This is a genomic window from Pseudomonas sp. BJa5 (assembly GCF_030272875.2).
Lineage (GTDB): Bacteria > Pseudomonadota > Gammaproteobacteria > Pseudomonadales > Pseudomonadaceae > Aquipseudomonas.
In genome coordinates, this window is record NZ_JALRNG020000031.1 from 1 (window position 1) to 54,893 (window position 54,893).

The following is a 54,893-nucleotide window of genomic DNA, read 5'->3' on the forward strand; positions in this document are numbered from 1 at the left end:
CAGCGTCGCTGCATGGAATGGATAAGCCCGCAGACTCGACACCCAAGCCCAAGCCCAAGCCCAAGCCCAAGCCCAAGCCCAAGGAACCTAGCCCCCGGAATTCCGTGAAGAACCATAAAAAAGCCCGCCAGTAGGCGGGCTCGCTCCAAGCGCAATCTCAATAACTCATGCCATCGTCTATCGAGATGCCCTTGGCGCGCATCTGAGTGATCAGGCCGGCGCGGGCATTCGGCACGTTGAGCAGCGACTTGCGTCTCACCGCCGCCACTTCCTCCCCGGTATAGGGCTGGTAGTGCTCGGGCAGGCTGCTGCCGGCAATGCCGTCCTTGCGCATCAGCCAGTTGATCAGCGTGGCCAGCTGCTCATCGTTGAGTGCCGACTGGGCCATGCCAGGCACCCGCACGAGGAACTCACGTCCGCCGTCGACCTTGAGGAAATTGCCGACGAAGTCCTTCATGCGTGGTACGTCATTGGCCTTGGAGCCGCTGCCGTCGCCGAGGTGGCAGCCCGCGCATTGCAACTGGTAGTTCACCGCTGTGCTATAGCCGGCCTGGGCGATAGGGGTTTGCACCGCTTCGTTGCCGGGCGCGTGTTTCTGGTTCGGGTTGGGGATGGCGCGCGCCATGGCAAGCGGAGCTGCCAGGGCGCAGGCAAGACCGACGATCAGTAAAGAGCGCATGGTCTGTGCCACCTCAGACCGCGACGCCGCGAATGATCGACACGGTGCAGTGGTAAATGTGCGACTTGGCAGCCAGGCACCAGTTCACGTCGTTGTTGTTGAACGGACGATAAGCGGGCTCCTCGCTGTCGTTGCGAGTACAGGCGCACTGGTTGCAGCTGTGCTTACCGCAGCAGTCGTTATAGGAAATGATGTAGTCCTTGCCGTCCGCCGGGTTGCGGCAGGTGCCGATCCAGGTGACCTGGGAGGCCTCGGTACCGGGCGGACAGGACGTCACGCTACCGCCGCAGCACGAGCACAGGAAACCGTCGATCGAGCAGTAGCGCCAGTAGTCGCAGCTGTTCGGATCCCCGGGATCGCCCGCCATCGGCTTGTCGGCGGCCAGTGCCTTGCTGGTACGGTCGATCGGCAACAGCACAGGCAGGGCCGCGCCGACAATCATCAGCGAACCGAGGCGGCCGAGCAATTTACGCCGCGAGGTGGTATCGGCGACGTGGCGGGCGGAGCGCTCGAACAGGAGGTCGAGGAGTTTCATGGGCCTGTCCTTTCGTTTTCGTTATCGTTAGGCGTGGGAGTGTGGGGTGCTGTGATCGTGGCCATGGGCGTTGCCGTGCAGGAACTGCTGCAGGGTGGCGCTGCCCAGGTGCTCGGTTTCGAACAGGCTGTCCAGGTGTTCGCGCGAGTTGACCAGGCCCTTGGCGCGCAACACGCCGTTCTGGTCGATCAGGGCCGCATACGGCAGTTTGCCGATCTGGTAGGTCATGCCGATTTCCGGACCGACCACGTAGGTGGCGTCTTCGAGCTTGTGTTCCTGGATCAGTTTCTGCTGGGCGTCCATGTCGCCGTCGCTGACGAACACCACGTCGAGGCGCTTGGCCTGGTCCTTGGCGATCGACTTGATCGCCGGCAGCAGCGATTTGCAGATCGGGCAGGTTGGCGAGAGGAAGAACAGCAACTGGGCTTTCTCACCGGCATAACCGAAGTTGACCGGACGACCATTGCGGTCGGCGGCCGTGACTTGCGGCGCGGGCTCGTTGACCGCAACGCCTTTGTCGACCATCAGGGCACCGGCCGGAGCCAGGCGCGAGTGCAGTACGCCGATCTGGCGTACCAGACCCATTACAGCGAACGCCAAGGCGATCAGCAGCGCCCAGAGCAGGATGTTGGAGACGATCAAGCCTTCCATATTTCACCTTCCAATAAGTTTGAACAGACGGGGGCCGTTGGCCAGCAGACCTTCGACGGCGGTGTAGATGAGCAGTACAACGGCGCTCGCGGCGATCACCACGAAACCGTCGAAGAAACCGAGGTCGCGCGCTTGCGGGGCGATGCCGGCGACCAGCGCCAGCGCCACCAGCACCGTGTTGCGGGCGAGCAGTACCGGGCGCAGCGGTTGGGCCTGGTCGGGGCCCGAACAGCCGCAGTCGATGTCGGCGCGGCCGCGCCACAGGTTGATGCCGATGGCCGCTGCGTACAGTGCCAGCAGCGCCGCAGCCAGCAGGGCCGCGGTCGGCCGGCTGGCCGGCACCAGCAGGGCGAAGGCCACGCCGATTTCCAGCAGCGGCAGGCTGCGGGCGACCAGCGTGAGCAACGCCTTGGGCAGCAACTGGTAATCTTCCAGCTGCCGGGCGAAGCGGGCCGGCGCGCGGACCTTGTGGGTCGCAGCGCTGGCCAGGATCACCGCAACGGTGATCGCGCTGGCGATAATGAAGATCGGATCGGTGTGCATGGGCTCACCTCGCTCAGTGGCTGAGAATTTGTGTGGCGGTTTTATGCAGCTTTTCCATCGTGCCGGTGTGCTTGCCGCTCTTGAGGTCGAAGATCTCCATGCCGCCGCCGACATTGATGCCGAGCAGCAGCGGGTTGGCGTCGCTGGTGGCCTGCAGGCTCCAGATCGGCGCGCCTTCGGTGCTCAGGGTGGCGATCTTCTTCTGGGTCTTGAGGTCGAAGGCCCAGATGGTGTTGCTCGGGTCTTCCCACTTCATCGCCTCGTGGGCGTCGTGCATCAGCACGTACAGGCGATTGAGCTTTGGCGCCACCGCCATCAGCTGCCAGCCGCCCGGCGCCCAGCCAGCCTTCTTCTCTTCGTCGCTGACCAGCGACCAGTCCGGCAGGATTTTCGCTTCCTTGCCCGACAGGTCCAGGGTGTGCACGGTGCCGGTGGTGCTGGTGAAGTAGAAGGTGTCGCCGACGTTCACCGCGCGCTCGACCAGCTTCTCCGCATTCGGGTCGAAGAACTTGGTCTGGGTGCGGGCGGTTTCCTTGCCGTCGTCGCCCAGGGTCAGCAGCTGGATGCTGCCGTCGCCGCACAGCGAGGCGATGCGGCGCTTGCCCACCGGGTAGCTGAGCACGCAGCCGGGAATGGCGATTTCGCCGACCACGGCCTTGGCCTGGGTGTCGACCACGGTGATCGAGGTCGACGGGGTGAAGTTGTAGACGTAGACGAAACGGTCGTCGGCGCTGGTGCCGATGCCAAAGCGCTGGGTCAGGGACTCGGCGCGCTTGGAGGGAATCACCACTTCCCAGTCCGGGGACAGCGTGGAGGTATTCCAGGCGGTCAGCACGTCGGTGCGGGTACCGCGGGTACCGCGTGAATAGAAGATGTCGGCGCTGAACAGCAGCTTGCCGTCACGGCTGAGGGTCGAGGGTGCGGCGAAGCCGGTGCTGACCATGCCGAGCAAGCGCTTCTGGTCCGGGTCGAGCACGAGCACGCGGCCGGCGACGAAGCTGTCGAATTCCACGTCGATCATATAGGCGCGGTGTGGCGATGGCGGGAAAGGCAATACGGTCTGGCCGATACCGGTGTCAGCGGGCAACTCGGCGAAGACTGGGTGCACGCCAGCTAGCGACAGGCCAAGAGCCAGTGTGGTTTTTGCAAGGATCCTGGTTATTCGCATTCGGGGGGGGCTCCCTTAATTATTGGACTTGGCGGATCGCGAAAGCATTGACAGAGATTCACCGGGCTAGTCTGCCTTGAGGGCGAACAGGGGGCATTGTTGTGTCTGCCAACTCGTTGTTTGCCTGTGCCAGCCGGCTTGGGGCCGGCTGAACACGGGTTGGGGCATCAAATGCGGAAACTGTCCACCAGCTGTTTCAGGCGGGCAGCCTGCTGTTCCAGATCGCCACAGGCGCGCAAGGTGGCGTTGAGGTTCTCCACGCCTTCCTGGTTGAGGGCGTTGATCTGGGTGATATCCATGTTCAGCGCCTCGATCACCGAGGTTTGCTCTTCGGTGGCGGTGGCCACCGACTGGTTCATGCCGTCGATCTCGCCGATCCGCAAGGTCACGCTGCCCAGGCGCTCGCCGGCCTGGTTGGCGATGGTCACGCTTTCGCTGCTGTGGCTCTGGCTTTCGCCCATGGTCGTGACCGACTCGCGGGCGTCCACCTGCAGGCCCTCGATCATGGTCTGGATCTGCAGCGCCGACATCTGGGTGCGGTAGGCCAGGTTGCGTACTTCGTCGGCCACCACGGCAAACCCGCGCCCGGCGGCGCCGGCGCGCGCGGCCTCGATGGCGGCGTTGAGCGCCAGCAGGTTGGTCTGCTCGGAGATGCCCTTGATCACTTCGAGAATCTGGCCGATATCCTCGGTCTTGCTGTTGAGCGTCTCGATGGTGCCGCTGGAGGCGCTGATCTTGCTCGACAGTTGGTGCATCGCCGAGATGGTCCTTTCCAGTACCTGGCTGCCCGCTTCGGCCAGTTGCCGGGCGTCCGTGGCCCGATGGGAGGCATGGGCGGCGTTGCGCGCTATCTCCTGGGCGGCGGCGCCCAACTGGTTGATCGCGGCGGCTACGCTGTTGGTGCGGCTGGCCTGTTCGTCGCAGTTGCTCATGGATGCGTTGGAGGCGTTGACCACCCGGGTGGCCACCTCGTGGAGCTGGCCGGTGGTCGAGGACACTTCACGGATCGAGGCGTGGATACGTTCGACGAAGCGGTTGAAGGCCCTGGCCAGCTGGCCGATCTCGTCGCGCGATTGCACGGCCAGGCGGCGGGTCAGGTCGCCTTCGCCCTGGGCAATGTCTTCGAGCATGCGGGTCAGGCTCTGCAGCGGGCGGGTGATGCGCAGGGCGGCCAGCCAGATCAGCAGCACGCCGAGCAATGCCGCGCCGCCACCGAGCAGCAACTCCAGGCGGGTGGCCTGTTCGCGTTGCTGGTCGAGTGCTTGTTGCAGGCGTTGCGCCGGCGCCAGCAGGGTGTGCTGCGGCACGCCCACCAGGACGCCCCAGGGGGTGGCGCCGGGGATCGGCTCCAGCGGTTCGAGGACCTTGAGCTGTGCCGGGTCGACGAACACCTTGGGCTGGCTGTGTCGCAGTGCGCCGAGTACCTCGTCGGCGCCGCTGTCAGGCGCCTGGTCCAGGCGCTGGCCAAGCCGACCGGCATCCTGGCTGTGCGCCGCCATCACCCCGCTCGGGCTGATGATGCTGACCCTGCCGTTGCCGTCGAACAATCCATGGCTGCTGTCCACGCTGCTCTGTTGCAGGGCGGCGAGGTTGATGTCGAGCCCGATGACGGCGATGACCTTGCCGTCTTCGAGCAGCGGGAAGGCGATGCTGGTGACCAGCTTGCGCGAGCCCGAGGCCTCGTCGAAGTAGGGTTCGAGCACACAGGCCGCCTGGCTGTCGCGGGCGCAGGTATAGAACGCGTTGTACGGGCTGCCGCTGGGGCCGGGCTGGGTATTGGCCAGCAGGGCCTCGTCGCCGATGACCGGTTGCAACGCCCCTGGATTGTTTTGCACCCAGTACAGAGAGAAACGTCCGGCCTCGTTGCTGCCCAGTTCGCTCTGGCCGGCGAATCGATTGTCTGCCCCGTCCAGAGCGTTGGCCTGGAAAATGACATAAAGCCCGAGCAGGTCGGGCTTGTCGATCAACGCCTGGCGCAGTTGCCGGGTCAATGCCTGGCGCAGTTGCTGCGGCGCCAGTTCGCCGTGCTGCGCGCGCTGGCGCAGATACAGCACATAGCGAGACAGCCCCTGGCCGTATTCATGGGTTTGCAGGAACGTGCGCTGCACTTGCAAGGCCTGCACCTTGGCGAGCGCCTGCATGTGGTGCTTGGCGGCGCTGGCCAGCATGTCGCTGCTGGCGTGTTTGACCTGTTCGCTGCTTGCCCCGGCTTGATACAGCGACAGCCCTACCAACAGGGCGACGATCAGCAACAGGCAGAGGCTTGCGAGCAAGGTGATCTTGTTTCGGATAGTCAGGAGGCTGGAGCGCATGACAAGGACTCAGATCGGTGCGAATCTGCTGCGGGTGATGGCGGGGCCATCACCCGCAGGGCTTCAGAAGACGGTGACGAACACCAATTGGCTGTACAGGTTGCGGTCGTTGTTGCCCAGCTGGGTGCCACCTTGTTCGGCACTCTTGTCCGGTTGGTACAGGCCAACGAGCGGCATCACGATCAAGTGATCGTTGATGGCCCATTCGGCGTACAGGTCGATCTCGTGTCCGTCGGTATTGCCCAGGTTGCGGTCGACGGTGTCGAAGTTGAACCCCAGCAGGCCGATGTTCAGGTTTTCCAGCGGCGATACCTTGAACTCGACTTTCTGGATGCGCGAGTTGCTGTTGAACGGACCGGCATAGTTGCCGGCGACCTCGCCCTGGAACCAGGTGCCGTACCCGCGACTGAGGCCGTAGAACAGAGGGTCGTAGCCTTCCGAGAAGCGGCTGTAGCGGTAGCTGACGTTCGGCGTCCAGGCGACGTCGGCGAAGGTCCAGCCGGCCTCCAGGTACCAGGCATCCTCGGTGTTGGTGTGGGGTTTTTCCTGGTTGGCGTATTCGCCGGAGAGAAACAGGTTCTCCACCCCGGCGTTGCCGGTGGCGCGCAGGCTGTAGGTCTTCATGCCGTCGCGTTCCAGTTGCACCGGCGAAGCGAACTCCTCATCCACATCCGTGGTGTCGATGTAGGTCAGGCCTACCGTGCCGGCGTCGGCCACGTGCTCCAGGGTGGCCACGGCCATTTCGGTCTTGGCCTGGGCGCGGTTGTCCGACTTCAGCCACATCAGGTCGCTGCGCCAGCCTTGCTTGCCGCCCAGGCGCAGTACGGCGGTCTGGTCAAAGCTCTTGCGCGCCGCCAGGTAGTAGGCGCCGCCGCGGTTGAACTCGCCATCGGCCAGGCCCTTGCCGAAGTTGAGCGCGTCGCCCTGGATCAGAAAGCCATCGCCTACGGTAATCATCTGGCGGCCGAAGGACAGGTCGATCCCGTCTTCACCCAAGGCCTCGATCAGCGTGCCGGAGCGCCAGCCGAGGTAGGCGTCTTCGATCTTGGTGGTGCGCTCGGAGCCATCGCTGAAGCCGGCGGCGTCACCGTCCCCCCAACTGCCCGAGCTGAGCAGGGCGAATGCACCGTAGGCGGTGCCGGCACCGCCAAGGCCCTGGTCGCCACTGAGTCCATATTTGAGGTAGCCCTCGCGCCAGGAGGACGAGCCTTCTTCCAGGCGTCCGCTCATGGCGTAGTTTTCCTCGCTATGGAACACGCCGAACACGGCCTCGAGGTTGGCGTTCAGGTGAGTGTTCTCATCGGCATACAGCTCGTAGGCACCGGCCTGGGCGGCGGCGCCGACCAGCAGGGCGAGGGTGGAGAGGTGGAGCAGGGGCGACTTGTACATGGACTGGCTTTCCGTTCTTATTAGTGTCGGCGAGCAACTCGATGGAGTTCGTCCGGATACTAAGTCGAAGGATCAGGCCGTCCTTGCGCCTGCTTGCCATATCTTTGCGTGTGCCTGCCAGATTGTGTCGTTTCGCGGGCAGCAGCTTCAGCGATGACTAAAGCTGCTGATTTTTTTGATTTTTTTTAAAATTTCGCTTTACGACATATGCGTACCTGCGTATTATGCGCCCCACAGCAGGCACATAGCTCAGTTGGTTAGAGCACCACCTTGACATGGTGGGGGTCGTTGGTTCGAGTCCAATTGTGCCTACCAAATCCCAGAAAGGGCGATCCGCAAGGATCGCCCTTTTTGCATTTGCGGATCAGCCATCGCAGGCTCCCACTGTGGGAGCTGGCGAAGCCTGCGATCGACTGCGCAGCAGTCGCCATCCAGGCACCTCGTTGGGTCTGATGCACCGGGTCGTCAGGTTCTACGACCGCTACGCGGCCGATCGCAGCCTGGCGGCAGCTCCCACAGGCATCCTGCAATCACATGGCGACTGCGTAGGCGCAACTGTCTTTGTGGGAGCCTGCGATCCACTGCGCAGCAGTCGCCATCCAGGCACTTCGTTGGGCCTGATGCACCGGGTCGTCAGGTTCTACGACCGCTACGCGGCCGATCGCAGCCTGGCGGCAGCTCTCACAGGCATCCTGCAATCACATGGCGACTGCGTAGGCGCAACTGTCTTTGTGGGAGCTGGCGAAGCCTGCGATCGACTGCACAGCAGTCGCCATCCAGGCACCTCGTTGGGTCTGATGCACCGGGTCGTCAGGTTCTACGACCGCTACGCGGCCGATCGCAGCCTGGCGGCAGCTCCCACAAGAGCCCCGCAATCACAGAGCCTGCGAAGGGCTGCATAAATGCTAGAATCCGCCGCTTGCATCCAGGAGAAAGACGCGTGCGTAAAATCGCGGTGGTAATGGCAGTGCTGGCGCTGGCCGGCTGTGAAAACGAAGTCGAAGGCGTGCACAAGCAGGTGGCCGAACACCTGCAGAACCCCAAGACTGCCAAGTTCGCCAACGTGCGAATCGACCAGCAAGGCATGATCTGCGGCCAGGTGCGCGGCAAGGACGATGCCGGTGCCTTCGTCCCGTATCGCAGTTACGTGGCATTCAAGAAAGCCGACGGCTACGAAATCGTCATCGCCGACCAGGGCAGCACCCTGCAGATCCGTGAAGCCTGCGGTGGCGCCGACCTGCAGCGCCGTGCCGAGGCCCTGGCCGACCAGCCGGCCCCGGAAGGCTGGGATGTCGAGATCGTCCAGGGGGCGAACATGGGCGCTCTGAGCGACATGACCGCACGCCTGATCGAGAAGCAGATCCCATCCTCGGTGGTGTACCGCGACGGCAAGCCGGTGGTGTTGCTCGGCCCGTTCCCGAGCAAGGCCGAGGCCGATGAGAAGCAGGCCGACGTCATGGCCCGCCTGGGTACCGACTCGATCGTCATCCAGCACGGCGCCACTCGCTAGCCAGCGCCGTCCCCGGCCCCGTACACTCACGGCTCACCCCAAGGAGAGCCGTGATGAAGGAATCATCCCCCGCCATAACCTTGCAGCGCGCCAATGAGCACCACCTCGAAGGGCTGGCCGCGCTGTACAGCGATCCCCGTGTCGCCCGCCAGGCCTTGCAGTTGCCCTACCAGTCGCTGGACAACTGGCGCAAGCGCCTGGGGTCCGGCGAAGACTACGAGCGCGTGCTGCGCCTGGTCGCCCTGCATCAGGGCGAGGTGATCGGCAACTGTACCCTTGAGCAGAACCCCCGCGTGCGCCGTAGCCACTGCGGCAGTATCGCCATGGGCGTGGCGTCGGCCTGGCAAGGGCAGGGGGTGGGCACTCGCCTGCTGTCGGCGGCGCTGGAGATCGCCGACGGCTGGATGGGCCTGCAACGCGTCGAGCTGACCGTGTTCAGCGACAATCAACCGGCACTGGCCCTGTACAAGCGCCAGGGCTTTGAAGTTGAAGGACAATTGCTGAACTATGCTATGCGTGACGGCGTGCTGTGCGATGTCTACAGCATGGCGCGCCTGAAGCGACGCGGGCGTTAGAGCAGGAGGGCCTTATGTCTACGCTGGAGCGGGCCATTGCGGTGGCAGCCAGGGCACATGAAGGGCAGCGCGACAAGGGCGGCGCCGCCTATATCCTGCACCCGCTGCGGGTGATGCTGAGGGTCTCGACGGTGGAGCAGCGCATTGTCGCCGTGCTGCACGACGTGCTCGAGGATTCGCCCATGACGCTCTCGGACCTGGCCCGCGAGGGCTTTGCCCTGAAGATCCTGGCGGCGGTGCAGGCGCTGAGTCGGCGCGATGACGAAAGCTACGAGGCGTTTGTCGCGCGCCTGGGCGGCGACCCGCTGGCGCGGGTGGTCAAGCTGGCCGACCTTGCCGACAACAGCGACCTGTCGCGCATCGCCATGCCCGGCCCAGACGATCTGGCGCGCCTGGCCCGTTACCAGCAGGCCAGCGCCTACCTGCAGGCGCTGGCCTGAGCCTCAACCGCAGGCGCTAAGGTTCACCGGGCCTACGAATTGATTGCCGTGGCCCATTACGCAGGCCACCCGCTGGTTGCGCTGGCGCTCCCAGGGCTGCGGCGGGTAGGTCTTGTTCCAGGCTTCATAGAGCTGGCGGTCTTGCTTGGACAGCTTGAGGTTGTACTGCTTGCTCATATAGAAGTAGGTGCGCGCGATCATGCCGCGAATCGAAGGCCGTGGCATGACCTTCTTGGCCTTGAAATCCACCTGGGTCAGGCACGAACCGTACTGCCCGCGCTGCTCGGGCAGCCAGCCGAAACTGAAGTTGCTGCGATCGCCGTTGACCTCGCCGATGCTCGGCACCAGGTTGTGCAGGTCGGCTTCGGCGCGCTGGTAGACCTTGTCGTTGCTCGAACAGTTCTTGCGCCCACCGTCCTGCCAGCACTGGCGCTGGTGGCCGATCTGCCAGGCCGGGACGATGTGCTCCCACTCGATGCGCGCAGCGCGGTTGGCGTTCTTGCGTGGTACATAACCGCAACTGGCGAGATCGACCTTGTTGCCGTTGTACTTGCAGCCGCAATAGAACTCGGTGGACTGCGGCGCATACAGGCGCCAGGCGACCTTCTTGGCTTCGCTGAAGGTGCGTGGCGCATCGGCATGGGCGCTGGTGATACTGAACAACAGGCAGGCGACTGCAAAAAACGAAACTCTCATGCGCAATCAGTCTTCCTTCGGCACCACCCAGAAAATCTGCACGCCACCGTCGTCGCGGTGGGCGAGGGTGACGTTGTCGTTCTCGGCGATTTCCTCGAGCAGGGTTTCCCAGTCGTCGGTGGACTCGTGCTCCAGGCGGAAAATCAGCGCGGCCCGGGCTTTTTGCGCGGTGGGCGAGTTGATGATCTTCTGGATGCGGATACCCAGTTGCTCGTAACTGCTGGCGGGGGTAGAGGTGTTGGCCACGAAGCGTTCCTTGTTGTGCTGTATGTGCATACAGTATTTTACTGTAGGCAATTTCGCAACAGCTCGTCGGTGAAAGAGCGCATGTGACCGCAAACCGCCCGGTTTGCTGCGGCCTGTCTAAGGTTTTTTGCTGAGGATAGGGGGAGGTTGCGCTTGCCCGTCCTGCAGGCGGGCAAGCGCGGGCGGGATCAGTATTCCCAGAAGATCCGCTGCAGTTCCTTGCTGTCCTGGGTCTGGGTCAGGGCGACCATGGCCAGGATCCGGGCCTTTTGCGGGTTCAGGTCGTGGGCCACGACCCAGTCGTTCTTGTCGTCAGGCTGCTCGGCGTTGCGCAGCACGAAGCCGCCGGCGTTGACATGGGACGAACGGATGATCTGCACGCCGTCCTTGCGCAGTTCCTGCAGCGCCGGCACCACCCGCGACGATACCGAGCCGTTGCCGGTACCGGCATGGATGACCGCCTTGGCGCCACCTGCGGCGAGGGCCTTGTAGGCGGTATCGGTGACGTTGCCATAGCCGTAGGCGATGTCCACGGCAGGCAGGCTGCTGATCTTCTTGATGTCGAATTCCGACGCCAGGGTGTGGCGCTTGGCCGGCAGGCGGAACCAGTAGGATTTGCCTTCCACGACCATGCCCAGTGGGCCCCACGGGCTCTTGAAGGCTTCGGTCTTGATGTTGACGGTCTTGCTGACGTCACGACCGGACTGGATCTCGTCGTTCATGGTCACCAGCACGCCCTTGCCACGCGAATCCTTGTTGCTGGCCACGGCCACGGCGTTGTACAGGTTGAGCATGCCGTCGGCCGACATGGCGGTGCCCGGACGCATGGAGCCGACTACCACGATCGGCTTGTCGGTCTTCTCCACCAGGTTGAGGAAGTAGGCGGTCTCTTCCAGGGTGTCGGTGCCGTGGGTGATGACGATGCCGTCGACGTCCTTGCTGTCGGCAAGCTCGGCCACGCGCTTGCCCAGTTGCAGCAGGTTGTCGTTGCTGATGCTCTCCGAGGCGATCTGCATCACCTGTTCGCCGCGCACATTGGCAAGGTTAGCCAACTCCGGAACCCCGGCAATCAGCTTGTCCACGCCCAGCTTGGCGGCCTGGTAGGTGGCGCTGTTGGCCGCGCTGGCGCCGGCACCGGCAATGGTGCCGCCGGTGGCGAGGATGACCACGTTGGCCAGTTTCTGTTGCTGTTCCACTTCCTTGGCGTTGACGCCTGCGGGCAGTAACAGCAGAAGGGCCAGGGCGCCCGGGACGAACGGAGTAAGCGCAGCTTTCATCGAATATCTCTCTTATTGAATGGAGTTCGTGGTGCAGCGCGGGGAGGGGAGCAGAAAACGTACCAGCTTTGCCGTTCGTCGGCTTTCATCTTCGTTTTGTTGATTTTGCGTGGGTTTACGTAGGCGAAGTCCTGTGCGCTTTCTCGTTGCTGGTTCGGAAAACCGAATATTATTTGTAGGAGTGTTCGGTTTTACGGCGAATTTAAGGATAATTCCTACGCATAGCGTCCCAAGGGTGTACGTCGCGGAATTGACAAAATTGGGTACTATTCGCATAGTAAGTTAACGCAAACGTTTGCGACCCGATAAAAATCATAAAATCCGGAGTAAACCCATGAAGTTGCCGTTCGCAGGACGCCTACTGGCCGTCGCCATTCTGTCTTCGCTGTCCCTCGCCATGCCCTTGTCCCAGGCCCAGGCCGATGAAAAGCCCAAGGTCGCCCTGGTGATGAAATCCCTCGCCAACGAATTCTTCCTGACCATGGAAGACGGCGCCAAGGCCTACCAGAAAGAACACGCCAACGACTTCGAGCTGGTTTCCAACGGCATCAAGGACGAGACCGACGCGGGTAACCAGATCCGCATCGTCGAGCAGATGATCGTCGCCAAGGTCGACGCCCTGGTCATCGCCCCGGCGGATTCCAAGGCCCTGGTACCGGTGGTGAAGAAGGCCGTGGATGCCGGGATCACCGTGGTCAATATCGACAACCGCCTGGACCCTGAAGTCCTCAAGAGCAAGAACCTCAGCGTGCCCTTCGTAGGCCCCGACAACCGCAAGGGCGCGCGCCTGGTCGGTGACTACCTGGCCAAGGAGAAGCTCAAGGCCGGTGACCAGGTCGGCATCATCGAGGGCGTGTCCACCACCACCAACGCCCAGCAGCGCACCGCCGGCTTCAAGGACGCGATGGAAGCTGCGCAAATGAAGGTGGTCTCGGTGCAGTCCGGCGACTGGGAAATTGCCAAAGGCAATGCCGTGGCCGCGGCCATGCTCAATGCCCACCCGGATCTCAAGGCGCTGCTGGCCGGCAACGACAGCATGGCCCTGGGCGCGGTGTCGGCGGTGCGGGCGGCGGGCAAGGCCGGCCAGGTGCAGGTGGTCGGCTACGACAACATCAATGCCATCAAGCCGATGCTCAAGGACGGTCGCGTGCTCGCCACCGCCGATCAGTACGCTGCCAAACAGGCGGTGTTCGGCATCCAGGCGGCGCTCAAGGTGCTCAAGGGCGAAAAGCCTGAAGTGGACGCCGACAACGTCATCCAGACCCCGGTCGAACTGGTCACCAAGCCCTGATAGGCGCAGCGTGTGCGCCTGCGCAAGTGCGGGCGCCAGGAGAGCAGGCAATGTCAGCGACGGCAGATGTCGTACTTTCAGTCAGCGCGATCGGCAAGACCTACGCCCAGCCGGTGCTGGGCGATATCGAGCTGAGCCTCTATCGCGGTGAAGTGCTGGCCCTGACCGGCGAGAACGGCGCGGGCAAGAGCACCCTGTCGAAGATCATCGGTGGCCTCGAACAGCCCACTGTCGGGCAGATGCGCTACCAGGGCCAGCCTTACCACCCCGGCAGCCGCGCCGCCGCCGAGCGCCAGGGGGTGCGCATGGTCATGCAGGAGCTCAACCTGCTGCCGACCCTGACCGTGGCCGAGAACCTGTTTCTCGACAACCTGCCCAGCCGTGGCGGCTGGATCAGCCGCAAGCGCCTGCGCCAACTGGCCCAGGCGGCCATGGCCCGGGTTGGCCTGGAGGCCATCGACCCGGACACCCCGGTGGGGGAGCTGGGCATCGGCCACCAGCAGATGGTGGAGATTGCCCGCAACCTGATCGGCGACTGCCATGTGCTGATCTTCGACGAGCCCACGGCCATGCTCACGGCGCGGGAGGTCGAACTGCTGTTTGACCAGATCGAGCGCCTCAAGCAGCGCGGCGTGGCCATCGTCTATATCTCCCATCGCCTGGAAGAGCTCAAGCGCATCGCCCAGCGCATCGCCGTGCTGCGCGACGGCAAGCTGGTGTGCGTCGAGCCCATGGCCCGCTACGACAGCGCGCAACTGGTCAACCTGATGGTCGGCCGCGAGCTTGCCGAGCACATCGACCTGGGCCAGCGCCAGATCGGCGCGCCGATGCTCAAGGTCAACGGCCTGAGCCGTGGCGACAAGGTGCGGGACGTATCTTTCGAAGTGCGCAGCGGCGAGATCTTCGGTATCTCCGGCCTGATCGGCGCCGGGCGCACCGAGCTGCTGCGCCTGATCTACGGTGCCGACCGTGCCGACAGCGGCAGCATCGAACTGGGCAACCCGCTGCGTTCGGTACGCATCGACTCACCTGTCACCGCCGTGCGCGAAGGCATCGCCCTGATCACCGAAGACCGCAAGGGCGAAGGCCTGCTGCTGTCGCAGTCGATCAGCGCCAACATCGCCCTGGGCAACCTGCCGGCGATCTCCCGTGCCGGCGTGGTCGACAGCAGTGCCGAGCGCGAATTGGCGCAGCGGCAGATCGGCGCCATGCGCATTCGCAGCGCCGGCCCCGAGCAGGTGGTCGGCGAGCTGTCCGGCGGCAACCAGCAGAAGGTGGTGATTGGCCGCTGGCTGGAGCGCGACTGTACGGTACTGCTGTTCGACGAGCCGACCCGTGGCATCGATGTCGGTGCCAAGTTCGACATCTACGGCCTGCTGGCCGACCTCGCGCGCCAGGGCAAGGCGATCGTGGTGGTGTCCAGCGACCTGCGCGAGCTGATGCTGATCTGCGACCGCATCGGCGTGCTCAGCGCCGGGCGCCTGATCGACACCTTCGCGCGCGATCATTGGACCCAGGACCAACTACTGGCCGCGGCCTTCGCCGGCTATCAGAAACGTGATGCGTTGCTGCATGAAGCAGCAATCAGGACCACCCCATGAAAACCACTCCACTGGACACCGGCGCCCCGAGCGCCAAGCGCGGCGGCACCTACTATGGCCTGGGCAGCTACCTGGGCCTGGCCGGCGCCTTGCTGGCGATGATCGTGCTGTTCTCGCTGCTCAGCAGTCACTTTTTGTCCTACGCCACCTTCAGCACCCTGGCCAACCAGATTCCCGACCTGATGGTGCTGGCGGTGGGCATGACCTTCGTTTTGATCATCGGCGGCATCGACCTGTCGGTGGGCTCGGTGCTGGCCCTGGCGGCCTCGGCGGTCAGCGTGGCGATCCTCGGCTGGGGCTGGAGCGTGCTGCCGGCGGCCTTGCTGGGCATGGGCGTGGCAGCGCTGGCCGGCAGCATCACCGGCGCTATCACTGTGGCCTGGCGGATTCCGTCGTTCATCGTCTCCCTCGGCGTGCTGGAAATGGCCCGGGGCCTGGCCTACCAGTTGACCGACTCGCGCACCGCCTACATCGGCGACGCCTTCGCCTGGCTGTCCAACCCGGTGGCCTTCGGCGTGTCGCCGTCGTTCCTGATTGCCTTGCTGGTGATCATCCTCGCCCAGCTGGTGCTGACCCGCACGGTATTCGGCCGCTACCTGATCGGCATCGGCACCAATGAAGAGGCGGTGCGGCTGGCCGGCATCGACCCGCGTCCGTACAAGATCCTGGTGTTCGCCCTGATGGGCCTGCTCGCGGGGCTGGCCGCACTGTTCCAGATTTCCCGCCTGGAGGCGGCCGACCCCAACGCCGGGGCCGGCCTGGAACTGCAGGTCATCGCCGCCGTGGTCATCGGCGGCACCAGCCTGATGGGCGGGCGCGGTTCGGTGATCAGCACCTTCTTCGGCGTACTGATCATCTCGGTGCTGGCCGCGGGCCTGGCGCAGATCGGCGCCTCGGAACCGACCAAACGCATTATCACCGGGGCGGTCATCGTGATCGCCGTGGTTCTCGACACCTACCGTAGCCGACGCGCAAGTCGGCGGAACTGAACAATGGCAACCATCAAAGATGTCGCGGCACTGGCAGGTATCTCCTATACCACCGTGTCCCATGTACTGAACAAGACCCGCCCGGTCAGCGAGCAGGTGCGCCTGAAGGTCGAGGCGGCCATCGCCGAGCTCGACTACGTGCCCAGCGCCGTGGCCCGTTCGCTCAAGGCGCGCAGCACCGCCACCATCGGCCTGCTGGTGCCCAATGCGGTCAACCCGTACTTCGCGGAGCTTGCCCGGGGCATCGAGGACGGCTGCGAGCGCAACGGCTACTGCGTGATCCTCTGCAACTCCGACGACAACCCGCAAAAGCAGCGCAGCTACCTGCGCGTGCTGCTGGAAAAGCGCATCGACGGCCTGATCGTCGCCTCGGTGGGCGAAGATAGCGACCTGCTGCAGAGCCTGGCCAGCGTGCGCACCCCCATGGTCATCGTCGACCGTGCCCTGGAAGGGGTGGAGGCGGACCTGGTGAGCATCGACCATGAGCAGGGCGCCTACCTGGCTACCCGTCACCTGCTGGAGCTGGGCCATCGCGACATTGCCTGCATCGGCGGGCCGGCCACTACCAGCACCGCACAACTGCGCCTGGCCGGTTTCCGGCGTGCCCTGGCCGAGGCCGGGGTGACGGTGGCTGACGACCGTATCGTCAGCAGCGACTTTACCAGCCTGGGCGGTTATGCCGCTGCCGTGCCGCTGCTGGAAGGCCAGCGGCCGACGGCGATTTTCGCCGGCAACGACATGATCGGCATCGGCGTGCTGCGCGCCGCCGCCGAGCGCAATATCTGCGTGCCCAACGAGCTGTCGGTGATCGGCTTCGACGATATCCAGCTCAGCCGCTATGTGTTCCCGGCGCTGACCACGGTCGGCCAGTCGATCCGCGAGCTGGGCGAGAGCGCTGCGGCCCTGTTGCTGTCGCGCATCGCCCAGCCGCTGCGCGGTGCCCCGGAGCAGCGCATCGTCGCGCCGAAGATCGTGCTGCGCGAGTCCACCGCGCCGCGCCCCGACCTGTTCAACGATTACCGCTGAGAGCGAGCCGAACATGCAAGCCAAGGTAGTGGTGGTAGGAAGCCTGAACATGGACCTGGTGGCCCGCGCCCCACGCTTGCCGCGTGCCGGCGAGACCCTGGCGGGCGAGTCCTTTGCCACGGTGCCGGGCGGCAAGGGTGCCAACCAGGCGGTGGCGGTGGCGCGCCTGGGCGCGTCGGTGGCGATGATCGGCAATGTCGGTGACGACGCCTACGGCCAGCAGTTGCGCCAGGCCCTGCTCGATGAAGGCATCGACTGCCAGGGCGTGGCGGTATGTACCGGCGTGTCCAGCGGCCTGGCGCTGATCGTGGTGGATGCCAGCAGCCAGAATTCCATCGTCATCATTCCCGGCGGCAATGGCCAGTTGCTGCCCGAGTCGGTGCAGGCCTTCGATGCCTTGCTCAAGCGCGCCGAGGTGATCATCTGCCAATTGGAAGTGCCGCTGGCCACTGTCGCCTACACCCTGGCGCGTGGCCGAGCTTTGGGCAAAACGGTGATCCTCAATCCCGCACCTTGCACCGGCCCCTTGCCCCAGGACTGGTATGCTGCTATCGACTACCTGATTCCCAACGAAAGCGAAGCCCAGGCGCTGACGGGCGTAGCGGTGAGCGACCTGGCCAGCGCCGAGGTCGCCGCCGAGCAATTGCGCAGCCTGGGGGTGCAGAATGTGATCGTCACCCTCGGTGCCCAGGGTGCTTTGTTTGCCAGCGCCCAGGGCGTGCGGCACTTTCCGGCGCCGGTGGTGCAGCCGCTGGACACCACGGCGGCGGGCGACACCTTTGTCGGTGGCTTCGCCGCCGCCCTGGCGCGGGGCGTGGAGGAGGGCGAGGCGATCGCCTTCGGCCAGCGCGCCGCCGCCTTGTCGGTCACCCGTGCCGGCGCCCAGCCGTCCATCCCTTACCTGTTCGAGGTGCAGCCATGAAAAAGACGCCCCTGCTCAACATCGCCCTGTCGCGGGTCGTGGCCTCCCTGGGGCATGGCGACATCCTGGTGATCGGCGATGCCGGCCTGCCGGTGCCGCCGGGTGTCGAGCTGATCGACCTGGCCTTGACCGCGGGCATTCCCGACTTTGCCAGCACCCTGCGGGCGGTGCTCAGCGAGATGCAGGTGGAAAGCCATGTGCTGGCCGATGAAATCTTCAAGGCCGCGCCACCGGCGCTCGACGCCATCGAGCAAAGCCATGCCCTGGGCCAGATAGGCACTCGCCAGGTCATGGGGCACGCAGGCTTCAAGCAACTGTGTGCCAATGCCCGCGCCGTGGTGCGCACCGGCGAGTGCAAGCCTTACAGTAATATCGCCCTGGTCGCCGGGGTCACCTTCTAGGTGGCGCCCATCGACCTGATCATCGACACCGACCCCGGTGCCGACGATGTGGTGGCCTTGCTGCTGGCCATGGCTTCGCCCAATGAGCTGAACATTCGCGCCATCACCACCGTGGCCGGCAACGTCAGCCTCGACAAGGCGGCGCGCAATGCCCGGCTGGCGCGGGAATGGGGTGGTCGCGAGGAGATTCCGGTGTACGCCGGCGCGCCTGCGCCGTTGCAACGCTCGCCCGTCTACGCGCAAGACATCCATGGCGACGAGGGGCTGCCGGGTGTCGAGGTGTACGAGCCGCGCAAGGGCCTGGCCGAAGGCAGCGCCGTGCGCTACCTGATCGACACCCTGGGCAGCGCCGAGCCCCACAGCATCACCCTGGCCATGCTCGGCCCGCAGACCAACCTGGCCCTGGCCTTGCTCCAGGCGCCGGAGATCGTCAGGGGCATCAAGGAGGTGGTGGTGATGGGCGGTGCCCATTTCAATGGCGGCAATATCACCCCGGTGGCCGAATTCAACCTGTTCGCCGATCCCCATGCGGCCGAGGTGGTGATGGGCAGTGGTGTCAGGCTCACCTACCTGCCGCTGGATGCCACCCACCAGGTGCTGACCAGCGAAGCCCGGCTGGCGCAGCTCAGGGCGCTGAACAATTCGGCCAGCCAGCGGGTGGTCGCGATTCTCGAGGCTTATATCAAGGCCGACATGACGCGCTACGACCTGCCGGGCGGGCCGGTGCATGACGCCTGCGTGATTGCCTGGCTGCTCAGGCCGCAGCTGTTCGAAGGCCGACGAATCTACCTGCAGGTAGACAGCCGTGAAGGCCCGACCTTCGGCCAGAGCATTGCCGACTGGCATGGCGCCTTGCAGCAGCCTGCCAACGTGACCTGGATCGCCCGTGCCGACGCCCAGGGCTTTTTCGACCTGCTCAGTGCGCGGCTTGCGCGTCTGATGTAGTGCGCAAGTGGTGTTCGAAAACCTGCGCGACAAAACTGCGTGCAGCCTCGTTACCCAGGTCCTTGACCAGCAGGTCGACGGCTATCAGCATCAGTTCTTCGGCGCTGCCGGGGCTGTAGGCGCTCTGGCCGTCCGGCCATTTGACCTTGATGTCGGCATCGATGGTGTAGCTTGTCATGAACTCGTCCGGATGAATGCTGCGCGCGCAATGGGTTCAAATGCCGGGTCCTGGCGTTTGAAGGGCGCGGCCTGGCTGCACGACGCCCCAAGTGTGCAGTAAATCATGCCGGCGCCTGCCGCGGCACTGCGACTTTAGGCATAAGGGCAGGGGGCGTGGCAAACTAATGGTTTTCAGCGGGTCGGAACCTAGCCGTGCAAATCGATCTGAACAACCCTGAACAGTTCACCCTCGAGGCTGTGCGCAGCCTGCTGGCCACCGGCAACAATGCCGTGCACAACCAGCTGCGGGTCAGCCGTGGCGGCATTGCCTGGCTGTCCCAGGTGGTGGGTGGCCGCGAACTGGACGGCCTGGCCTTTCGTCTGGAAACCTGGGCGGCAGGCTCGGGCTGCGTCGGCGAGCAGGCCGCGGCCGACGAGCGCTGGGTGCAGCAGGTGTTTAGCGTCCTGCAACGCAACTGGCCAAAACCGTCGAGCGACTACATCGACCTGTACTGAGCCGTGCAAAATCCCGTGACGATTGCATTTTTACCTGGGGGCGCTGGCTCAGGCAGACTTGACGGGTTTTGCAACGAAAAACCAGCGAAGCTGTCCAACGGGCAGCATTCCCGTATTCAAAGGAGGATTCATGTTTCGTGCATCATTGATGGGCCTGTTGGCGGTCGCCGTGCTGAGCGGCTGCAGCACGGGCGGCACGTCGTCGAAGGCGTCTGACCCTGTGGCTGCCAATACCGACGGCCGTTGCCAGGCCAGCGGTGCCGGGTTTGCCGTGGGCAAGCAGGTGTCGCCGGCGCTGGTCGAGCAGGCCCGCAAGGCCAGCGGCTCGCAGCTGGCCCGCGCCGTTGGGCCGAATGATGTCATGACCCTGGAGTACCGCTCCGAGCGCCTGAACCTCAACACCAATGCCCAGGGTGTGGTTACTGGCGTCAACTGCGGCTGAGATCTCGCCTACGGGGCGGGCTTGCTGTAGGAGCGGGCTTGCCCCGCGATTGCGGTTTGTCAGTCCCATCGCATCGCGGGGCAAGCCCGCTCCCACATTCAGGCACAAAAAAACCCGTCACATGGACGGGTTTTTTTATTCGCTCAGATTACTCTGGACGAACTTGTGCAGCCTGCATGCCCTTCTGGCCTTTCTCGGCAACGAAGGAAACGGTCTGGCCTTCCTTCAGGCTTTTGAAACCGTCGGTTTCGATAGCCTTGAAGTGAACGAACAGGTCGTCGCCGCCACCTTGTGGAGTGATGAAGCCGAAGCCTTTCTCATCGTTGAACCATTTTACGGTGCCGGTTTGGCGATTAGACATGGGTGTATCTCCAGGAAACATGATTTTCAGTAGTGCGGTGTTGCCGAGGCCAACAGGGTGCACGCCGACCATCATAGTCTAAATATGGGCTTGTAGCCCCTTTTACCTGCGCAGATTGCTGATCTGGAGCAAATTAGCGCGAGATTATTGGCCCAAAGGCCTATTTTTTCGGGGTTGCCGGGGGGCAGGATTTTTTCACTGCCTCCTCTGCGCGCCGCATGACACCGGCATCGACGCCATCCCGGCTGTCCAGGTCGGCAATTTGTGCGTCGCTGAAATTGTTCTCGATGGCCTTGCCGGCGCAATCGCAATGCTTTGTCGCCTGGTCCGTGGTCATGGCCTTGTTCAATTGCTGGGCATTGGCAACACAGGCCTCGAGGTAACCGGCGGGCAGCTTCCCGGCATGGGCGCCCAATGGCAGCAGCAGGGCAGAGGCGGCCGCCAGGGCCAGAAGGGGCTGAAGTCGCATAACCAGACACTCCTTGGGGTTAGGTCTCTCAAGCGTAGGTCGCTTCAGAAAGTCTGAGCGGAAAATTTCCATTCAAGTTCCCCGCAATCGCCGCAAAGCTTTGTGCTAGCATGCTCAGCTCGGAATCGCCGCCAGCCCGTCTGTTGCGCGCATCTCCCAATTTTCTTACTCCAGTCACTCTGGTTCGTTCCCTGGCAGGCCCCCGGGCTTCTGTCACTGTGAGGCAGGCTTTGCATCGGCAAAGACAGGGACGGATCGCGTACTGGCTCATCCCAACCCACGTGACCTTTGGTAGGGGTCACCACTAGGAGAGGAGGCGCCATGCCCGTTATTACTCTTCCCGATGGCAGTCAACGTACGTTCGACAAGGCCGTATCCGTAGCCGAAGTCGCCGCATCCATTGGTGCGGGCCTCGCCAAGGCCACCCTGGCCGGCAAGGTCGACGGCAAGCTGGTCGACGCTTGCGACCTGATCGAGCACGACGCTCGCCTGCAAATCATCACGCCCAAGGACGAAGAGGGGCTGGAGATCATCCGTCACTCGTGCGCCCACCTGGTCGGCCACGCGGTCAAGCAGCTGTACCCGACCGCGAAAATGGTCATCGGTCCGGTCATCGACGAAGGCTTCTATTACGACATCGCCTACGAGCGTCCTTTCACCCCGGACGACATGGCGGCGATCGAGCAGCGCATGCAGCAGCTGATCGACACCGATTACGATGTCATCAAGAAAGTCACCCCGCGCGCCGAGGTGATCGAAGTGTTCAAGGCCCGTGGCGAAGACTACAAGCTGCGCCTGGTCGAGGACATGCCGGATGAACAGGCCATGGGCCTGTACTACCACGAAGAATACGTCGACATGTGCCGCGGTCCGCACGTGCCGAACACCCGTTTCCTCAAGTCGTTCAAGCTGACCAAGCTGTCCGGCGCCTACTGGCGCGGCGATGCCAAGAACGAGCAGCTGCAGCGCGTCTACGGCACCGCCTGGGCCGACAAGAAGCAGCTGGCTGCCTACATCCAGCGCATCGAAGAAGCGGAAAAGCGCGACCACCGCAAGATCGGCAAGCGCCTGGGCCTGTTCCACCTCCAGGAAGAAGCGCCGGGCATGGTGTTCTGGCACCCCAACGGCTGGACCCTGTACCAGGTACTGGAACAGTACATGCGTAAGGTCCAGCGCGAGAACGGCTACCTCGAGATCAAGACGCCTCAGGTTGTCGACCGTTCGCTGTGGGAAAAGTCTGGCCACTGGGCCAACTACGCCGACAACATGTTCACCACCCAGTCGGAAAACCGCGACTACGCCATCAAGCCGATGAACTGCCCGTGCCACGTGCAGGTGTTCAACCAGGGCCTGAAGAGCTACCGCGAGCTGCCGCTGCGCCTGGCCGAGTTCGGTGCCTGCCACCGTAACGAGCCGTCCGGTGCCCTGCACGGCATCATGCGCGTGCGTGGTTTCACCCAGGACGACGCGCACATCTTCTGCACCGAAGAGCAGATGCAGTCCGAATCCGCTGCCTTCATCAAGCTGACCATGGATGTCTACGCCGACTTCGGCTTCAAGGACATCGAAATGAAGCTGTCCACCCGCCCTGAAAAGCGCGTGGGTTCCGATGAGCTGTGGGATCGCGCCGAAGCCGCCCTGGCTGCCGCGCTCGACAGCGCCGGCCTGCCGTACGACCTGCAACCGGGCGAGGGCGCCTTCTACGGTCCGAAGATCGAGTTCTCGCTCAAGGACTGCCTGGGCCGCGTCTGGCAGTGCGGTACCCTGCAGCTGGACTTCAACCTGCCGATCCGCCTGGGCGCCGAGTTCGTCTCCGAAGACAACGGCCGCAAGCATCCGGTGATGCTGCACCGTGCCATCCTCGGTTCGTTCGAGCGTTTCGTCGGAATCCTGATCGAGCACTACGAAGGTGCATTCCCGGCCTGGCTGGCGCCAACCCAGGCGGTGGTGATGAATATCACCGACAAACAGGCCGAATTCGCCCTTGAGGTTGAAAAAACTCTCAACGAAAGCGGATTCCGTGCCAAGTCCGACTTGAGAAATGAGAAGATCGGCTTTAAAATCCGCGAGCATACCTTGCTCAAGGTCCCTTACCTTTTGGTTATAGGGGACCGTGAGGTCGAAACGCAAACCGTCGCCGTACGTACCCGAGAAGGCGCAGACCTTGGCTCGATGCCGGTCGCCCAGTTCGCGGACTTCCTTGCGCAGTCGGTTTCCCGGCGTGGTCGCCAAGAATCGGAGTAATTACCATTAAGCGTGAAATGAGAAACGATAAACGAACTGCACCGAAAGCCCCGATCAACGAGAATATCTCGGCACGCGAGGTTCGGTTAATTGGCGCTGACGGCGAGCAGATTGGCATCGTCTCGATTGATGAAGCGCTTCGTATCGCTGAAGAAGCGAAGCTGGATCTGGTAGAGATCTCTGCAGACGCGGTACCGCCCGTCTGCAAGGTCATGGACTACGGCAAGCACCTCTTCGAGAAGAAGAAGCAGGCTAACGAAGCCAAGAAGAACCAGAAGCAGATCCAGATTAAAGAAATCAAGTTTCGTCCAGGGACGGAGGAAGGGGATTACCAGGTAAAACTACGCAACCTGGTACGTTTCCTTAGTGATGGGGACAAGGCCAAGATCTCTCTGAGATTCCGTGGCCGTGAGATGGCTCACCAGGAGCTGGGCATGGAGCTGTTGAAGCGGGTTGAAGCTGACCTCGCCGAATACGGCACCGTTGAGCAGCATCCGAAGATGGAAGGACGCCAGCTTATGATGGTCATCGCCCCCAAGAAAAAGAAATAACCACCAGGGCACGGCAGGCCTTGCGGTTATGTTTATCCACTGAATGCGGAGTATCCGAACATGCCAAAAATGAAAACCAAAAGCGGTGCAGCGAAGCGTTTCTTGAAAACCGCTTCGGGCTTCAAGCACAAGCACGCTTTCAAGAGCCACATCCTGACCAAAATGTCGACCAAGCGTAAGCGTCAACTGCGTGGTAGCAGCCTGCTGCACCCGTCTGACGTTGCAAAAGTCGAGCGCATGCTGCGCGTACGTTAATTTCGGTCAAAGATAGAGGAAGTTACTCATGGCTCGTGTAAAGCGTGGCGTCATCGCTCGTAAGCGTCACAAGAAAATTCTGAAACTGGCTAAAGGCTACTACGGCGCACGCTCGCGCGTATTCCGTGTTGCCAAGCAAGCGGTCATCAAGGCAGGCCAATACGCCTACCGCGACCGTCGCCAGAAAAAACGTCAGTTCCGCGCTCTGTGGATCGCTCGTATCAACGCTGGTGCGCGTATCAACGGTCTGTCCTACAGCCGCCTGATCGCTGGCCTGAAAAAAGCGTCGATCGAAATCGACCGTAAAGTTCTGGCTGATCTGGCAGTGAACGAAAAAGCGGCGTTTGCTGCGATTGTCGAGAAAGCTAAAGCCGTCCTGGCTTAAGTACCCGCGACAATCATTCGCTGCCGTTCGCGGCAGCGAATGTTAAACGTCATCGATAGGGGAAGAGCCTGTAAGCTCTTCCCCTATTTCGTATCTGGAGTCTGTACATGGAAAACCTGGATGCGCTGGTCTCTCAAGCCCTGGAGGCCGTGGAGCGCGCTGAAGACATCAATGCCCTGGAACAGATCCGGGTTCAATTCCTTGGCAAGAAGGGCGAACTGACCCAGGTGATGAAGACCCTGGGCAACCTGCCTGCCGACGAGCGGCCAAAGGTTGGCGCGCTGATCAACGACGCCAAGGAACGCGTCACCGAGGTGCTCAACGCACGCAAGGCGGCTTTCGAAGAAGCCGAGCTCAGCGCTCGCCTGGCCGCCGAATGCATTGATGTGACCCTGCCAGGCCGTGGCCAGACGACCGGTGGCCTGCACCCGATCACCCGCACCCTGGAACGCATCGAACAGTTCTTCACCCACATCGGCTACGGCATCGCCGAAGGCCCTGAGGTCGAAGACGACTACCACAACTTCGAAGCGCTCAACATTCCCGGCCACCACCCGGCCCGGGCAATGCACGACACTTTCTATTTCAATGCCAACATGCTGCTGCGTACCCACACCTCGCCGGTGCAGGTGCGGACCATGGAGTCCAGCCAGCCGCCGATCCGCATTGTCTGCCCGGGCCGCGTCTACCGCTGCGACTCGGATATCACCCACTCGCCGATGTTCCACCAGGTCGAAGGCCTGCTGATCGATCGTGGGATCAATTTCGCCGACCTCAAAGGCACCATCGAAGAATTCCTGCGGGTGTTCTTCGAAAAGGAACTGGCGGTGCGTTTCCGTCCGTCCTTCTTCCCCTTCACCGAACCTTCGGCTGAAGTCGACATCCAGTGCGTGATGTGCAGCGGCAAAGGCTGCCGCGTGTGCAAGCAGACCGGCTGGCTGGAAGTCATGGGCTGCGGCATGGTTCACCCGAACGTGCTGCGCATGTCCGGCATCGACCCTGAGGAATACCAGGGCTTCGCCTTCGGCATGGGCGCCGAGCGCCTGGCCATGTTGCGCTATGGCGTCAACGATTTACGTCTGTTCTTCGACAACGACTTGCGGTTCCTCGCGCAGTTTCGCTAGGTCCGCACCCGTAACGCATCTTTCAGGAGAACAGCATGAAATTCAGTGAAAAGTGGCTGCGCGGTTGGGTCAACCCGCAGGCAAACCGTGACGAGCTGGTCGCTCGTCTGTCCATGGCCGGCCTCGAAGTCGACAGCGTCACCCCGGCCGCCGGTCAATTCAGCGGCATCGTCGTCGGTGAGGTGCTGAGCACCGAACAGCACCCTGATGCCGACAAACTGCGCGTGTGCCAGGTCAGCAACGGCAGCGAGACCTTCCAGGTCGTGTGCGGCGCGCCCAACGTGCGCCCTGGCCTGAAGATCCCGTTCGCCATGATCGGCGCCGAACTGCCGGGCGACTTCAAGATCAAGAAAGCCAAACTGCGTGGCGTTGAGTCCAACGGCATGCTGTGCTCGGCTGCAGAGCTGCAGATCAGCGAAGAAAACGACGGCCTGCTGGAACTGGCCGCCGACGCTCCGGTGGGCGAAGACATCCGCACCTACCTGGAGCTGGACGACGCCAGCATCGAGATCGGCCTGACCCCGAACCGCGGCGACTGCCTGTCCATTGCAGGCCTTGCCCGTGACGTCGGCGCCCTGTACGACGCCCCGGTCACCCGCGTGACCGTGCCGGCCGTTGCTGCCGCCCATGACGAAGTGCGTTCGGTCGAAGTCTCGGCCCCGGCGGCGTGCCCACGTTACCTGGGCCGCGTCATCCGCAACGTCGACCTGTCGCGCCCGACCCCGCTGTGGATGGTCGAGCGCCTGCGTCGCTCCGACGTGCGCAGCATCGACGCTGCCGTCGACATCACCAACTACGTGATGCTCGAGCTGGGTCAGCCGATGCACGCCTTCGACCTCGCCGAAATCAACGGCGGCATCCGCGTGCGCATGGCCGAGGAGGGCGAGAAGCTCGTACTGCTCGACGGCCAGGAAGTCACCCTGCGTCCCGACACCCTGGTCATCGCCGACCACAGCCGCGCCCTGGCCATTGCCGGCGTGATGGGTGGTGAGCACAGCGGCGTGTCCGCCACCACCCGCGACCTGTTCCTCGAAAGCGCCTTCTTCGAGCCGATTTCGGTTGCCGGTAAAGCCCGTTCCTACGGTCTGCACACCGATGCCTCGCACCGCTACGAGCGTGGCGTCGACTCGCAGCTGGCCCGCGAAGCCATGGAGCGCGCCACTGGCCTGCTGCTGGAAATCGTCGGCGGCGAAGCCGGCCCGATCATCGACGTGTCGAGCGAAGCCGACCTGCCGAACGTCGCGCCGATCACCCTGCGTGCCGAGCGCCTGACCCAGATGCTGGGCATGGAAATGGCCAGCGCCGAAGTCGAGCAACTGCTCAACGGCCTGGGCCTGAAAACCACCGCCGGTGAAGGCCAGTGGCAGGTCGAAGTACCAAGCCATCGCTTCGACATCAGCCTGGAAGTCGACCTGATCGAAGAACTGGCCCGCCTGTACGGCTACAACCGCCTGCCGGTCCGTTACCCGCAAGCGCGCCTGGCCCCGCAGGCCAAGGCCGAAGCCCGTGGCGAGCTGCCGGAGCTGCGTCGCCTGCTGGTCGCCCGTGGTTACCAGGAAGCCATCACCTACAGCTTCATCGATCCGAAATTGTTCGAACTGTTCAGCCCGGGCATCGAGCCGCTGCTGCTGGCCAACCCGATCTCCAACGACATGGCCGCCATGCGTGCCTCGCTGTGGCCGGGCCTGGTCAAGGCGCTGCAACACAACCTCAACCGCCAGCAAGACCGCGTGCGCCTGTTCGAAAGCGGCCTGCGCTTCGTCGGCCAACTGGGCGACCTCAAGCAACAGCCTATGCTCGCCGGCGTCGTCTGCGGCAGCCGCCTGCCGGAAGGCTGGGCCAACGGCCGTGACGGCATCGACTTCTTCGACGCCAAAGCCGACGTTGAAGCCGTACTGGGCTACGCCGGCTCCCTGGCCGAATTCACCTTCGTCCCAGGCAAACACCCGGCGCTGCACCCGGGCCAGACCGCGCGCATCGAGCGTGACGGCCGCGAAGTCGGCTACCTGGGCGCCATCCACCCGGAACTGGCCAAGACCCTGGGCCTGGACCGTCCGGTCTACGTCTTCGAACTGGTCCTGGGCGAAGTGGTCGAAGGCCGCCTGCCGAAGTTCAGCGAACTGTCGAAATTCCCGGAAGTACGTCGTGACCTGGCCTTAGTCGCAGGACGTGATGTAGCTTCGAGTTCGGTGCTTGAAGTAATTCGTGACAATGCAGGTGAATGGCTGACAGACCTCAGACTGTTTGACGTTTACCAGGGTAAAGGCATTGATCCTGATAGAAAAAGCCTGGCAGTCGGCTTGACCTGGCAGCATCCATCGCGCACTCTTAATGACGAAGAGGTGAACACCGCGACACAAAACATCCTCACCTCGCTCGAACAAAGGTTGAACACCACGTTAAGGAAATAGCGTATGGGTGCTCTGACGAAAGCTGAGATGGCCGAACGGCTGTACGAGGAGCTGGGCCTGAACAAACGCGAGGCCAAGGAATTGGTCGAGCTGTTTTTTGAGGAAATCAGGCACGCTCTTGAAGACAACGAGCAGGTCAAATTGTCCGGTTTCGGCAATTTCGACCTGCGTGACAAGCGCCAGCGGCCGGGCCGCAACCCCAAGACCGGGGAAGAAATCCCGATCACGGCGCGTCGAGTCGTCACCTTTCGTCCGGGGCAAAAGTTGAAAGCCCGAGTTGAGGCCTATGCTGGAACCAAGTCATAACGACGAGCTTCCGCCGATCCCAGGCAAACGGTACTTCACCATTGGTGAAGTGAGCGAGCTTTGTGCGGTAAAACCGCATGTGCTGCGCTACTGGGAGCAGGAGTTCCCGCAACTCAACCCGGTCAAGCGCCGCGGCAACCGGCGGTACTATCAGCGCCAGGACGTGCTGATGATCCGCCAGATCCGCGCGCTGCTGTACGACCAGGGCTTCACCATCGGCGGGGCGCGCCTGCGCCTCTCCGGCGATGAAGCCAAGGATGACACTACCCAGTACAAGCAGCTGATTCGGCAGATGATTGTCGAGTTGGAGGATGTTTTGGTGGTGTTGAAGAAATAGCCTGAAACCGGGTGGTTGGAATTTTTGGAAAAAATGCTTCCATAATTCAAAAGGTTAGGGTACATTCTTCAACGTTCTCAGCAACAACGAGAACATGCTTCAAGCCCAGTCGGGGCGTAGCGCAGCCCGGTAGCGCACTTGCATGGGGTGCAAGGGGTCGAGTGTTCGAATCACTCCGTCCCGACCATTATTTAACAAAGAGGCCCAGTCGGTGACGACTGGGCTTTTTTGTTTTGAGATCTTTTGATCGAGCGAACCTCGGACTAGTTTTATGCTGAAAGGGGAACAAATTTCCTGAAGTCATTTGGAAGCATTTGTGCGAGTGCATCCCAGCTCAAATCTTCAATGTCGTAAGTCAGCGCAAGCTGATCAAGGACTGTGGATAGGCGTCTAGGAGCTCCTGCCCCTTTACCGCCACTACCTTTCTTCAGTGCGCCTTGTTCTTCATCAAAGTAAAGCTTGGTTACTAAAGTCATAATCCCAGGGCTGAGAACAATCCACTGTCTAGACATCATCTGCTCAAAAACTTCACCTGTTTTGTTTACAGGGGTCCCAAGCACAGCTTTTAAACGGTCAGGGTCATCTCGGTGGGCTCGATAGGCTAACCAAAGAGGCGCCATTTTTTGACGATATACTTTTCGCCAATTTCCCGGTTCAAAGATCCATAAAGCATGCTCGCCAATCTGGCCTTTCGTTCCGATAAATTTATGGGCAAATCGTAAAGTTAACCAACTCCAAAAACCTTGGTCGGTTTCGAGAGATTCCTCTTTTAGACCGGCTGCTTTGATTGCTCGGTCGATCGCTTTCGCCAACTGCAGTTTTGTCTCGAAGGCCTCGGAGGCAAAAAGATCTGCTGGTATTGGACTCCCCCTAAGTTCGTTGAAAGTCGAACTCATCAGTAGCTGCTGAGGGATAGGGGTATTAGGTGTCTGACGAATTTGGTCCAACCAAATGCGCATTTGATCAATGCCTTGTGGAGTCAAAGCTAACAACTGTAACGTTTCCATTTTAATCCTCCTGATTTATGAAGTTTGCGAGACGGTTGCGAAGTTTCTTTTCTCTACAGAAGGCTATTGTGGCTTTTTGAGCCCAGTCGTCTATCTCTTGATGGGTGCTGTTACTTGGTGGAATATATCCGGCCCATCTTTTTCCCAAACTCAGCCAGGTACTAAGGTCTTCCTCGTCATCGGCTGATCCTTCTTGCTCGTGAGCTAAGTTTATTAAGATTGCCCGGATCACTCCTGGTAGAATGGCGTGTAGTACTGGGCTTGACTTTAAGTCGTTCTTTGATCCAAGACTGGTGTCTAGTAGCAGTGTTGGGATTTCTCCCATTTCTAACTCCCAGATCCCCCCGCTCAAGTCTTGCATAATTATTGGTAGCAGCGAGCGCTGAGGTGTATTGCTATCTTCCCGATCTGTGGTATCAACCCCTTCGGCTGTGGCGAGAAGCTGGCAAGAGTCCGGGTCGACAACAAGGATCCGGAAACGAATATCGTCAGGGTCGCCCATAGCTGAAATGTCGAAGTTAGAGCTGGCGCCTTCTTCGGTAAAGGCTTGCCCAGCATGACCCCAGCTGTGTCGCAGACGGATTACTCTACCACGCTGTGCCTCGACAATCACGGATGCGTCGGGCCTTATGTCATACTCACCTAACCATAGGTGGACATTGCAGATTGAAGAGCATCCATCGAAGTTTATGCTGATTCTCACATCCTCTTTAAGGATTTTTTCACGACCGGTGAAGTTGAAACGTCGACTCATTCTACTTCCTCCTCACCTTCCTCTGCGGAATTTTCCGGGGAGGTCGATTTTATTTTCATTACTAGGTCACGGTTCAAATCTGCCGATCGAAAAATAATCTTGAATTCTGGGGTTTTAGCTACAACTACTAAACTCCCTGCGCTGCCGTGCTCGATCGTAACGTTTTCAGCTGTTACTTGAAATTTGCTGTTTTTGTCAATGCCTTTTTGGGCCGCTTGAAATAAATCGAAATCATATTTCGAGTGAGCTTTGAATGGGTTGCGGCCATACAGGTCGTAGGCGGCATGAATTTCGAATCTATAGCCATCTGGGTTAACAAAACCGTCGGGGTTGCCGGTCAAGTGTACTTCATCTTCAGTTTTTCTAAGGCTCCAAGATCTAGGTTTCGGAGCTGGTATATTGTGCTCCTCTTGAGATGACTCCTTCTTATTTTCTTTTTTCCGATTGCTTGATCGTTCACTGGCTTCTGGCTGTAGTGAGCCTTCATCCGAGGGTAAAGGAAGTAGTTCAGCTAACAGGCTGTGATCTGGCGTACCATTTTCGATTGAGAGTTTTTCCAGTAGCCTGTGTGCGCTCTCGCGGACAAAAGGAATCAGTTTGTTAGATGATTTATAGTTTTGCTCTCTGAATTTGTCGCGAGATGCTTTCCAGTCCGTGTGAGCTGGGCACTCTGAACGTCTGAGCGCATCGGCAATTGCATTTCTCGATACATGTATTAGCGAGGATGTCTCTGGTGTTTTCCTTCGGGTTGGCTGATTAGGAATGATCAACCCATCTCGGACGTACACAGGGTAGTGTCGCCCAGACTTTTTCATTATTAGGACGTCAAATGTGGCATTGGAAGAGCTATTCTGGGATCGCGAGATCGTCATTGGTACTTTGAAATGCACTATTCGACCATGGTCCAATGCAGACTCTATGTCTTGGGGAAGGAGATTGGTCTTATAGCTTGCCCAGTCATAGTCCATTTGCTCCGAGCCAGATTCATGAGTAACGGTCACCTCCAGTGGCGTTGTCTCATTCAGGCGTAACAGGTTGCAAGCAAGCTGAATAGAGTCTTGAAATTGTTCATCTCCAGGTGCCGATTGTTTAAGTGCCTCATAGCTGCTTGAGTCAAAGCGGACAAAGTTGTCGTTGTCGTTATCTCGCAGCTCGACTACTAAGTCACCCTCGAGGATTGGGATGAAGTACTCTCGAGCAATGACGGCTGCTAAGCGATCAATTGTCAAGTATTTTTCATATACCCAAGGAATCACTACGCCTAAGCCAGGCTCATTCTCTCGGGTAAGTCTGAAGTCCTTTTTCAAGCGATTGGTAACGGAGTCGCTGGTAAATGGGGTTTGTAGTTCCCCTTCATGACGGCTAAACCATCCATCAGGAGTGTATCGAGTCCCATTTACTTCGTGGTGGCGCAGAATGGACTGACCCATGAGATGCAGCCCAGGTTCAGATGCGCGGCGAGTAACAGCAAAAAAAGAGCGAATACGGCTCGAGCGTGGAATTACTATTTTCCCGACGCCCCAGCTCCCACGATCCCCGTCTTTCTTGTTGGATACACCCTCAGCCCTGAAGAAATGATAGAAGTTCCCCCCGGTCTCGGGAGACGCTGAGTCAATTTCTCCCTCCAGCCCCTTGGTACCGAAATCTTCTATGGCAAGGTATGCGCAATCTTCCGCTTCCCAATTTGGCAAGCTAGATAGGCGGATCTCTTTTGCCGAAAAGTGGGCCTGTACGTCTTTACAGAACCAGAAGCTGGTTTCCTGAGCCGCAAGTTTACCCAATGAAAGGACTACCCTGACCGGAGCTTTACCTAGGCGAGCATCTAAAGAGTTTTGGATTGTCTCGCGAATTAGCGCATGTTCAATCCCCTCGATGGATTGGTCTTGGAAAAACTCATCTTGCATGGGGTCTCGCGCTTTAGCTCCTAACGGTTGCTTTAGGAAGCTCCACTTCGGCTGCTCGGTCATCCTGAACCTCTCAAAAGGAAAATTAAAATCGAAAAATCTCTTACAGTTTAAAGTCGCCGGACGACGCGCCTTCTGCTTCGGAAAAGCGAGACTTAGCTTGGTCCAGTTCTTTCTGCAGAGCCTTAAAAATTTTCTTCACATCCTCCTCTGTGAAGCTGTAGGCGTTTCGATTGGAAAGGTTTCCGATCAGCCGTATGTCATTCAGGGCTCTGTTTGCTCTCTGCTCGGCAAGGCGTACGAATTTTTCGCGCTTTTCTTCCATTTTTTTTCTCTAACGTTTCGTGGTTTTCGCAAATATTTAGTAAATATTTAGCCAATATTTGAAGAATGTCAATGGGGTTGTGATGGCTTTTTGCTTTCCTCGGCTTGGTAGGGCTGCACGTGGGGGGGGCGCGGAATCTTGCGGCCTTTGGAGGGCATTGGGTGAGGGGTTGCGTTGCGCGGCTTGCGCTCGGTGACCGGCAATTCGTCGGTTTTCATCCCTCAGCCCATTAGGGTAAGGATGCGCAGGCAAGGGCGACTAGATGCTAAGCTTGCGCTTGGCTCTGCAGGCTCAATTTGTAGGTATAGGTTGACAGGGGGACAAAACGCGACCGAACTTTCTCGATGCGGTCAATGATTTCACCGAGGATTGGCACCGGATGAGCGTATCGTTCTGCTTGAGGAGGTAAGGGCTGTCAGTAATAATTGTAGGTGGGGTGGCTCACATTGATTGGCGCTATCATTCGATGAGCTGGGGGCTAAGGATCTTCTTCCGGTGCATCCAAGTTCGGCCATGAGACAAATTTTTGATTACAATCCCCCAACGTTTCCAGTAGCCAACCCAGATCCGTTTTCGGAGAGCATATCCCGCATTCCCATAGCTCGAAGACACGCCATCCTTGATGCTGTAGCTCTTGTCGATTTTTTAGGTCTCGCGCGACATTTTGAGCGAATTTGTTCTTCCAAAAATCCTCTCGGGTCTTAGGTGTGGTTGCAAACCTGCAGCCCGGATGACGGTGCCAGAAGCAGCCATGAACGAAGATACAGACGCGGTGGCGGGCTAGCACCACATCGGGTTTGCCTGGGAGATTTTTTTGGTGCAAGCGATATCTGAAGCCATGGCGATGCAGAAACCGTCGGACCTTCATTTCCGGGTTAGTATTGCTGCCGCGAATACTGGCCATCATGCGAGACCTGATTTCTTTACTGACTATGTCCATGACTGAACCCCAGATGAATTTGCCCCTTGGGCAAGACAAAGCTTTTGAAAGCGATGTGATGCTTTCTAAGCCTATCCAGATTGTCGATCTTTTCGCAGGCCCTGGGGGGCTTGGTGAAGGCTTTGCCTCCTCGGGGAAAGGAACTCGGTACGAAATCGTGGTTTCTGCTGAGATGGATCCCGTGGCTAGAGAGACTCTGCGGCTGAGAGCGTTTTACAGGCTTCTCAAGCTGAAAAAACCGGAGCGCCTAGTGGATTACTATGCTTTCTGCAACGGCCAGGCTGAAACTCCTTATACGGAAGGAAGCAAAGCACAATGGCATGAAGCCGATGCAGAGGCTCGTTGCATAACGCTGGGGTCTGAAAAGGGTGACGCAGAGCTGGATGAAATTCTCGATCAGAGGCTTGATCGCACGCGGCCTTGGGTGCTCATCGGCGGGCCGCCGTGCCAGGCATACTCGATTGTCGGCCGGGCACGCAACCAAGCCAAGGCAGATTACAGCCCAGAGAATGACCATCGCCATTTTCTCTACAAGGAGTATCTCAGGATCATCAAAGAGAGAAAGCCAACCGTTTTCGTAATGGAAAACGTCAAGGGCATTCTTTCTTCGAAGGTGGGTGGCGAAAGCATTTTCTCCCAGATACTCCAAGATCTTACGGACCCTAACAAGGCGCTCGGCGACCCTGAGCCTGGCATCAAGTATCGCGTCTGCTCCTTGGTTACCGGGCAGTCCTACGGTCCGGGGGAGGACGTCGATGAGGTTGATCCTCGGGGCTTCATCATCAAGGCAGAGGATCATGGTATCCCTCAAGCTCGGCATCGAGTGATTCTGCTCGGTATCGCCCTGGACGAAGAAGGGAACATTCCTGAGCATGGCTGGATCCCACTGATTCAGGATCAGGTGAGTGTGAAACAGGTCTTGGAAGAGCTTCCCAAGCTGAGAAGTCGTTTGACCAAGCAAGCTGATGGAAATGAAGCCTGGTACACGGAGGTGGCCAATCAGCTCGACGACTTGAGGGCTGAGGTCGATAGCCGAACCGAGCCCAAGCTTGCATTCGAGATGGACATAATTCGCAGCGGTTTGTTGTCGGCGCCCGTTGATGTAGGTGCTCTCCGTGTACCTCGTCGAAAGGGTGACGGTTGCACTGGTGATGTGGCCCTCGACAGGTGGTACCGCGATGACAGTCTTGAATACTGGTTGAACCATGATGCGCGCGGCCATATGCCATCAGACTTGCGTAGGTACATGTTCGCAAGCGTCTACGCCAGAGCCTACAAGACATCGCCAAAAGGGCATCAGCAATTCACGCTCTCAGGGCTTGCGCCAGCGCACAAGAACTGGGAAAGCGGTAAGTTCAGTGACCGATTCAGGGTTCAATTGGAACACCTGCCGGCTACGACGATTACCAGCCACATTTCCAAGGACGGGCACTACTTTATTCACTATGACCCAAAGCAGTGCCGTAGTCTGACTGTTCGTGAAGCTGCTCGGCTTCAGACGTTCCCGGACAACTATTTCTTCCAGGGAAACAGGACTCAGCAATTTCACCAGGTAGGTAACGCAGTTCCACCACTGTTGGCACACAAGATTGCTTCGGTGGTACATGCTGTGATTTGCGAAAAGACCTTGGGTGCTGAAGGCTATCAACGTGCAGAAGTCGAGGCTGAGAGGGCTCTTGGCTGATCGTTGGCTCGTTGAGTCGCCCCAGTAGTGGTGCACTCGCTTGGTTCGTACCTGCTGCAGATCTGCATGAGCTGTGGCAGGAAGATCTTGGTCCTTGCGAGTGTAACGTCCATACTCTGATACCAGTGAGCATTTCCAGGCAGTACGCCAATACTGCAAGATTTGGTTCAATTGAGCTTGAACCCTGTCGCACTAATTGGTGAGGCCTTCAGAATTTCCTGATTTCTTGTAGTCCATTTCCCAATCATACTTTTGCCGCCTTCAAGTCGTTGCAGCGCTCCCGGCAGCCCTCTAGTCTCGCCTCGTCGTTGCCATTCAACGACCGGCTTTGACAGGCCGTCCCAGATCTCTAGTACACGTGCACGCTTCATGGCGGCTGTACGTGGGGCACCTCGTGTGCGCCGAGTTTCTAGAGTCCTCGGTCTGTCAACCCGCGTACAGCTGCCACCTACTTGTTTGACAGCAGGTCTGTAGCAGCCTCACTGACTCTAGAGGTTTACCATGCTAAAGATCGTCCCCGACCCACCACATCACCCCAACCATTCCCTCGAAGACATCCTCGTCCAGACCACCGAACACCTGACCTGTGCCCTGAGCATCGTTCAACAGATCGTCCTGCTCCATCCCAGCCCCCCAGTCCGCCCCCTGACCCTGGCGACCCTGCACGAAATTGAACACGCCAGCACGCTGGTCGAAGTGGCCTTGAGCAACGTTCAGGCGCAGCACTGAATCGCCAATGAGCAGGAAAACCCGCGTTGCTGACGAAACCGCTCAGCAACGCGGGATAGCCATGCACGCAGGGGAGATTTGTCCATGAATGAGGATTCAAACAAAACCAGCACCCCCACCCCCAAAACAACAGGCATCGGCACCTTCGGTGAAGGCGAACACGGACACTCCACCCACCGCCTGTTCCGCGTCGAACCCGGCCACAATGCGGCATTCGCCCTGGAACAATCAGCACTGCTGATGAGCTGCGTTCACCGCCTGACCCTACAGGCCGGAATCGAGCACGACGGCGCACTCATCTGGGCAGCGCATTACCTCAGTGGCATGGCCAAGGCCCTGGTGGATGATGTTTCACACACCATGCCCGATCAGCCGCAATAACCCCCTGAGGGGCGATAGGCAAGGCACCCTTGCGCAAGCAGCCATCAATTAGCCATTATCACCGTAACACCTTAATTTCCCGGATCATTTCGAAAGGATCTCCCATGCCAACTGCCAACCAGACCATCGCCGACGCGGTGGCCAGCGCCCAGTCCATTCTCGCTAAATGGATACCGCCCGAGGGCATCAGCTCCGATCAGGCGCTGAATGAGCTGATGGGTGTACTGGACAATCGCAGGCTGGTGGCCGCTCAGCGGGTCCAGGCCGGGCCGTATAACAAGGGGGTCGACCCGAAGCAGCTGGACAAGCGTTTCAAGGTCACTTTCGATTTGCTGTACAAGTACGGTGTGCTGGTGGACCCGGAATCCTTGGACGACGAGGTGGTCGAGCGTCTGTATCCGCGCGTCAATTATCCGCGGCTGGCCTCCGGCAGTACCTTGCTTGACTGGAGCGATGCGGTATTGGGGGAGGGGCAGCAGGTTCGCTTCTATCTGCCCCAGTCGCCCAGACGCAATACCCATCTGGCCACGGTGCGATTCCTCAGCGGTGAGGCGAGAAGTTTTATCGGTGAGTTGATTCAAGCGGTTGAGATCGAAGGGGAGCCGGGGGAGGCCTCTACCAAGTCAGCCTTCGATGCGCAGGACGAGGACTACGCTCCGGATCTGTCCGATCATGAACAGCCAGACTTTGCCTTGAACGAGGAAGCCGAGGCCATTACGGCAGGTGGGCAGCGTGGGCTCAATACCCTTCATTCGCTGCTGGAGGTCGGTGAGGAGAACGAGCGTTGGTCACCCGCGGTGCTTGCGAGCATTGAAAAGCTGCTGGAGCAGCACGATGGCGACGAGGAAATCGACACGCTGGAGGCGATGACCCAACTGGTGGACCGCGTCGACCTGATGGTACGCAAGGCGCGCGAGGTGCTGGACAGGCACCGGGCGCAGCCGGCGTGACGGTAGGTGAGTATTCAGGACAAAACGCTCCAGGCGGGTAGTCGCCCGCCTGCGAATCTGCTCAAGGAATGGATGTAATGATCAAGAAATCGGTAACCGAGCTTCAGTTCGTCAGCAGCAGGTCGCCCCTGCCTACCGTCGAAATCGATTCGCAAAGCATGGAGGACGCGGGTTTCAGCATCACGCGCACGGTGATGGAGGTGCTGTCCCGGTTGGCAGCAGAGGACGCATCGCTGCGGGCCACGCTGTTCATGTATGGAACAGTCAGCGTCAATTTCCGCGACCCGTGCTGGTGCGAGTTCCTGCTAGTGGCCGGGCCGAAGAAGGTGCTGACGGCCCTTGGCGCTGCCTTCGAGCGTTTGCCGGGGGTGAGGTCGCGATTCAGCGATTACGTGCCAGCCTCGGAAGCGGTGCGCACCTTCCATGTCGAGGATGGCATGGTGTGGGAAAAGGAGGATGGCAGTACCTGGTATTCCCATAGGCAGCAGGAGGTAGCTGACAGCGAGATCGATACGGACGACGAGGTGGAGGACGAGGATTTCGAGGAGGAAGAGGAGTGGGAGGACGAGGAGCCTGAGGACCAGGAAGCGGACGAGGTCGTGGTCACCAGCAAGAAGGCCGCCCGTTATCGTGCGGCGCGCTCTGACGCCAAGGTCAGCAGTATTCGTGCGCGCATTGAGGAAGTCTTTGGGCTGCCGGAGGGGTCGGTTGCGTTGTGCGGGCCGGACGGTCGTCCGCTGCGGGGCAATGCGTTTATCAGGACGCTGCGTAAACGCTGGGAAGAGGCCTGAGCACGCTTGACCGGCAAACAGTTCAAGGGCCGCATCACCTGTTCATTTTCAGACAGTTGATCAACAGCCTGTAGTGATGCGTGCACTTGATACTGTTTTCAAATTTTGTAAGTCATTGAAATAAAACAACTAATCCGTTGGCACGGTTCCTGAAATAGAGCTCTTAAACGCGCCCCCCACAGCGCGAAGCCTATCGATCAGGAGTCCCCCCATGCCACGCGAAATCCGTCTAAACGCATTCGAAATGAACTGCGTCGGCCACCAGGCCCCCGGCCTCTGGGCGCACCCCCGCGATCGCTCCTGGCAATACAAGGACCTCACCTACTGGACCGACCTCGCCAAGCTCCTGGAGCGCGGCAAGTTCGACGGCATTTTCATTGCCGACGTCATCGGCATCTACGACGTGCTCAACGGCAACGGCGATGCCGCCATTCGCCAGGCGGCGCAGGTGCCGGTCAACGATCCGCTCGCTTTGATCACGCCCATGGCGCTGGTCACCGAGCATCTGGGCTTCGGCCTGACCGCGTCGCTGAGCTTCGAGCATCCCTATCCCTTCGCCCGTCGCCTGTCGACCCTGGATCACCTGACCAAGGGCCGGATCGGCTGGAATATCGTCACCTCCTACCTGGACAGCGGCGCGCGCAATCTCGGGCAGAAGGCGCTGAGCGATCACGATGCGCGCTACGACTACGCGGATGAGTACCTTGAGGTGCTCTACAAGTTGTTCGAGGGCAGTTGGGAGGAGGATGCGGTGGTGCGTGACCGGGCGCGGGGGCTGTTTACGGATCCTGCCAAGGTTCATGAGATCCGCCACCATGGCAAGCATTTCCAGGTGCCCGGCATTCATTTGTGCGAGCCGTCGCCGCAGCGTACGCCGGTGCTGTATCAGGCCGGGGCGTCGAGTCGGGGCAAGAACTTCGCTGCCGCGCATGCCGAGTGTGTATTCGTCGCGTCGCCTTCGAAGGCGGCGCTGAAGAAGACCGTGGCCGATATCCGCCGCCGCGCCGCCGAGGCCGGGCGCGATCCGCGCAAGGTGCTGATCTTCAATATGCAGACGGTGATCGTCGATGAGACCGATACCAAGGCGCAGGCCAAGTGGCGGGAGTTGAAATCCTACGCCAGCTATGAGGGGGCGCTGGCGTTGATTGCCGGCTGGACCGGGATCGATTTCGGTCAGTACCAACCCGACCAGGTGCTCAAGCATATTCAAACCAATGCCATGCAGTCGGCGGTGGAGGCCTTTTCCACGGCCGACCCGGGCAAGCAGTGGACGGTGCAGGAGCTGGCCGACTGGGTCGGTATCGGTGGCATGGGGCCGCTGATTGTCGGCAGCGCGCAGACCGTGGCCGACGAGCTGCAGGACTGGGTCGAGGAGACCGATGTCGACGGTTTCAACTTCACCTACGCGCTGGCCCACGAAACCTTCCGCGACGTGGTCGAGTTGCTGGTTCCCGAGCTGCAGAAGCGCGGGGTGTTCAAGACCGAATACAGCCCCGGCACCTTGCGCGACAAGTTGTTCGGCGACGGCCCGCGTCTGCCGGCCAGCCATCCGGGCGCGGGCTACCGCGACCTGTCCCGTCTGCACGCCCACGCCAGCACGCCTGAGCTGGCCTGAATTCCTTCGTTTCTATTAAGAGAGCAATCATGTCTGTAATCACTGCCCATTACCCCATCCACCAGCCGGATGCCCATGTCATTCGTGACGATGCCGAAGCCATCAGTGTTGCCCACCGGGTCGCCGCTCTGCTGCAACCGGGGGCTGCCGAGCGCGATGCGCAGCGCGCGGTGCCGGCGGAGGTGGTCGATGCGTTTTCCAACAGTGGTTTGTGGGGCATTACCGTGCCTAGGGCCTACGGTGGCGCCGAGGTGTCCTACGCCACTTTGGCGCGAGTGATCGCCATTATTTCGGCGGCCGATCCGTCCCTGGGGCAGATTCCGCAGAACCACTATTGCCTGCTGGAGGATATTCGCCTGCAGGGCAGCGAAGAGCAGCAGCGCTTTTTCTTCGACCTGGTGCTCAAGGGCCATCGCTTCGCCAATGCGCTGTCGGAAACCGGCGGCAAGAATGTGCAGGACATCCGTACTCGCATCGTGCGCGAAGGCGACGGTTATCGTATCGACGGACGCAAGGGTTACTGCACCGGTTCGCTCTATGCCCACTGGCTCGGGGTGTTGGCCGTGGACGAGGAGGGCCACGGGCAACTGGCCTTCGTGCCCCGTGACACGCCCGGGCTGGTGGTGGTCGATGACTGGGACAGCATCGGCCAGCGCAATACCTCCAGCGGTACGGTGCTGGCCGATGGGTTGCGGGTGCCGGCGTTCAATCTGTTCCCCAGCTATCGCTCCTACGAGAATCCGACCCTGGCCGGGCCGTTCGCGCAGATCACCACGGCGGCCATCGACGCCGGCATCGCCCGCGCTGCACTGCAGGACACCATCGTTTTTGTGCGCGAGCAGGCGCGGCCGTGGATCGATGCAGGGGTGGAGAGGGCCAGTGAAGACCCGCTGACCATCATCCAGGTCGGTGCCCTGGATATTCGTCTGGAAGCGGCCGAGGCGCTGCTGGAACGTGCCGGCCTGGTGCTCGATCAGGCCCGGCCGGCGCCGGATGCCGAGAATGTCGCCGCCGCCTCGCTTGCCGTGGCGCGGGCCAAGGTGCTGACCACCGAGATCGCCATCGAGGCGAGCAACAAGCTGTTCGAGCTGGGCGGCACCCGGTCGACCCTGCGCCGCCACAACCTCGATCGCCACTGGCGCAATGCCCGGGTGCATACCCTGCATGATCCGGTGCGCTGGAAGTACCACGTGGTCGGCAACTGGCTGCTCAACGATATCAAGCCGCCGCGCCATGACTGGTCCTGAGGTGCTTGTGGACGAGTTGCTCGCCAATATCGACTGGTCGGAGATCGGCCAGGCCTGCCTGGACACCCTGACCATGCTCGGTGCCGCGCTCGGCTTTACCGTGCTGCTGGGGCTGCCGCTGGGGGTGCTGCTGTACCTGACCGGCCAGCGTCAGTTGCTGGCTTCGCCCCGGGTGTATCGGCTGTTGTCGGTGCTGGCGAATGTGCTGCGTTCGATGCCGTTCATCATTCTGTTGATCGTGCTGATTCCGCTGACCACGTTGATCACCGGCACGTCGCTGGGCGTGGCCGGGGCGACGCCGCCGCTGGTGATCGGCTGCACGCCGTTTTTCGCCCGGCTGGTGGAAACCGCTCTGCGTGAGGTCGATCGCGGTCTGGTGGAGGCGACCCAGTCCATGGGCGCCGGTACCTGGCAGACGGTCTGGCACACCTTGCTGCCGGAGGCGCGTACCGGGCTGATCGCCGCCGTCACGGTGACCGCCATCGTCCTGGTGGATTACACCGCCATGGCCGGTGTGGTCGGCGGTGGCGGCCTGGGCGATCTGGCGATCCGTTTCGGTTACCAGCGTTTCCAGACCGATGTGATGGTGGTCACCGTGCTGCTGCTGATCCTGCTGGTGCAAACCCTGCAGCTCAGTGGCGATCGCCTGGTGCGCCACTTCACCCGGCGTTGACTGTTTTTCCCGTCTGCGGCAGCCGGGTTCAGCTGCCGCCGGCCCACGTCCACCCCACGACGGCCACTGTTCACTGTTCAGGAGCAAGACCATGAAGAAGACCCTGGCCGTACTGGCTGCTGTACTGTCGCTGTCCGCCCACGCCAACGAGAAACTGGTGGTGGGGGCTACCCCGGTGCCTCACGCGGAGATCCTCGAGTTCGTCAAACCGACGCTGGCCAAGGAGGGCGTGGACCTGGATCTGAAGGTGTTCACCGATTTCATCCAGCCCAACCTGCAGCTGGCCGAGAAGAACCTCGACGCCAACTACTACCAGTACCGGCCCTTCCTCGACGAGTTCAACGCCACCCGCAAGACCGATCTGGTGCCGGTGGTCGGCGTGCATATCGAGCCTTTCGGTGCCTATTCGACCCGGATCAAGAACCTCGCCGAGCTCAAGGAGGGCGCCAGCGTGGCCATTCCCAACGACCCGGTGAACACCGGTCGCGCTTTGGTGCTATTGCATGAGGCCGGGCTGATTACGTTGAAGGACCCGAGCAATACCCTGGCGACCCAGCGCGACATCGTCGCCAACCCCAAGAAGCTGAAGATCCGCGAGTTGGAAGGGGCGTTGCTGGCGCGGGCGGTGAACCAGGTCGACCTGGCGTTCATCTTCGCCAACTACGCCCTGGAAGCCGGTATCGACACCAACAGTGCGCTGATCGTCGAGAAGGGCAAGGACCTGTACATCGAGTTCCTGGTGGCCCGCCCCGACAACATCAACGACCCGCGCATCCAGAAGCTGGCCAAGGCGTTGAATTCGCCCGAAGTGCGCCAGTTCATCCTGACCCGCTACAAGGGCCAGATCGCTCCCGGCTTCTGATTGAAGGTTCAGCGCATGGTCAGTTTCAATTCGCAGCCGCTTACGGCTGCCGTGCATATCCGCCTGGTGGGGCTCGGCAAGCAGTACCCGGGGCGCGGGCAGGCGGTTCACGCCTTGCGAGACATCAACCTGGAGGTGCGCCGTGGCGAGGTGTTCGGCATCATCGGCCGCAGCGGGGCGGGCAAGTCTTCGCTGCTGCGCTCGCTGAACCGCCTGGAAGACCCCAGCCGTGGCCAGGTGTTGATCGACGGCGAGGATATCGCCGGCTTCGACAAGGCCCGACTGGCGCGCCAGCGTCAGCGCACCGGGATGATCTTCCAGCACTTCAACCTGATGGCGGCGAAAACCGTGGGCGAGAATATCGCCCTGCCGCTCAGGCTGGCGGGCATCGGTGCCGCCGAGCGCGAGCGGCGGGTGGCCGAGATGCTGCAACTGGTGGGCCTGGAGGACAAGCGCGATGCCTGGCCTGCGCAACTGTCCGGCGGGCAGAAGCAGCGGGTCGGGATCGCCCGGGCGCTGGTGCTGCAACCGGACTTGCTGTTGTGCGACGAGGCCACCTCGGCGCTCGATCCGGAGAGCACCCAGTCGATCCTCGGCTTGCTGCGCGATATCAATCGGCGCCTGAACCTGACCATCGTCCTGATCACCCACGAGATGGAAGTGATCCGCGACCTGTGCGACCGCGTGTTGGTGCTGGAGCGGGGCGAGGTGGTGGAGCAGGGCGAGGTGTGGCAGGTGTTCGGCAATCCGCAGCACGAGGTGACCCGCACCCTGTTGCATACTTCACAGCCGGGTGCCGCCGAGGCGCGGACGTCGAAGGAGCTGCTGCTCGACCTGCATTACACCGGCGCCAGCGGCCACGAGCCGGAGCTTACCGCCATCACCGCTGCGCTGGGTTACACCACCCGCCTGGTGCAGGGCAGCCTGGAGCGTATCCAGGGCCGCACCCTCGGCAGCCTGCGTGTTCGGGTGGAGGCGCCGGCCGAGGTGTTTGCCCAGGTGCTGGAGCAGGCGCGCCAGGTGGCCGATCGCATCGAGCCGGTCAGATCGACAGGTTGATCACCCGGTCGCCCTGCAGGCTCTGCCCGGGCCTGCGCTTGTTCACCACCAGCTCGCCGATCTTGATCAGCAGGGCGCGGGTGACGTTGCGGCTCAGGCCCACCAGGCTCGCGGTGTGCACCTGGTTGTGGTGGCAGAAGCGGTAGGCACTGCGCAGCAGCGCCTCCTCGACCTTTTCATGCAGGGCGCCGCTCTGTTCTTCGAAGAGTTTCTGGAAGGCGCGCTGCAACAAGGCATCGGCAGACTCATCGAGCGGCGGGGCGCTTTGCGGCCGTTCGATGCGCAGGTTGGACAGGCGCAGGTCTTCCTGGCGCACCAGGCCATCCTGGCAGATCAGCAAGGTGTGGTGGATGACGTTTTCCAGCTCGCGGATATTGCCCGGCCAGTCGTAGCTGGCCAGCTTGCGCTCGGCTTCCGGGCTCAGGCGCACGTCGCCGTAGCCCAGGCGCTCGCTGTAGCTGTGGATGAAGTGCCGGGTCAGCGGCAGGATATCGCCGGGCCGTTCGCGCAGCGGGTAGAGCTGCAGGCTGACCACATTGAGGCGGTAGTAGAGGTCTTCGCGAAAGTGCCCGGCGTTGATTGCCCGCTCCAGCTGCACGTTGGTGGCAGCCAGTACACGGACGTTGATCGGGATGCTCTTGCGCGAGCCCAGGCGTACCACTTCGCGCTCCTGCAGCACGCGCAGCAGCTTGACCTGGATGGCCATGGGCAAGTCGCCGATCTCGTCGAGGAACAAGGTGCCGCCGTTGGCTTCCTCGAACCAGCCGGCCTTGGCGGTCAGGGCGCCGGTGAAGGCGCCTTTCTCGTGGCCGAACAGCTCGGCCTCCACCAGCGACTCGGAAAACGCCCCGCAGTTGACCGCAACGAACGGGCCGTTGCGCCGCCCGCTGAGGTTGTGGATGTGCCGCGCCACCAGCTCCTTGCCCGTACCGGTTTCACCAATGATCAGGACGCTGGCCTCGCTGGGGGCGACCTGTTGCAAGTGAGCGAGCAGCGCCTGCGATTTGGGGTCTTCGAAGACCTGTGCGGTCGCCCGGATCGAGGTGGCCAGTGTCGGGGAGGGGGGCAGCGTCAACAGTTCCATGGGCAGGTCTCAGGAGTAGAAGGTGGGCGTCGGGCGCGTCTGGTTCAGGGCCCATTCCCCCAGCTCGTGGATCTTGTAATCCACCGGGTCGTGCAGGGTCTGGGTGCGCAGGTTGCGCCAGTAGCGATCGAAGCGCAGCGAGGCATGGGTAGCCCTGGCACCGGTGACTTCGAACAGGCGGCTGCACAGGTCAAGGCCGGTGCGGGTGGCCGCCACCTTGGCGGTGGAGATCGACAGCGCCAGTTGCGCGCGCTCCTCACTGCCGAGGTTATGTTCCTTGCCCCAGGCCTCGTCGAGCTGGCGGGCGGCGCGTTCGACCAGCAGCCGCACGCCCTCAAGGCCGACCCAGAACTCACCGTAGTGACGCAGGATGTACGGGTCTTCGCTGACATGCTGGGCCTTGGACTTGAACCAGGGCCGGCCCTCCTTGAGGGTGTACTGGCGGGCTTCTTCCAGGGCGCCTTCGGCGATGCCGAGGAACACATGGGCAAAGTGCAGTTGCGCGATTAGCGGGCGCAGGCAGGCGAACGGGGTGCTCAACGGGCCTGGGTCGAGCAGCAGTTCCGATTCCTCGACGCGCACCCGTTCGAAGGTGGCGCTGCCGCTGTCGGTCTGGCGCTGGCCCATGTTGTTCCAGTCGCCATGCAGGGTGATGCCGGAGCGGGCGCTGGGGATAGCGGCGATCAGCAGCTTGCCGCCGGCGCTTTCGTCCACCGCCGAGGCGATCAGCATTTCCGAGTCGCTGGCGCCGGAGCAGAAGCTCTTCTTGCCGGAGAACTCGCGCCAGCCATCGAATTTGCGCACCACGGTGCGGGTATCCAGCGGGTTCAGGGCATTGCCCCAGAACCAGTTTTTGCGTGCGGTCTGTTCGAACCAGGGCTGCCACTGCTCGGGGCGGGCGAACAGGCGCACGGTGGCCAGCATCAGGTGCTGGAAGCCGAAGACATGGGCGATGGAGCTGTCGACCTTGGCGAACTCGCGGACGATGTCCAGGGTCTCGCTCCAGCTGGCGCCCAGGCCGCCGAACTGGCGGGGAATGCTCAGGGCGAGCAGGCCGCTCTGGCGCAGGGCATCGCGCTCGGCCTTCGGCGTGCCGCCACGCTCGTCGCGTTCGGCGGCGGTTTCGGCGAAGTCGGCGGCCAACTTGCGGGCGGTTTGCAGCGGGCTGAGTACAGCGGCTTGCGGGTGGAGTGCGTTCACACGGGGTTCCTCGATGGTCCTGGGTGGGCTGACGGGTGGTGGCTCATGCCGGCTGCGCTTGCGGCAGCACATCGTTGGCGATCATTTCGCCGAACGGCCCGGTGAGGTTGGTCACGCCGCGTCCGGCCAGGCTTCGGTAGGGTTCCGGCAACAGCGGGAAGACCAGCTCGGCGAAGCGGTAGGCCTCTTCCAGGTGCGGGTAGCCGGAGAAGATGAAGCTGTCGATGCCCAGGTCCGCGTACTCCTTGATACGCGCCGCCACCTGCTGCGGGTCGCCGACCAGCGCGGTACCGGCACCACCCCGCACCAGGCCGACCCCGGCCCACAGGTTGGGGGCGATTTCCAGCTGGTCGCGCCGACCTCCGTGCAGGGCGGCCATGCGCCGCTGGCCTTCGGAATCGAAGCGGGCGAAGGACTGCTGGGCGGCGGCGATGGTGTCGTCGGAGATCGACGCGATCAGGCGGTCGGCGGCCTGCCAGGCTTCTTCGGCGGTCTCGCGCACGATCACATGCAGGCGGATGCCGAACTTCACCGTGCGCCCGTGTTTGGCGGCGCGGGCGCGCACATCGGCGATCTTTTCGGCGACGGCGGCGGGCGGCTCGCCCCAGGTCAGGTAGACATCCAGCTGCTCTGCGGCCAGTTCATGGGCGGCCTCGGACGAGCCGCCGAAGTACAGCGGTGGGTAAGGCTTCTGCACCGGCGGGTAGAGCGCCTTGGCGTTCTGCACCTTGAAGTGCTTGCCCTCGAAATCCACCGCCTCGCCCTGCAACACGCGGCGCCAGATGCGCAGGAATTCGTCGCTGACCTCGTAGCGTTCGCTGTGGCTCAAGTGAATGCCGTCGCCACGGTTCTCGTCCGGGTCGCCGCCGGTCACCACGTTGATCAGCAGGCGCCCACCGGACAGCCGGTCGAGGGTCGCGCTCATGCGTGCCGATACCGTCGGCGAGATGATCCCCGGGCGGATCGCCACCAGAAAACGCAAGCGCTCGGTCAGCGGCGCCAGCGCCGAGGCGACCACCCAGGAGTCCTCGCAGGAGCGTCCGGTGGGAATCAGCACGCCGTAGTAGCCGAGGCCGTCGGCGGCCTGGGCGATCTGTTTGAGGTAGTTGAGGCTGACCGGGCGCGCGCCTTCGCTGGTGCCGAGAAAATGGCCATCGCCATGGGTGGGCAGGAACCAGAATACATTCATCGTGTAGCTCCTCAGGCGATCTTGCGCAGGCTGTGCGCGTGGTTGGCGAACAGCGGCAGGGCGCGCTCGGCGGCCAGGCGTATGCGGGCTTGCAGGGTGTCGCTGCTGACCTGGTAGTCGCGCAGGTCGCTTTCACTGGCATACACACCAATGGGCAGGGTCAGCGACTGGAAGAAACTGAACAGCGGGCGCAGCTGGTGATCGATGACCAGCGCGTGCAACGGGCTGCCACCGTTGGCCACGAGCAATACCGGGGTGTCGACCAGGCTGTGCTGGCCCACCAGGTCGAACAGGTGCTTGAGCAGGCCGGGGTAGGAGCCGCGGTAGACCGGTGAGGCGACGATCAAGAGGTCTGCGTTCTCGATGGTTTGCAGCTGTTGCTCCACCTCATCGGGCAGCTCATTACGCGACATCGCATTGCCCAAGGGGCGGGCGATCTCGCTGAGCTCGACGATGTGGGCATCGATGTTCAGGTGGTTGCCCAGTTCGGCAACGATGGCCTGGGTCAGGGCCAGGGTACGGGAAGGGCGATAGGCGCCGCCGGAAACGGCGACCACCTTGAGTGCAGCAGTCATGTTCAAGTCCTGTGGTGATGCTCTGCGAGCAGAGCGGTACACAGGCTTGAGCAAAGGCTGTACCACACTTGAAGGCCCCGTTTTACGGGGGTTCTGGCTGTTTTTTACGCCTTGCGCTGTTGCTGCGGGAGGTGTTTTGTTGCATGGCTGTTGCCAGGGCAACAGTTGCTGGGCGAACAGTGAGGGATGGTGTTGGCCGGGAGACATGATTCGATTCGCACAGCGGTATGAATGTGCGACCGTTATACGGAGGGCTGCTTATTCCGTAAAAGAATCAATAAAAATATAATACTGCCTTTTTTGAATATGAGGGCTGGACCTGTTCCTGGTTGCGAAAGCCGGTCCAGTCCTCGAAGGGGAGATGCCTATGTCAGATCGCTGCGCTGATCAGGTCGATATTTCTGTCTTGAGCGTCCATAAGAAAGTGCAGCGGCAGGTGGTGTGGCGTGTCCATGGTGCAAACGTCAAAACTTCCTACAACCAGTGGCTGCCGTTCTAGTGGCGCGACCGATTCTTCCGCCAGCCTTTTGACCATTCGCGCGTGGTTCATTGCGATTTCACTGAGCGTTGACACGTTACATCTCCGATAACTGGGCAGGCGTCGCTGGGGCGCCCCTTTGAACGATAATTTTGGCCGCTGCCGCGTCAGAATTTCGTCTTTCCGGGGCTGCTGGGGCCGGCTTGTGCAATTGATACGCCAGAGGGTGGCGAGAAATGGGGTGTGGGGTTCTCAAGGCGACGAGTGGTGGAGTGGCGTTTGGCCAGGGCACCGTGGCGCGGCCATCGCCGGCTTCGCCAGCTCCCACAATGACCTGTGCCTGACTACCTTTCCAAGGCAGACCCGAAGTCCTGTGGGAGCTGTGCCTGATTAGCTTTCCAAGGCAGACCCGAAGTCCTGTGGGAGCTGTGCCTGATTAGCTTTCCAAGGTAGACCTGAAACCCTGTGGGAGCTGGCAACGCCAGCGATGCCGGCGCCGCGCAGCACCTGACACCGCGGCATCCGGCGACTAGAACGCCAAGGTAAACCCGGCATACAAGGTCCGGCTCAGTTCAATGTAATCGGCATCCCGCGCAGCCGAGTCGCGATCGCTGTCGCCCAGGTTCTTCACCCCGGCGTTCAGGCTCAGTTGCGGGGTCAGTTGGTACTGGCTGCCAAGGTTGACCAGGTGATAGGCGGCGCTGTCCACGTCCTGGTTGCTGATGGTGTTACGCAGCACCTGGCTGCCGATGTACTGGTAACCCAGCTGCGCCTGCCAGCGTGGCGTGAGTTGCCAGTTCAGGTCGGCGTTGGCGGTGTGTTTGGGCACCTGGCGCAGTTCTTCGCCGGTGTCGCGGTCTTCGGCCTCGGTCAGGGTGTAGTTGGCGCTCAGTTTCAGGGTCTCGCTCAGTTGTGCGCTGGACAGCAGTTCGACGCCTCGGGTTCGGGCGCTGCTGACGTTGTAGTAGGTCAGTACGGCGGGCATGTGCCCAGGACGCCAGCCGTCGGCCAGGATCATGTCCTTGATGTCGTTGTAGAACAGGTTGGCGCCCAGTTCGAGGGTTTCGCTCTGGTAGAGGGTGCCGATTTCGTAGGCGGTTGCGGTTTCCGGTTTCAGCTCCGGGTTGCCGGCCACCACGCAGCGGCCGCGGCAGGCGGGGATGGCGTAGCTGGGGTCGGCCTGGCTGATGCTCGGGGCCTTGAAGGCCTTGCCCACGCCGCCCTTGATCACCCAGTCGTCGGTCAGCGAGTAGACCGCATAGGCCCGCGGGCTGAATTCGGAACCGAATGTCTTGTGGTCGTCCAGGCGCCCGCCCAGGGTCAGGCGCAGGTCGCCCAGGGCGATTTCGTCCTGCAGGTAGAGGGCGCGCTGAAAGTCGGTGGCGTCGCCGTCGAGGTTCTGGTTGTGTTCGAGCAGGGTGTGGCGGTATTCGGCACCGGCGGTCAGCAGGTGGTTGCCCAGGTCGCCGCTGATCTGGCCATCCACGGTCTGGTTGCGCTGGCGCACATCGCCGGCCACGCCGCGCAGGGCAGTGGTCAGTTGCGAGTCATCGCTCAGGTTCACTTGTTCGTGGTAGTAGCGCAGCCGGGTGTTGGCCCGCTCCAGCTGGGCGTTGTGGGTCAGGCCGAAGGTGTAGCGCTCCATTTCCTGCTGGTTGCGCGGAAAGTTGACGTTGGAGTTGTTCCACACGCCATCGCGTTGATCGTTGCGGGCGCTGAAGTCCAGCTCCAGGTCCTGGCTGTCGTCGATCAGCCAGTTCAGGTTGGACATCACTGCCCAGTTCTGGCGCTGTTCGCGGGCATGGGCGCGGTCGTCGGTGGTCATGCTGGATTTCCACGCGGCCTGGTCGCTGGCGTCGAGCACCAGGTTGCCGAGCAGGCGATCCTCGATCAGCGGTCCGGCGCTATAGAGCGAGCTGTGGTTGATGTCGCCGCCGTCGCCGGAGGGGGTGTGCTGGTAGCTGTAGCTCAGTGCACCTTCGGCTTCGTTGCCGGGACGGCGCAGGATGACGTTGATCACGCCGCCCATGGCATCGGCCCCGTACAGCGACGACATCGGGCCACGGATGACTTCGATACGCTCCACTGCGCTCAGCGGAATCGCCGACAGGTCGAAGTCGTTGGCGTAGTTGCTGGTCAGGGCATCGCGCGAGTTGATCCGCCGACCGTTGACCAGCAGCAGGGTGTAGTCGGAGTCCAGGCCACGCATCTTGATCTTGTGGCGGCCGAAGGTGGAGGATGCGGCGATGCTGACGCCCGGCACCTTGGCGACTGCTTCGCTGAGGTCCAGCGCCTGCATCTGTTGCAGTTGCTCGCGGCTGATCACGCTGACGCTGGCCGGGGCGGTGAGTTCGCTGTGGCGGGTCTGGCTGGCGGTGATGACCATGTTGTCCAGGCTCAGGGGGCTGCCTGCCATGGTTGCGGCCAAGGCCCAGATCCCGGGCTGGACTTCACGTGCCTGCAGCCCGCTGCCTTGCAGCAGATGATCCAGCGCCTGGCCCACGTTGTACTCGCCCTGCAGGGCGGGCGCCCGTTTGCCGGCGACCAGGGCCGGGTCCATCGGCAGGGTGATGCCGGCCTGGCGGGCAACCTGGCTGAGGGCATCCTCCAGCGACGCACCGGGCAGGTGGTAGCTGTGCGTGCTGCTGTCTGCCCAGGCGCCCGTGGCAGGCAGGGACAGTGCGCCGCCCGCAAGAACAGCGTGCAGCACGAGCGCGAGGCGGTGTTTACGGTGAGGCATGAACGTGAAGCTCCTTCGACAAGCAGATGTTTTTCTCTTATGTCGAAGCGCGCGGCAAAACCCGTAACGACCTAGGTAAAAAAATTCAGGCGGGCACGATACGGGCCCACAGGCGCGACAGGCGCTGGGTTTTCACCGGCAACGAGGCACCCAGCGCATCCAGGGTCCGCTCGATGTCATCCAGCTGGAACACCCCGGAAACCGGCAGGCTGGCGATGTCGTCCGCGCACTGCAGCCAGCCGCTGCGGTAGCGCGCCAGTTCATCGACCAGTTGCGCCAGGGGCATGCGCTTGACCACCAGTTGTCCGTCAATCCAGGTGCCTGGGGCCAGGTGGTCGTCGCGCAGCGGCCGGCGACCGTCGGCACCGATCAGCCAGCGTTGTCCTGCGGTGAGGCGGGCAACCGGATGGTGGGCGAACTGCACGTCGGCGCTGCCCTCCAGCATGTCCAGGCGATGGTGCTCGCCCTGGCGCTGGAGGTCGAAGCGACTGTCCCGGGTAATCAGCCGCAGTTCGCCGCTGCGCACCAGCAGGGGGGCAAGCTCGCCGGCGTGGTGGGCGATCTGGATCTGCCCGCGCTGCAGCGCAATGTGCGGGGGCTGCGAAGACGTTGAGCGGTCCACCGCACTGTCGGTGTTGAGCCACATGCGCGTGTGATCGGTCAGGGCAATGCTGCTGCGCTGGCCGATGGCGGTGCTGTAGTCGGCGCTGCGGAAATTGGAAGAGTCCAGCACCAACCAGCCAGCACTGACCAGGCCCAGCAGCTTGAGCGTCTGGCGCCTGGAGACGCTGGCGCGGCCGGCGCCCTCCAGGGTCTGGCGGGCTATGCGGGCCTGCGGCGTCGGCATTTCGAGCAATCGCTCACTGGCCTGCAGGGCTTGCCAGGCCGCCTCGTGCCGGGGATCGGCGGAGCGCCAGCGGGCGCAGGCCTGCCAGAGTTCCTCGGGGGCTTCACCCGAGCGCAGGCGCACCATCCAGTCGATGGCTTGCGCCAGTTCGTCTTCGTGGACCTGGTGCGCGCTCATGACAAACAGGCCCGGTAGCAGTGGTGCATCGCCGTTGCCATGTACTTTTCGACCGAGCTCAGGCTGACCCCCAGATGCCGGGCGATGTCGCGGTAGGGCAGGCCTTCCAGGCGCGACAACAGGTAGGCACTGCGCACCTTGGCCGGCAGGCCATCGAGCAGGGCATCGATGCGCATCAGGGTTTCGAGCAACTGCAGGCGTTCTTCGGGCGACACCTCGAACGCCTCGCCCTGGCAGGCCAGCACCTGGAGATACGCCTGTTCGAGGCGGTGCCGGCGCAGGCGATCGACCATCAGGCCCTTGGCGACGATGGTCAACCAGGCCCTGGGTTGCTGCAACCGATCGGGGGCCTCTGGCCGGCCGATCAGTTGCAGGAAGGTGTCTTGCATCAGGTCGGCAGCGCTCTCGCGATGCTGCAGGCGCTTGCGCAGCCAGTTCAGTAGCCAGGCATGGTGATCGGCGTAGAGGTCGTGCAGAACCTGGCGACGCGCGGTGGAAAGGGCTAGGGGCACCTAAACTCCTTGGTGCAGATGTACTAATGTAAACAAGTCTCATTATGAGGCTTGCGGCCATGCCTTGTCCAAGGTTCTGCTCTGGCATTGTGCGGGTGGCACGTGACTGGACTGTCCTGTGCGCGTACGGGCAGGTTGATCGTTCACCAGATAGAACACAGTAGGTGATCTGTCAGGGCTAGCGGGGTTGCTGTTGCAAATTTAAGGTTCGCGGTTTCTACGGCCCGCGCTGTTCGGGATGAGGGGAGATCGGGATGAAACCAGTTGGATTACCCGCCGCGCTGCTGTCGCTGGCCTCGGCCCTGGGCTGCGCCAGTGCCATGGCCGACGCCGTCAGCTTGCCGCCGTTGCCTTTGGGTAACACCAGCTTCATGGATGGCGTGGTGCTGCCCGGTAAGCTGTTCGAGCTGCCGATCCAGTCCTACCGCTCCGACGACGCCACCGATCACCGCGGCAATGCGCTGCCCGGGCGGCAGCAGGTGCGCAGCACCACGGTGCTGCCGCACCTGGCCTATATCAGTGCCGAGACCTTTCTGGGCGCGCACTATGGCGCGGAAGTCCTGCTGCCGCTGGTGCGCCTGGAGCTGGATATCGACGGCGGCCCCGAGGGCACCCGCACCCGCCAGGGTGATCTGGTCTTCAGCCCGATGCTGCTGCAGTGGGCGCCGGTGTCGCTGTTCGGTCGACCGTACTGGCAGCGCCTCAATCTGGTGATCACGGCGCCCACCGGCGACTACGACCCTGACGCCAGCATCAATGTCGGTAGCAACCTCTGGGTGGTCAGTCCGCATTACGCCTTTACCTGGGAGTTGACCGATCGCCTGGAGGTCAGCGGCCGCTTGCACTATGCATGGTCCAGTCGCAACAACGACCCGGCGGCCCATTTGCAGGCCGACAGCATTCAGCCGGGGGAGGCGGTGCACAGTAATTTCTCGGTGTCCTATGCGCTGGACGATGCCTGGCGAGTGGGGGTGGCGGGCTATCACCTGGAGCAGGTCAGCGCCGACCGGATCGATGGGCATCGTCAGTCCGACTCCAAGGAGCGGGTGCTGGGGCTGGGGCCGGGGGTGATGTACCGCCACGGCAAGCAGGCGTTTTTCGCCAACTACTATGTCGAGCAGGGGGCCAGGAATCGCTCGGAAGGCAATCAGTTGACCTTGCGCTACCTGTTGCCGTTCTAGGGTGGATGGACGACCTGCGGTCATGTCCCGGGTCGGGCTGTCTCCTAGTATGACTAAGTCCCGTAGCGCACATGAGCGGCGAGGTCGATCCCGCCAGCGTGCAGCCAGAGAGCAGAGGAGCCCGCAATGAGCACTCACGAAACCCGAAGTGAGCTGTCATCGTCCTACGATTGTCCGATCGTCGAGGGTAACCGGGCCATCCAGCGGATCGCCTCGCGCAGCGCCGAGGTGGGCGGGGGGCTGCCGGTCAACCGGGTGCTGCCTTCGCGGCACCGGCGCATGGTGGGCGCCTGGTGCTTTCTCGATCATGCCGGGCCTGCGGTGTTCAAGTCGGGCGATGGCCTGCGGGTCGGGCCGCATCCGCATATCGGCCTGCAGACCTTTACCTGGATGATCGAGGGGCAGGTGATGCACCGCGACAGCCTGGGCAACGAGCAACTGATTCGCCCGGGCGAGGTGAACCTGATGACCGCCGGCCACGGTATCGCCCATACCGAAGTGTCGTTGCCGGGTGAGGACCGGCTGCATGCCGTGCAGTTGTGGATCGCCCTGCCGAACGCCGAACGTGATCGACCGCCCTCGTTCACCCACCATGGGGCGTTGCCCAGTTGGCAGGCCGACGGCATGCACTTCACGCTGCTGGCCGGACGCTTCGCCGGGCAGCAATCACCCGCGAAGGTGTTCTCGGAACTGGTGGGCCTCGATCTGGCCGCCAGCACCGGCGGTGGAACCCGCCTCACGCTGGAGCCGGGGTTCGAGTATGCGGTGCTGCCGCTGACCGGTGAGTGGCTGATCAACGGCGAGGCCTTCGCTGCCGACGAGCTGGCTTATCTGGGACGAGGGCTGGAGCGGCTCGAACTGGAAAGCTCGGCCGGGGCCAGGGCGGTGCTGGTTGGCGGCGTGCCGTTCAGCGAGGAGATTTTCATCTGGTGGAATTTCGTCGGCCACAGCAAGGCGGAAATTGCCCAGGCCCAGGATGACTGGGAGCAAGGACGGGCCCGGTTTCCCGAGGTGGCCGGCTTCGACGGGCCGCGCCTGGTTGCGCCGGCGTTGCCCTGGCGGCCATGAGTCCTTCGCGCATGGCCAGGGCGATGGCCGGGCGGGCCTTGCTGGTGCTGCCGTTGAGCGCCAGTCTGCTGCTGGTCGTGCCTGCCCGGGCCGACAATGCCCTGGGCCAGAAGGACACGATCTTCACCGGCATCAACGAGCGGCGCGCGGTCGAGCTGTCGATCC

Annotated in this window: 59 protein-coding genes and 2 tRNA genes (1 of these 61 running past the window's edge); 35 read left to right on the forward strand and 26 right to left on the reverse strand. The window is 61.9% G+C overall.

Translation table 11 applies throughout. The features are described 5' to 3' along the window. Positions 1-157 precede the first annotated feature (157 nt). The 7 genes from M2D63_RS17640 to M2D63_RS17670 form a co-directional block, all read right to left on the reverse strand. On the reverse strand, positions 158-679 hold the full coding sequence (locus tag M2D63_RS17640) for a cytochrome C (protein ID WP_285864233.1): 522 nt from the start codon (positions 677-679) through the stop codon (positions 158-160). A 13-nt stretch (positions 680-692) separates the two neighbouring features. Beyond that, on the reverse strand, positions 693-1,214 hold the full coding sequence (locus M2D63_RS17645; protein ID WP_285864234.1) for a methylamine dehydrogenase light chain: 522 nt from the start codon (positions 1,212-1,214) through the stop codon (positions 693-695). A 27-nt stretch (positions 1,215-1,241) separates the two neighbouring features. Next, entirely contained in the window at positions 1,242-1,865 is a 624-nt protein-coding gene (gene mauD, locus M2D63_RS17650) for a methylamine dehydrogenase accessory protein MauD (protein ID WP_285864235.1), read from the reverse strand. Between the two features lie 3 nt (positions 1,866-1,868). Beyond that, the gene (locus tag M2D63_RS17655) at positions 1,869-2,408 is read right to left on the reverse strand and encodes a MauE/DoxX family redox-associated membrane protein (protein WP_285864236.1); all 540 of its coding nucleotides are present in this window, start codon (positions 2,406-2,408) and stop codon (positions 1,869-1,871) included. 13 nt (positions 2,409-2,421) lie between these two features. Beyond that, positions 2,422-3,576: an amine dehydrogenase large subunit gene (locus M2D63_RS17660; RefSeq protein WP_285864238.1), complete on the reverse strand. Its 1,155-nt coding sequence runs from the start codon at positions 3,574-3,576 to the stop codon at positions 2,422-2,424. A gap of 167 nt (positions 3,577-3,743) precedes the next feature. Further along, positions 3,744-5,888 (reverse strand): methyl-accepting chemotaxis protein, encoded by a 2,145-nt coding sequence (locus M2D63_RS17665; RefSeq protein ID WP_285864239.1) that lies wholly within the window; start codon positions 5,886-5,888, stop codon positions 3,744-3,746. Positions 5,889-5,951: 63 nt separating this feature from the next. After that, positions 5,952-7,277, reverse strand: coding sequence for a hypothetical protein (locus tag M2D63_RS17670; RefSeq protein WP_285864240.1), 1,326 nt, complete (start codon positions 7,275-7,277; stop codon positions 5,952-5,954). A 238-nt stretch (positions 7,278-7,515) separates the two neighbouring features. On the opposite strand from M2D63_RS17670, the gene M2D63_RS17675 reads away from it, so the two are divergent. From M2D63_RS17675 to M2D63_RS17690, 4 genes are all read left to right on the forward strand, one after another. Next, a tRNA-Val gene (locus tag M2D63_RS17675) sits at positions 7,516-7,592 on the forward strand. A 625-nt stretch (positions 7,593-8,217) separates the two neighbouring features. Continuing rightward, complete coding sequence (locus M2D63_RS17680; protein WP_285864241.1) at positions 8,218-8,787, forward strand: SPOR domain-containing protein; 570 nt, start codon at positions 8,218-8,220, stop codon at positions 8,785-8,787. Between the two features lie 53 nt (positions 8,788-8,840). After that, entirely contained in the window at positions 8,841-9,362 is a 522-nt protein-coding gene (locus M2D63_RS17685) for a GNAT family N-acetyltransferase (RefSeq protein ID WP_285864242.1), read from the forward strand. A 14-nt stretch (positions 9,363-9,376) separates the two neighbouring features. Then, positions 9,377-9,802: a GTP pyrophosphokinase gene (locus tag M2D63_RS17690; RefSeq protein WP_285864243.1), complete on the forward strand. Its 426-nt coding sequence runs from the start codon at positions 9,377-9,379 to the stop codon at positions 9,800-9,802. Between the two features lie 3 nt (positions 9,803-9,805). Here M2D63_RS17690 and M2D63_RS17695 read toward each other — a convergent pair whose 3' ends face one another. The 3 genes from M2D63_RS17695 to M2D63_RS17705 form a co-directional block, all read right to left on the reverse strand. Then, entirely contained in the window at positions 9,806-10,498 is a 693-nt protein-coding gene (locus M2D63_RS17695) for an endonuclease I family protein (RefSeq protein ID WP_285864244.1), read from the reverse strand. A 6-nt stretch (positions 10,499-10,504) separates the two neighbouring features. Further along, on the reverse strand, positions 10,505-10,774 hold the full coding sequence (locus M2D63_RS17700) for a DUF1654 domain-containing protein (RefSeq protein WP_285864245.1): 270 nt from the start codon (positions 10,772-10,774) through the stop codon (positions 10,505-10,507). 158 nt (positions 10,775-10,932) lie between these two features. Beyond that, complete coding sequence (locus tag M2D63_RS17705) at positions 10,933-12,021, reverse strand: asparaginase (protein ID WP_285864246.1); 1,089 nt, start codon at positions 12,019-12,021, stop codon at positions 10,933-10,935. Positions 12,022-12,355: 334 nt separating this feature from the next. Between M2D63_RS17705 and M2D63_RS17710 the strand changes: the two genes are divergently transcribed. Genes M2D63_RS17710 through M2D63_RS17740 form a run of 7 tightly spaced genes read left to right on the forward strand, consistent with a single transcriptional unit; the run spans position 12,356 to position 19,196 of the window. Next, positions 12,356-13,312, forward strand: coding sequence for a sugar ABC transporter substrate-binding protein (locus M2D63_RS17710; protein WP_285864247.1), 957 nt, complete (start codon positions 12,356-12,358; stop codon positions 13,310-13,312). Between the two features lie 50 nt (positions 13,313-13,362). Then, positions 13,363-14,913, forward strand: a complete 1,551-nt coding sequence (locus M2D63_RS17715; protein WP_285864248.1) for a sugar ABC transporter ATP-binding protein — start codon at positions 13,363-13,365, stop codon at positions 14,911-14,913. Then, entirely contained in the window at positions 14,910-15,902 is a 993-nt protein-coding gene (locus M2D63_RS17720; protein ID WP_285864249.1) for an ABC transporter permease, read from the forward strand. Before M2D63_RS17715 ends, M2D63_RS17720 begins: the two co-directional genes overlap by 4 nt. Positions 15,903-15,905: 3 nt before the next feature. Then, positions 15,906-16,928: a LacI family DNA-binding transcriptional regulator gene (locus M2D63_RS17725; protein WP_285864250.1), complete on the forward strand. Its 1,023-nt coding sequence runs from the start codon at positions 15,906-15,908 to the stop codon at positions 16,926-16,928. Positions 16,929-16,941: 13 nt separating this feature from the next. Further along, positions 16,942-17,850, forward strand: coding sequence for a ribokinase (rbsK, locus tag M2D63_RS17730; protein ID WP_285864251.1), 909 nt, complete (start codon positions 16,942-16,944; stop codon positions 17,848-17,850). After that, positions 17,847-18,251 carry a D-ribose pyranase gene (gene rbsD, locus M2D63_RS17735; RefSeq protein WP_285864252.1) on the forward strand — a complete coding sequence of 135 codons (405 nt, stop codon included), beginning with the start codon at positions 17,847-17,849 and terminating at the stop codon, positions 18,249-18,251. The genes rbsK and rbsD overlap by 4 nt, the downstream gene beginning before the upstream one ends. Further along, complete coding sequence (locus M2D63_RS17740; protein WP_285864253.1) at positions 18,252-19,196, forward strand: nucleoside hydrolase; 945 nt, start codon at positions 18,252-18,254, stop codon at positions 19,194-19,196. It begins immediately after the preceding gene. Here M2D63_RS17740 and M2D63_RS17745 read toward each other — a convergent pair. Continuing rightward, positions 19,168-19,374: a hypothetical protein gene (locus tag M2D63_RS17745; RefSeq protein WP_285864254.1), complete on the reverse strand. Its 207-nt coding sequence runs from the start codon at positions 19,372-19,374 to the stop codon at positions 19,168-19,170. The two genes, M2D63_RS17740 and M2D63_RS17745, sit on opposite strands and share 29 nt — an antisense overlap. Before the next feature lie 194 nt (positions 19,375-19,568). Here M2D63_RS17745 and M2D63_RS17750 point away from each other — a divergent pair, with 194 nt between their 5' ends. Both M2D63_RS17750 and M2D63_RS17755 read left to right on the forward strand, forming a co-directional pair. Then, the gene (locus tag M2D63_RS17750) at positions 19,569-19,871 is read left to right on the forward strand and encodes a hypothetical protein (RefSeq protein WP_285864255.1); all 303 of its coding nucleotides are present in this window, start codon (positions 19,569-19,571) and stop codon (positions 19,869-19,871) included. 130 nt (positions 19,872-20,001) lie between these two features. Further along, entirely contained in the window at positions 20,002-20,313 is a 312-nt protein-coding gene (locus M2D63_RS17755) for an I78 family peptidase inhibitor (RefSeq protein WP_285864256.1), read from the forward strand. Between the two features lie 148 nt (positions 20,314-20,461). Here M2D63_RS17755 and M2D63_RS17760 read toward each other — a convergent pair whose 3' ends face one another. Both M2D63_RS17760 and M2D63_RS17765 read right to left on the reverse strand, forming a co-directional pair. Continuing rightward, positions 20,462-20,674, reverse strand: a complete 213-nt coding sequence (locus M2D63_RS17760; protein ID WP_007956027.1) for a cold-shock protein — start codon at positions 20,672-20,674, stop codon at positions 20,462-20,464. Between the two features lie 160 nt (positions 20,675-20,834). Next, positions 20,835-21,143 (reverse strand): hypothetical protein, encoded by a 309-nt coding sequence (locus M2D63_RS17765; protein WP_285864319.1) that lies wholly within the window; start codon positions 21,141-21,143, stop codon positions 20,835-20,837. 321 nt (positions 21,144-21,464) lie between these two features. Here M2D63_RS17765 and thrS point away from each other — a divergent pair, with 321 nt between their 5' ends. From thrS to M2D63_RS17810, 9 genes are all read left to right on the forward strand, one after another. Next, positions 21,465-23,387 carry a threonine--tRNA ligase gene (gene thrS / locus M2D63_RS17770; protein WP_285864257.1) on the forward strand — a complete coding sequence of 641 codons (1,923 nt, stop codon included), beginning with the start codon at positions 21,465-21,467 and terminating at the stop codon, positions 23,385-23,387. Beyond that, on the forward strand, positions 23,387-23,938 hold the full coding sequence (infC, locus tag M2D63_RS17775; RefSeq protein WP_285864321.1) for a translation initiation factor IF-3: 552 nt from the start codon (positions 23,387-23,389) through the stop codon (positions 23,936-23,938). Before thrS ends, infC begins: the two co-directional genes overlap by 1 nt. A 60-nt stretch (positions 23,939-23,998) precedes the next feature. Then, the gene (gene rpmI, locus M2D63_RS17780) at positions 23,999-24,193 is read left to right on the forward strand and encodes a 50S ribosomal protein L35 (RefSeq protein WP_009394045.1); all 195 of its coding nucleotides are present in this window, start codon (positions 23,999-24,001) and stop codon (positions 24,191-24,193) included. Between the two features lie 28 nt (positions 24,194-24,221). Next, positions 24,222-24,578, forward strand: coding sequence for a 50S ribosomal protein L20 (rplT, locus tag M2D63_RS17785; protein WP_095159233.1), 357 nt, complete (start codon positions 24,222-24,224; stop codon positions 24,576-24,578). A gap of 107 nt (positions 24,579-24,685) precedes the next feature. After that, complete coding sequence (gene pheS, locus M2D63_RS17790; RefSeq protein WP_285864259.1) at positions 24,686-25,702, forward strand: phenylalanine--tRNA ligase subunit alpha; 1,017 nt, start codon at positions 24,686-24,688, stop codon at positions 25,700-25,702. Between the two features lie 35 nt (positions 25,703-25,737). Next, complete coding sequence (gene pheT, locus M2D63_RS17795; protein ID WP_285864260.1) at positions 25,738-28,113, forward strand: phenylalanine--tRNA ligase subunit beta; 2,376 nt, start codon at positions 25,738-25,740, stop codon at positions 28,111-28,113. A gap of 3 nt (positions 28,114-28,116) precedes the next feature. Next, a complete protein-coding gene (ihfA, locus tag M2D63_RS17800; protein WP_002553164.1) occupies positions 28,117-28,419 on the forward strand; it encodes an integration host factor subunit alpha in 303 nt (100 codons plus the stop codon). Then, positions 28,400-28,756: a MerR family transcriptional regulator gene (locus M2D63_RS17805; RefSeq protein WP_010222411.1), complete on the forward strand. Its 357-nt coding sequence runs from the start codon at positions 28,400-28,402 to the stop codon at positions 28,754-28,756. Before ihfA ends, M2D63_RS17805 begins: the two co-directional genes overlap by 20 nt. Positions 28,757-28,866: 110 nt before the next feature. Next, positions 28,867-28,943 (forward strand) — tRNA-Pro (locus tag M2D63_RS17810). A gap of 82 nt (positions 28,944-29,025) precedes the next feature. Here M2D63_RS17810 and M2D63_RS17815 read toward each other — a convergent pair. The 5 genes from M2D63_RS17815 to M2D63_RS17835 form a co-directional block, all read right to left on the reverse strand. Next, entirely contained in the window at positions 29,026-29,763 is a 738-nt protein-coding gene (locus M2D63_RS17815; protein WP_285864261.1) for a hypothetical protein, read from the reverse strand. A gap of 1 nt (position 29,764) precedes the next feature. Next, positions 29,765-30,517, reverse strand: a complete 753-nt coding sequence (locus M2D63_RS17820; RefSeq protein WP_285864262.1) for a hypothetical protein — start codon at positions 30,515-30,517, stop codon at positions 29,765-29,767. After that, on the reverse strand, positions 30,514-32,421 hold the full coding sequence (locus tag M2D63_RS17825) for a hypothetical protein (protein ID WP_285864264.1): 1,908 nt from the start codon (positions 32,419-32,421) through the stop codon (positions 30,514-30,516). The genes M2D63_RS17820 and M2D63_RS17825 overlap by 4 nt, the downstream gene beginning before the upstream one ends. 103 nt (positions 32,422-32,524) lie before the next feature. After that, positions 32,525-32,746 carry a hypothetical protein gene (locus M2D63_RS17830; protein WP_285864266.1) on the reverse strand — a complete coding sequence of 74 codons (222 nt, stop codon included), beginning with the start codon at positions 32,744-32,746 and terminating at the stop codon, positions 32,525-32,527. Positions 32,747-33,224: 478 nt separating this feature from the next. Then, positions 33,225-33,686, reverse strand: a complete 462-nt coding sequence (locus M2D63_RS17835; protein ID WP_285864268.1) for a very short patch repair endonuclease — start codon at positions 33,684-33,686, stop codon at positions 33,225-33,227. On the opposite strand from M2D63_RS17835, the gene M2D63_RS17840 reads away from it, so the two are divergent. The 10 genes from M2D63_RS17840 to M2D63_RS17885 all read left to right on the forward strand — a co-directional run bounded on the left by M2D63_RS17840 (position 33,685) and on the right by M2D63_RS17885 (position 43,677). Next, positions 33,685-35,370 (forward strand): DNA cytosine methyltransferase, encoded by a 1,686-nt coding sequence (locus M2D63_RS17840; protein WP_285864269.1) that lies wholly within the window; start codon positions 33,685-33,687, stop codon positions 35,368-35,370. The two genes, M2D63_RS17835 and M2D63_RS17840, sit on opposite strands and share 2 nt — an antisense overlap. A 501-nt stretch (positions 35,371-35,871) precedes the next feature. Continuing rightward, a complete protein-coding gene (locus M2D63_RS17845; protein WP_285864270.1) occupies positions 35,872-36,099 on the forward strand; it encodes a hypothetical protein in 228 nt (75 codons plus the stop codon). 84 nt (positions 36,100-36,183) lie between these two features. Next, positions 36,184-36,480: a DUF3077 domain-containing protein gene (locus M2D63_RS17850; protein ID WP_285864271.1), complete on the forward strand. Its 297-nt coding sequence runs from the start codon at positions 36,184-36,186 to the stop codon at positions 36,478-36,480. A gap of 104 nt (positions 36,481-36,584) precedes the next feature. Then, positions 36,585-37,430 (forward strand): hypothetical protein, encoded by an 846-nt coding sequence (locus M2D63_RS17855; protein WP_285864273.1) that lies wholly within the window; start codon positions 36,585-36,587, stop codon positions 37,428-37,430. Between the two features lie 77 nt (positions 37,431-37,507). Continuing rightward, positions 37,508-38,221 (forward strand): hypothetical protein, encoded by a 714-nt coding sequence (locus tag M2D63_RS17860; protein ID WP_285864275.1) that lies wholly within the window; start codon positions 37,508-37,510, stop codon positions 38,219-38,221. Between the two features lie 211 nt (positions 38,222-38,432). Continuing rightward, positions 38,433-39,836 (forward strand): LLM class flavin-dependent oxidoreductase, encoded by a 1,404-nt coding sequence (locus M2D63_RS17865; protein ID WP_285864276.1) that lies wholly within the window; start codon positions 38,433-38,435, stop codon positions 39,834-39,836. A gap of 29 nt (positions 39,837-39,865) precedes the next feature. Continuing rightward, positions 39,866-41,083 carry an SfnB family sulfur acquisition oxidoreductase gene (locus tag M2D63_RS17870; RefSeq protein WP_285864278.1) on the forward strand — a complete coding sequence of 406 codons (1,218 nt, stop codon included), beginning with the start codon at positions 39,866-39,868 and terminating at the stop codon, positions 41,081-41,083. A 7-nt stretch (positions 41,084-41,090) separates the two neighbouring features. Beyond that, a complete protein-coding gene (locus M2D63_RS17875) occupies positions 41,091-41,756 on the forward strand; it encodes a methionine ABC transporter permease (RefSeq protein ID WP_285864322.1) in 666 nt (221 codons plus the stop codon). A 91-nt stretch (positions 41,757-41,847) separates the two neighbouring features. Then, positions 41,848-42,618 (forward strand): MetQ/NlpA family ABC transporter substrate-binding protein, encoded by a 771-nt coding sequence (locus tag M2D63_RS17880; protein WP_285864279.1) that lies wholly within the window; start codon positions 41,848-41,850, stop codon positions 42,616-42,618. Positions 42,619-42,633: 15 nt separating this feature from the next. Further along, positions 42,634-43,677 (forward strand): methionine ABC transporter ATP-binding protein, encoded by a 1,044-nt coding sequence (locus tag M2D63_RS17885; protein WP_285864280.1) that lies wholly within the window; start codon positions 42,634-42,636, stop codon positions 43,675-43,677. On the opposite strand, the gene M2D63_RS17890 is transcribed toward M2D63_RS17885, so the two are convergent. From M2D63_RS17890 to M2D63_RS17925, 8 genes are all read right to left on the reverse strand, one after another. Further along, a complete protein-coding gene (locus tag M2D63_RS17890; protein ID WP_285864281.1) occupies positions 43,661-44,761 on the reverse strand; it encodes a sigma-54-dependent Fis family transcriptional regulator in 1,101 nt (366 codons plus the stop codon). The two genes, M2D63_RS17885 and M2D63_RS17890, sit on opposite strands and share 17 nt — an antisense overlap. Before the next feature lie 9 nt (positions 44,762-44,770). Next, a complete protein-coding gene (locus tag M2D63_RS17895) occupies positions 44,771-45,961 on the reverse strand; it encodes an acyl-CoA dehydrogenase family protein (protein ID WP_285864283.1) in 1,191 nt (396 codons plus the stop codon). Between the two features lie 43 nt (positions 45,962-46,004). Beyond that, positions 46,005-47,150: an FMNH2-dependent alkanesulfonate monooxygenase gene (gene ssuD, locus M2D63_RS17900; protein WP_285864285.1), complete on the reverse strand. Its 1,146-nt coding sequence runs from the start codon at positions 47,148-47,150 to the stop codon at positions 46,005-46,007. Between the two features lie 11 nt (positions 47,151-47,161). Further along, positions 47,162-47,725 (reverse strand): FMN reductase, encoded by a 564-nt coding sequence (gene msuE, locus M2D63_RS17905; protein ID WP_285864287.1) that lies wholly within the window; start codon positions 47,723-47,725, stop codon positions 47,162-47,164. Positions 47,726-48,095: 370 nt separating this feature from the next. Beyond that, on the reverse strand, positions 48,096-48,299 hold the full coding sequence (locus M2D63_RS17910; RefSeq protein ID WP_285864288.1) for a hypothetical protein: 204 nt from the start codon (positions 48,297-48,299) through the stop codon (positions 48,096-48,098). 433 nt (positions 48,300-48,732) lie between these two features. Next, on the reverse strand, positions 48,733-50,943 hold the full coding sequence (locus M2D63_RS17915) for a TonB-dependent receptor (RefSeq protein ID WP_285864289.1): 2,211 nt from the start codon (positions 50,941-50,943) through the stop codon (positions 48,733-48,735). Positions 50,944-51,028: 85 nt separating this feature from the next. After that, complete coding sequence (locus M2D63_RS17920) at positions 51,029-51,967, reverse strand: DUF4880 domain-containing protein (protein WP_285864290.1); 939 nt, start codon at positions 51,965-51,967, stop codon at positions 51,029-51,031. Continuing rightward, positions 51,964-52,479 carry a sigma-70 family RNA polymerase sigma factor gene (locus M2D63_RS17925; RefSeq protein ID WP_285864291.1) on the reverse strand — a complete coding sequence of 172 codons (516 nt, stop codon included), beginning with the start codon at positions 52,477-52,479 and terminating at the stop codon, positions 51,964-51,966. The genes M2D63_RS17920 and M2D63_RS17925 overlap by 4 nt, the downstream gene beginning before the upstream one ends. Positions 52,480-52,733: 254 nt before the next feature. Between M2D63_RS17925 and M2D63_RS17930 the strand changes: the two genes are divergently transcribed. The 3 genes from M2D63_RS17930 to M2D63_RS17940 form a co-directional block, all read left to right on the forward strand. Next, entirely contained in the window at positions 52,734-53,660 is a 927-nt protein-coding gene (locus M2D63_RS17930; protein WP_285864292.1) for a transporter, read from the forward strand. Between the two features lie 126 nt (positions 53,661-53,786). Beyond that, positions 53,787-54,728 carry a pirin family protein gene (locus tag M2D63_RS17935; protein WP_285864293.1) on the forward strand — a complete coding sequence of 314 codons (942 nt, stop codon included), beginning with the start codon at positions 53,787-53,789 and terminating at the stop codon, positions 54,726-54,728. Between the two features lie 23 nt (positions 54,729-54,751). Next, on the forward strand, positions 54,752-54,893 hold the beginning of the coding sequence (locus M2D63_RS17940; RefSeq protein ID WP_405310515.1) for an OprD family outer membrane porin. The gene runs 1,271 nt beyond the window's last position; the window shows 142 of its 1,413 coding nt (coding positions 1-142); it begins with the start codon at positions 54,752-54,754; its stop codon lies off the right edge, out of view.

Bases quoted from the DNA above. Each gene is read 5' to 3' on its own strand.
- M2D63_RS17640 (WP_285864233.1), bottom strand. From the start codon at position 679: ATGCGCTCTTTACTGATCGTCGGTCTTGCCTGCGCCCTGGCAGCTCCG.
- M2D63_RS17645 (WP_285864234.1), bottom strand. From the start codon at position 1,214: ATGAAACTCCTCGACCTCCTGTTCGAGCGCTCCGCCCGCCACGTCGCC.
- mauD (WP_285864235.1), bottom strand. From the start codon at position 1,865: ATGGAAGGCTTGATCGTCTCCAACATCCTGCTCTGGGCGCTGCTGATC.
- M2D63_RS17655 (WP_285864236.1), bottom strand. From the start codon at position 2,408: ATGCACACCGATCCGATCTTCATTATCGCCAGCGCGATCACCGTTGCG.
- M2D63_RS17660 (WP_285864238.1), bottom strand. From the start codon at position 3,576: ATGCGAATAACCAGGATCCTTGCAAAAACCACACTGGCTCTTGGCCTG.
- M2D63_RS17665 (WP_285864239.1), bottom strand. From the start codon at position 5,888: ATGCGCTCCAGCCTCCTGACTATCCGAAACAAGATCACCTTGCTCGCA.
- M2D63_RS17670 (WP_285864240.1), bottom strand. From the start codon at position 7,277: ATGTACAAGTCGCCCCTGCTCCACCTCTCCACCCTCGCCCTGCTGGTC.
- M2D63_RS17685 (WP_285864242.1), top strand. From the start codon at position 8,841: ATGAAGGAATCATCCCCCGCCATAACCTTGCAGCGCGCCAATGAGCAC.
- M2D63_RS17690 (WP_285864243.1), top strand. From the start codon at position 9,377: ATGTCTACGCTGGAGCGGGCCATTGCGGTGGCAGCCAGGGCACATGAA.
- M2D63_RS17695 (WP_285864244.1), bottom strand. From the start codon at position 10,498: ATGAGAGTTTCGTTTTTTGCAGTCGCCTGCCTGTTGTTCAGTATCACC.
- M2D63_RS17700 (WP_285864245.1), bottom strand. From the start codon at position 10,774: ATGCACATACAGCACAACAAGGAACGCTTCGTGGCCAACACCTCTACC.
- M2D63_RS17705 (WP_285864246.1), bottom strand. From the start codon at position 12,021: ATGAAAGCTGCGCTTACTCCGTTCGTCCCGGGCGCCCTGGCCCTTCTG.
- M2D63_RS17710 (WP_285864247.1), top strand. From the start codon at position 12,356: ATGAAGTTGCCGTTCGCAGGACGCCTACTGGCCGTCGCCATTCTGTCT.
- M2D63_RS17715 (WP_285864248.1), top strand. From the start codon at position 13,363: ATGTCAGCGACGGCAGATGTCGTACTTTCAGTCAGCGCGATCGGCAAG.
- M2D63_RS17720 (WP_285864249.1), top strand. From the start codon at position 14,910: ATGAAAACCACTCCACTGGACACCGGCGCCCCGAGCGCCAAGCGCGGC.
- M2D63_RS17725 (WP_285864250.1), top strand. From the start codon at position 15,906: ATGGCAACCATCAAAGATGTCGCGGCACTGGCAGGTATCTCCTATACC.
- rbsK (WP_285864251.1), top strand. From the start codon at position 16,942: ATGCAAGCCAAGGTAGTGGTGGTAGGAAGCCTGAACATGGACCTGGTG.
- rbsD (WP_285864252.1), top strand. From the start codon at position 17,847: ATGAAAAAGACGCCCCTGCTCAACATCGCCCTGTCGCGGGTCGTGGCC.
- M2D63_RS17745 (WP_285864254.1), bottom strand. From the start codon at position 19,374: ATGACAAGCTACACCATCGATGCCGACATCAAGGTCAAATGGCCGGAC.
- M2D63_RS17755 (WP_285864256.1), top strand. From the start codon at position 20,002: ATGTTTCGTGCATCATTGATGGGCCTGTTGGCGGTCGCCGTGCTGAGC.
- M2D63_RS17760 (WP_007956027.1), bottom strand. From the start codon at position 20,674: ATGTCTAATCGCCAAACCGGCACCGTAAAATGGTTCAACGATGAGAAA.
- M2D63_RS17765 (WP_285864319.1), bottom strand. From the start codon at position 21,143: ATGCGACTTCAGCCCCTTCTGGCCCTGGCGGCCGCCTCTGCCCTGCTG.
- thrS (WP_285864257.1), top strand. From the start codon at position 21,465: ATGCCCGTTATTACTCTTCCCGATGGCAGTCAACGTACGTTCGACAAG.
- rpmI (WP_009394045.1), top strand. From the start codon at position 23,999: ATGCCAAAAATGAAAACCAAAAGCGGTGCAGCGAAGCGTTTCTTGAAA.
- rplT (WP_095159233.1), top strand. From the start codon at position 24,222: ATGGCTCGTGTAAAGCGTGGCGTCATCGCTCGTAAGCGTCACAAGAAA.
- pheS (WP_285864259.1), top strand. From the start codon at position 24,686: ATGGAAAACCTGGATGCGCTGGTCTCTCAAGCCCTGGAGGCCGTGGAG.
- pheT (WP_285864260.1), top strand. From the start codon at position 25,738: ATGAAATTCAGTGAAAAGTGGCTGCGCGGTTGGGTCAACCCGCAGGCA.
- ihfA (WP_002553164.1), top strand. From the start codon at position 28,117: ATGGGTGCTCTGACGAAAGCTGAGATGGCCGAACGGCTGTACGAGGAG.
- M2D63_RS17805 (WP_010222411.1), top strand. From the start codon at position 28,400: ATGCTGGAACCAAGTCATAACGACGAGCTTCCGCCGATCCCAGGCAAA.
- M2D63_RS17815 (WP_285864261.1), bottom strand. From the start codon at position 29,763: ATGGAAACGTTACAGTTGTTAGCTTTGACTCCACAAGGCATTGATCAA.
- M2D63_RS17820 (WP_285864262.1), bottom strand. From the start codon at position 30,517: ATGAGTCGACGTTTCAACTTCACCGGTCGTGAAAAAATCCTTAAAGAG.
- M2D63_RS17825 (WP_285864264.1), bottom strand. From the start codon at position 32,421: ATGCAAGATGAGTTTTTCCAAGACCAATCCATCGAGGGGATTGAACAT.
- M2D63_RS17830 (WP_285864266.1), bottom strand. From the start codon at position 32,746: ATGGAAGAAAAGCGCGAAAAATTCGTACGCCTTGCCGAGCAGAGAGCA.
- M2D63_RS17840 (WP_285864269.1), top strand. From the start codon at position 33,685: ATGACTGAACCCCAGATGAATTTGCCCCTTGGGCAAGACAAAGCTTTT.
- M2D63_RS17835 (WP_285864268.1), bottom strand. From the start codon at position 33,686: ATGGACATAGTCAGTAAAGAAATCAGGTCTCGCATGATGGCCAGTATT.
- M2D63_RS17845 (WP_285864270.1), top strand. From the start codon at position 35,872: ATGCTAAAGATCGTCCCCGACCCACCACATCACCCCAACCATTCCCTC.
- M2D63_RS17850 (WP_285864271.1), top strand. From the start codon at position 36,184: ATGAATGAGGATTCAAACAAAACCAGCACCCCCACCCCCAAAACAACA.
- M2D63_RS17855 (WP_285864273.1), top strand. From the start codon at position 36,585: ATGCCAACTGCCAACCAGACCATCGCCGACGCGGTGGCCAGCGCCCAG.
- M2D63_RS17860 (WP_285864275.1), top strand. From the start codon at position 37,508: ATGATCAAGAAATCGGTAACCGAGCTTCAGTTCGTCAGCAGCAGGTCG.
- M2D63_RS17865 (WP_285864276.1), top strand. From the start codon at position 38,433: ATGCCACGCGAAATCCGTCTAAACGCATTCGAAATGAACTGCGTCGGC.
- M2D63_RS17870 (WP_285864278.1), top strand. From the start codon at position 39,866: ATGTCTGTAATCACTGCCCATTACCCCATCCACCAGCCGGATGCCCAT.
- M2D63_RS17880 (WP_285864279.1), top strand. From the start codon at position 41,848: ATGAAGAAGACCCTGGCCGTACTGGCTGCTGTACTGTCGCTGTCCGCC.
- M2D63_RS17885 (WP_285864280.1), top strand. From the start codon at position 42,634: ATGGTCAGTTTCAATTCGCAGCCGCTTACGGCTGCCGTGCATATCCGC.
- M2D63_RS17890 (WP_285864281.1), bottom strand. From the start codon at position 44,761: ATGGAACTGTTGACGCTGCCCCCCTCCCCGACACTGGCCACCTCGATC.
- ssuD (WP_285864285.1), bottom strand. From the start codon at position 47,150: ATGAATGTATTCTGGTTCCTGCCCACCCATGGCGATGGCCATTTTCTC.
- msuE (WP_285864287.1), bottom strand. From the start codon at position 47,725: ATGACTGCTGCACTCAAGGTGGTCGCCGTTTCCGGCGGCGCCTATCGC.
- M2D63_RS17915 (WP_285864289.1), bottom strand. From the start codon at position 50,943: ATGCCTCACCGTAAACACCGCCTCGCGCTCGTGCTGCACGCTGTTCTT.
- M2D63_RS17920 (WP_285864290.1), bottom strand. From the start codon at position 51,967: ATGAGCGCGCACCAGGTCCACGAAGACGAACTGGCGCAAGCCATCGAC.
- M2D63_RS17930 (WP_285864292.1), top strand. From the start codon at position 52,734: ATGAAACCAGTTGGATTACCCGCCGCGCTGCTGTCGCTGGCCTCGGCC.
- M2D63_RS17935 (WP_285864293.1), top strand. From the start codon at position 53,787: ATGAGCACTCACGAAACCCGAAGTGAGCTGTCATCGTCCTACGATTGT.